Here is a 56,079-nt window from a genome sequence, read left to right as displayed (position 1 = left end):
CCGCAACCAGGCGGAGTTCGAGCGGCTCGCCGCGTACAACCGCGCGTTGCGCGAGGACTGCCGTCGGCACAGTGGCCCGGTCTTCGACCACGCCGACACCCTGAGCGTCGTCCGGGACATGGACGCGCTCCGCAGGGCGCTCGGCGAGAAGAAGATCAACTACTTCGGTCACTCCTACGGCACGCTGATCGGCCAGCAGTACGCCGAGGAGTACGGCGACCGCATCCGGACCATGGCCCTCACCGCCAACCTCGACCACAGCATCGGCGTCCGGGAGTTCCTCGTCTCCTCGGCGGCGACCGCGGAGGACTCGTTCCACCAGTTCGTGACGTGGTGCGACCGCACCGACTCCTGTGCTCTGCACGGCCGGGACGTCGCCGCCGTGTGGGACGGCCTGCTCGCCAGGGCGGACAGGGGGGAGATCCGCGATCCGGAGAGTACGGAGGAGGTCCTCACCGCGTACGACATCGCTCTGGCCGCCTTCAAGCGGCTCTACGGGCCGGACTGGAGCGAACTGGCCACGTATGTGGCGCGGCTCGACGCGCAGGAGCCGGGGCGGCAGGAACCGGGGCGGCAGGAAGCGAAGGAACCCCCGCAGGAGACCACCGCGGAACCGTTCCACGCGGTGTTCTGTCAGGACTGGCGCTTCCGTCCGAAGGACTACCGGGAGTACGCCCGTCTGACCGCGGCCGAACTGCGGGCCGCACCGCACATGCGCGGCTCACCCCGCGTACACACCGCGGTGGCCGGCTGCGTCGGCCTGCCGGACGAGGTGAACAACCCTCAGCACGCTCTGCGCATCACCGAGGCGCCCGGGATCCTCCTGCTGCACTCGATGCACGACCCGGCGAACCCCTTCTCCTGGGCGGCCGACGTGCACCGCCAGACCCGGCGGACGACCGTGCTGCTGCCGTACGAGGGCGCGGGGCACAGCGTCTACGGCCGCACCGACTGCACCCGCGACGCCGTGGACGACTACCTCACGGAGCTGGAGATACCGAGCCCTGGGAGCCGTTGCGCACCCGGGCCGCTCTCGTAACCTTCACACCGATGACGAGCGACCGCCCTCTCCGATCCGTCGACCTGGCCCGCCTGGCCGGACTCTCGACGCAGCAGATCCGCAACTACGAGGACGCCGGCGTCCTCCCCCCGGCCGCGCGCACCGCCTCCGGCTACCGCACCTTCGGGGACAGCCACCGCCGCGCCCTGCTGACGTTCCGGACGCTGCTGCGCGGCCACGGGCCGGTGACGGCGGCGCGGATCATGCGGACCGTCCATACCGGGGACGTGCCGGGCGCGCTCGCGCTCGTGGACGCGGCGCACGCCGCCCTGCACGAGGAGCGGGTCTCCCTGCGGGCGGCGAGCGAGGCGCTTCAGGCGCTGGCCGGGGAGCAGCCCGCGCCGCTGCCCCGCTCGGGCGGACTGCGCATCGGCGAGGTGGCCGCGCTGCTCGGCGTACGGACGTCCGCGCTCAGGGTGTGGGAGACGGCCGGGCTGCTCACGCCCGGGCGGGAGCGGGGTACGAGGTACCGCGTCTACGGCCCGGCCGACGTCCGTGACGCGCGCCTGATCCACACCCTGCGCCGCAGCCACTACCTCTTCGACCAGATCCGCCCCGTCCTGCGCGACCTGCGCCGCGAGGGCAGCAGCGAGGCCCTGCGGGCGGCGGTCACGGCACGCGGGGAGGCACTGACGGCCCGGACGAGGGCGATGCTCGAAGGATCAGGCCGGTTGTACGACTACCTGGACCACCTCGATGGCCTCAGCGCAGCCGGGACGACGACAGGATCGACAGCAGATGGGCCGGAACCATCACCCACGTGATCAAGGCCAGCGCGCCCAGCGCCCAGCGCGTCGGCTCGATCCCGCCGGTCACGGCGTCGGCGACGGCCGCGGCCAGCAGGACCAGCGAGGCCTCGATGCCGTTCGTCACGCGGTGGATCCTGAACGCGGCGGCGATCCGGCGCACGGTGGCCACGCCCTGCGAGCGCGGGCGCGTCGCCTCGTCGTCGGCGACGGTCAGTCCGCGCCGGGCGCGGGCCACGTCCACGAGGTCGGTCGAGGCCTTCAGCAGGACGACGCCGAGGGCGGTGGCGATCCCGACCGACAGCCACCCGCCGAACCCGGACCCGGCGGCCCGGTACCCGGCCCCCGCCAGCAGCGCCGCGTCGGCGAGGTAGGCGCCGAGCCGGTCGACGTAGATGCCGGTCGCGCTGTTCTGCCCCTTCCAGCGGGCGACCTCGCCGTCCACGCAGTCGAAGAGGAGGAACAGTTGCATCAGGACGACGGCGAGTACGGCGCCCGTGAGGCCCGGGATCATCAGCGCGGCCCCGGAGGCGACCCCGCACACCACCATCGTCCAGGTCAGCTGGTCGGGGGTGACCGGGGTGCGGACCAGCTGCCGGGTGAAGCGCAGCGAGATCCTCCGCATGTACAGCCGCCCCGCCCAGTGCTCGCCGTTGCGGCTCGCCAGCTTCGCCCGCGGCTGACAGACCTCCCGCAGCTCCTCCAGAACCGGAGCAGCACCCATGACCGTTCCTCCACAACCGGGGCCCGACTGCCGCACGCGCGGCGATGATCGGCCAGGCTACAGAGGGGTCGTGCGCGTTCCGCACGTTGCCCCGGTGTGCCGGTGGCCCCAGAGTGGGGTCATGGATCAGGCACAGGCACGCGCATGGCTGGCCACCGCCGTCGAGGAGGCCCGCGCGGGGCTCGTGGAGGGCGGTATCCCGATCGGCGCCGCGCTGTACGGCCCCGACGGCACCCTCCTCGGCCGCGGTCACAACCGCCGTGTCCAGGACGGCGACCCCTCCGTGCACGCGGAGACGGCGGCCTTCCGGGCGGCGGGACGGCAGCGGTCGTACCGGGGGACGACGATGGTGACGACTCTTTCACCGTGCTGGTACTGCTCCGGTCTGGTACGGCAGTTCGGTATCTCGCGTGTGGTGATCGGCGAGGCGGCCACCTTCCACGGCGGGCACGACTGGCTGGCGGAGCACGGCGTGGAGATCGTGCTGCTGGACGACCCGGAGTGCGTGGAGCTGATGCGCGCGTTCATCGAGAAGAACCCGGACCTGTGGAATGAGGACATCGGTGAGTGAGCCCCGTAGCCCCCGCATCCCGACCATCGACCTGCGCCCCTGGCTGTCCGGTGATCCGAAGGCGCGGCAACGGATCGCCCGTACCGTCGACCAGGCCCTCCAGAGCGCGGGGTTCCTGCTGGTCACCGGGCACGGGGTGGATCCGTCCCTGCGGTCCCGGGTCCGCGAGGCGGCCCGCCGCTTCTTCACGCTGCCCGTGCCGGTGAAGGAGGCGTACGAAGCGCGGGTCGGCGGGCGTGGCTGGTTGCGGTCCGGGGCGGAGGCCAACGGGTACGCGGAGGGCACCGAGACCCCGCCGGATCTGAAGGAGTCGCTGACCTTCGCGACGCACGAGCCGTTCGATGACCCGGAGACCGACGCGGAGTGGTACGCACCGAACGTGTGGCCCGCCGAGGTGCCGGAGCTGCGGCCCCTGTGCGAGGAGTACCTGGGGAAGATGGCCGAGCTGGAGAACCGGCTGCTGTGCCTGCTCGGTGAGGCTCTCGGGCTCGAACGGGACTTCTTCACGCGGCACATGGCGCATCCGACGTACGGCTTCAACATCAACTGGTACCCGGGGACCGAGGTCGTCGGGGAGCCGGAGCCGGGCCAGTTCCGGATCGGGCCGCACACCGATTTCGGGACCGTGACGATCCTCGACCGGCAGGCCGGCAAGGGCGGGTTGCAGGTCTACACGGACCCCGCGGACGGAGGTGCCGGCTGGGAGGACGCGCCCTACGATCCGGCGGCGTTCACCATCAACATCGGGGATCTGATGGCCCGTTGGACGGGTGACCGCTGGCGCTCCGGCCGCCACCGGGTGCTGCCGCCGCCGGCCGACGCGCCCGCCGAGGAGCTGATGTCCCTGGTGTACTTCGGGGAGTGCACCCCGGGGACGCTCGTGGAGTCGGTCCCGCCGCCGGTGGGGAGGGTGGCGTACGAGCCCGTCGACTCGCACGCCTATCTGCGCCAGAAGCTGGACTCGATCACCGTCGGCTGAGCTACCGCGGGCTGCGCCCCAGGTACTCGATCAGCCGCTCGAAGCGCTGCCGCCAGCGCGCCTGGGAGTCCCCCTCACCCCGGAACTCGTGGGTGAACCGCAGGATGCTGCCGTCCTCCCCGTCACGTTCCAGATGGAATCGGATGCGCCCGGCGCCCTCCACGCTGTACTCCGCGACCCGGTCCACGTCCCAGGCGGTGACCCGTCCGGCGCCGAGCCCGCGCAGGGCGACGACTCCGCCGAGCCGTGGCTGGAGCACATCGGCCTCGGTGAACCACTGCGCGAGCCCCTCGGCGGTGGCCAGCGCGGGCCAGACCTGCTCCATGGGCCGGGGAAGCCGCACCAGGAAGTGGAGGAGGTGCGTCCTCCCGTGGGTCTGGGTGCTGCCCTGTTCGACGGATCCGGTCATGACACCAGCGTGCCCCCGGCGGCTGGGCGGCGCACGCGATCACGTTCCGCTTCCGTACGGTTACCACGAAGGCCGGTTCCCGTGACTCAGGTCACAGGGAACCGGCCTTCACCGTAGGGCGGTCAGACTCCGGCGTACGAGTGCTTGCCGGAGACGAAGATGTTCACGCCGTAGTAGTTGAACAGCCAGCAGCCGAAGGCGATCAGGGCGAGGTAGGCGGCCTTGCGGCCCTTCCAGCCGGCGGTGGCGCGGGCGTGGAGGTAGCCGGCGTAGGCGACCCAGGTGATGAAGGACCAGGTCTCCTTGGGGTCCCAGCCCCAGTAGCGGCCCCAGGCGTCGCCCGCCCAGATCGCGCCCGCGATGATCGTGAACGTCCACAGCGGGAAGACGGCGGCGTTGACGCGGTAGGCGAACTTGTCGAGGGAGGCGGAGGAGGGCAGCCGGTCCAGGACGGAGTTCGCGAAGCGGCCGGGGGTGCCGCCGGTGGCGAGCTTGTTCTCGTAGTTGTCCTTGAAGAGGTACATGATCGTGGCGACCGCGCCGACGTAGAAGACCGCGCCGCAGAAGATCGCCGTGGAGACGTGGATGTACAGCCAGTACGAGTGGAGGGCGGGGACCAGCTGGTCGCTGGCGGTGTACAGGACGGTGACGGCGAGACCGAGGTCGAGCAGGACCGTGGTGATCAGGGGCAGGCCGAGCCAGCGGACGTTCTTCTTCAGGGCGAGGAGGGCGAGGTACACGCCCACGGCGACCGTGGAGAAGGTGATGTTGAACTCGTACATGTTGCCCCACGGCGCCCGCTCCACGGAGGCCGCGCGGGCGACGACGCCGCCCAGCTCGACGAGGAAGGCGAGCACGGTGAGGGAGATGGCGATACGCCCGTAGAGGTCGCCCTGCTCGTCCCCGCCGTGCGCCCCGGGGCCGTCGGGTACGTCCCGCTGACCGGCCGCGGAGCGCACGACGACCTTCGGCCGCTCCAGTACGGCGGTGCCGCCGGCCTTGTTCACGGCGACGGCGGGCGCGTCCGCCTTCTTGGCCTCGGTGAGCGCGGCGGCGGTGCGGCCGACCTTGCTGCGGCTGCCGAAGAGCCATTCGGCGATGTAGGCGAAGAAGGCCAGGGTGTAGACGGCCATCGCGGAGTAGATCAGCGTGTTGCTGATGTTCGCGAGGTGTTCGTTGGTGGCGGCGGCCAGGTCGGTGGCGGCGGCGAGAGTCACTTCTTCTCAGCCCCTTCGGCAGGTACGACGTGGGGGTCGGCGGAATGTGAGGGGTCTGCGGGGTCGGCGGCGGTGTCGGGCGCACCCGGCGCCTGTTCGTACAGGACCCCGGCGAGGTCGCCGAGTTCCTCGGGTACCTTGGCGGACTCGCTGCGGCCGAGGCCGGCCATCTCGACGACGGTGACTCCGTCGGCGCCCTTCACCGCGCGCACCCACACGCGGCGGCGCTGGATGAACAGGGAGGCGGCGAGGCCGAAGATGGCGGTGAGGGCACCGGCGAGGGCCCATCCGCCGCCGGGCTCCTGGACGACCTGGAAGTTCGCCCACTCCTTGGTGCCGTCGTAGGTGACCGAGCCGGCGCCGTTGGGGAGCTTCATGGTCTCGCCGGGCCTCAGGTTCGCCCTCAGCTGGGCGCCCTTGGAGTCCTTGAAGCCCTTCATGTGCCGCTTGTCGAGCTGGTACACGCTCTGCGGGATGCCGGAGTTCACGCCGAGGTCGCCGTGGTACGGCGTCAGGTTCAGCACCGGGTTCAGCAGCGCCGGGAACTGCGAGGCGACCTCGTTGCCCTTGACGTACGTCGGCAGCAGGAAGGTCTGGATGCCCAGCTGTTCACTGACGCCCTTGGCGTTCTTGTAGCCGTCGAAGACCTTGACCACGCCGGTGGAGGTGACGTTGGAGTCGAGCGGCAGCATCGGTGCGGCGTCGCGGTACACGACGTTGCCCTTGCCGTCGCGGACGGTGACCATGGGGGCGTAGCCGTGGGCGGTGAGGTAGACCTTCGCGTCGCCGATCTCCAGCGGGTGGTTGACCTTGACGAGGGTCTTCCTGTCCTTGCCGTAGGCGCCCTCGCTGTAGGTGACGGAGGCCTGGTAGAGGCGCGGGGTGCCCTTGTTCGGGCCGGAGGTCTCGTAGGTGCCGGTGAACTTGTTCAGGGTGAAGCTGAACGGCACCAGGTCGTCGGCGTGGAAGAGGTTGCCGGATTTGAAGTCGTCGTACTGGCTGAGGGTGTTGGAGAAGCCGTCGCCCTCGACGACCAGCTTGTTGCCCTCGGACTTGAACAGCTGGCCCCAGGCGAAGGCGACCAGCATCACGATCAGCGCGATGTGGAAGGCGAGGTTGCCGACCTCGCGCAGATAGCCCTTCTCGGCGGCGACCGCGTCACCGGAGAGGTGGGCGCGGAAGCGGCGCTTCTTCAGGAGGGCGAGGGCTGCCTCGTGGACCTGCTCCGGCTCGGCCCCGGTGCGCCAGGTGGTGTACGCGGGCAGCCGGGTCAGCCGCTTGGGGGCGCGCGGCGGGCGGCTGCGCAGCTGGCCCACGAACTGCCAGGTGCGGGGCACGATGCAGCCGATGAGGGAGACGAACAGCAGGATGTAGATCGCGGAGAACCACACCGAGCTGTAGACGTGGAAGAGGCCGAGCTTGTCGTAGATCGGCGCGAGGGTGGGGTGGCTCTTCTCGAAGTCGGCGACCTTCGTGGCGTCGACGCCGGTCTGCGGGATCAGCGAGCCGGGGATCGCGCCGAGGGCCAGCAGCAGCAGGAGCAGCAGGGCGACCCGCATGGAGGTCAGCTGCCGCCAGAACCAGCGGGCCCAGCCGATCACGCCCAGGGAGGGCAGGTTGGGCGCTTCCTCCGCGGGGGCGGTGGACAGCTGGGAGCCGGCCGCGCCGATGTCCTGGTCGTCCGGGGCGGCGTCCGGGCTCGCGCCGGTCGTAGTGGTCTTGCTCATGGATCAGATCCCCACAGTGAAGCCGGTGGACCAGGACTGCACGTCCTGCACGAGGCTGTCCCAGACGCCGGTGAGCAGCAGCAGACCGGTCACGATCATCATCGTGCCGCCGATCCGCATGACCCAGACATAGTGGCGCTTGACCCAGCCGAAGGCGCCGAGCGCCTTGCGGAAGGCGACCGCGGCGAGCACGAAGGGCACGCCGAGGCCGAGGCAGTAGGCGACGGTCAGTATGGCACCGCGGCCCGCGCTCGCCTCGTTGTAGGAGAGGGCGATCACGGAGGTCAGGGTCGGGCCGATGCAGGGCGTCCAGCCGATGCCGAACAGCGCGCCGAGGAAGGGCGCGCCGATCAGTCCGGTCACGGGCCGCTTGTGGAAGCGGAACTCCCGCTGGCTCATCCAGGGCATCAGGCCCATGAAGAAGACACCCATGGCGATCATGAGGACGCCCAGCACCTTGGACAGGACGTCCTTGTGCTGTTGCAGGTTGTCGCCGGCGTAGCCGAACAGGGCACCGCCGGAGACGAACACGGCGGTGAAGCCGAGTACGAAGAGGGAGGCGCCCGCGACCATCCGTCCGCGCCGGGCCTCGGCCAGGTCGGTGCCGGTGACGCCGGTCACGTACGACAGATAGCCCGGGACGAGCGGCAGGACGCACGGGGAGAAGAAGGAGACGAGGCCACCGAGCAGCGCGATGGGCAGGGCGACCAGCAGGGCGCCGTTCATGACCGTCTGGTTGGGGTCGGTGGCCGCGGCGAGCGTGGTGACTGCGCTCACGTCACTTCTCCGCGAGGACCGGGGTGATCATCGAGCGCAGCTTGTCCTCGCTGAGCGCGGCCAGCGAGCGGGCGGCGATCTTGCCGTCCCGGTCGAGGACGAGGGTGGAGGGGATCGCCTGCGGGTTCAGCGTGCCCTTCTTGAAGCGGAGCATCAGCTTGCCGGTCGGGTCGTACAGGCTGGGGTAGGTGACGCCCTGCTGCTTCTCGAAGGCGAGGGCGTTGTTCACGCTGGTGTCGCGGGTGTTGATGCCGACGAACTGCACGCCCTTGCCCTTGAGGTCCTGGTAGACCTTCTCGAAGTTGGGCGCCTCGGCGCGGCACGGGGCGCACCAGGAGCCCCATACGTTCAGGACGACGACCTTGCCCTTGTAGGAGGCGACGTCGAGCTGCTTGCCGGCGATGGTCTTGCCGGACAGGTCGGGGGCCTCGGCCCGCTCCCCCTTCTTCACGGTCGCGATGCCGTCCTGGCCCATGATGAAGTTGGTGTCCCCGCCCCCGCCGGAGGTACCGCCCGAACCGCACGCGGACAGGGTCAGCGCGGCGGCCGCGGCACCCGCGGTGAGCAGGGCGGCGCGGCGTGAGCGGGTCCTTGTGGTCGAGCGCTGGGGGGCGCGGCTGGCGGCACTCATGTGAAAAGTTTCGCATGCCCGTTCCGGGGATCTTGCCCGCCCCCCTCCCGGGCGGAAACCCGCATTTCAGGCGGCCCGCCCGGAGGATTTCCCGGCGTCCTTGAGGAACTTCCTCCAGCCGCCGGCGGGCCGCTGCCCGACGTCAAGGGTCCGGAGCCCGGCCAGCACCTCGGGGCGCTGCACGTCCAGCCAGTCGACGAACTGGCGGAAGGAGACGAGCCGTACGTCCGCGCCCTTGTCCCGTTCGCGGGCGATGTGCTTGACGGCCTCCTCGACGGCGTCCATGTAGATGCCGCCGTTCCACTGCTCGAAGTGGTTGCCGATGAAGAGAGGTGCCCGGTTTGTCTCGTATGCCCGCTTGAAGCCGGATATATAAGCCTGGGCGGACTGCTCCCGCCAGCCCGGGTAGTTGTAGGCGGGCGCCTTGGTCGAGTTGACCGACTGGTTGGCGAGCATGTTGTAGTCCATCGAGAGCACTTCGAACGAACGTCCGGGGAAAGGTATCTGCTGCAACGGCAGATCCCAGATCCCCAGCCGCTTCTGCGGCCAGACCTGCCGGCCACCCGGCGAGGAGGCGTCGTAGCGCCAGCCGAGGTCGCGGGCGGTGGGCAGCAGGTTGTCCTGGCCGAGCAGACAGGGCGTGCGGCCGCCGACGAGTTCCTTGTCGTAGTCGAACGGCAGCGACGGCAGATCGGTCCACCCGGTGTTGGTCCGCCACTCCTTCACGAAGGACTTCGCCTGCTCGATCTCGCTGCGCCACTGCTTCGGCGTCCAGTGGGCGACCGAGCCGTAGCCGTCGCCGCAGAAGTGGCCGTTGAAGTGCGTGCCGATCTCGTGCCCCTCCAGCCAGGCGCGGCGGACGCCCGCGAGCGTCGCCTTGACGTGGTCGTCGGTGAGGTAGCCGATGTCGGAGGCGCCGCGCGGGTTGTTCGGCGGGTCGTAGAGACGCTTCTTCGACTCGGGCAGCAGGTACAGCCCCGAGAGGAAGAAGGTCATGTGCGCCTTGTGCTCCTTGGCGAGGTCGAGGAAACGCGGGAAGAGGCCGTTGCCGACCTCCCCCGCCCCGTCCCAGGAGAAGACGACGAACTGCGGCGGCTCCTGCCCGGGCTCCAGCGGTACGGGCTCGGCCGGCTGGTGGGGCTGCTTGCCGGTGAAGGAGGTGGAGCCGTCACCGAGGGGGCGGGCGGCGGGCTTCGTCCCGCCGTTCGGCCGGTGGTCGTTGCCGGAACCGCCGGAGCGGCTGGAACCGTCCGACGACTGCAAGGAGTCACAGCCGGCAAGTCCGACGGCGGCCGCGCCGGCCACGCCGAGCCCGAGCATTCCCCTGCGGGAGAGAGTGCGCATCGCATCCCCGTTCGTCACGTCCTCTGGTGGTCACCCAGTCAGAGGGCGTGACGAACGGGGAGGTTCACCGCAATCGCACACATTTCGCAATGAATGTCACGAAAACGTCTTGACGGCGGGCGGTTCAGGCGCCCTCGGCGAGTCAGGCGCCCTCAACAGATCAGGCGCCGAAGGCCTTGCCCTTCCCCTTCACCGGCTTGGCGCCCGCGAGAAGGTGCGCGGGGACCAGGTCACGGGCCGGTTCGGTGTAGCCGACGGACACGATCCGGTCGCCCTGGAAGGTGAAGGTCGTCAGGGACGCGAGCGTGCACTGCCGCTTGCGCGGGTCGTGCCACAGCCGCCGCCGCTCGACGTAGGACCGCACGATCCAGATCGGCAGCTGATGGCTGACCAGCACCGCCTCGTGACCCCGCGCCCGGTCCTTGGCCGTGTGCAGCGCGCCCATCATGCGGACGACCTGGTCGATGTACGGCTCGCCCCACGACGGCCGGAGCGGATTGAACAGGTGCTTCCAGTTGCCGGGCTTGCGCAGCGCGCCGTCGCCGACGCCGAAGGTCTTGCCCTGGAAGACGTTGTCGGCCTCGATGAGCCGCTCGTCGGTGCCGAGGTCCAGGCCGTGCGCCTTGGCGATCGGCGTCGCGGTCTCCTGTGCCCGCTCCAGCGGGGAGGAGGCGACATACGTGATGTCGCGCGGGGCGAGGTGCTCGGCGACCCGGTCGGCCATGCGCCGGCCCAGCTCGGACAGGTGGTAGCCGGGCAGACGGCCGTACAGGATCCCGTCCGGGTTGGCGACCTCGCCGTGCCGCATCAGGTGGACGACGGTGATGTCGCCCTTGTTCCGCTCGCTCACGCCGTCGCCTCCGCCGCCGCGCGGGCCGCCGCCGGAAGGGCGTCGGCGATCCGCTGGATGGCCTGCTCGTCGTGTGTGGTGGACACGAACCAGGACTCGAAGGACGAGGGCGGCAGGTAGACGCCGTTCGCCAGCATCGCGTGGAAGAAGGCGGTGAAGCGGAAGGACTCCTGCGCCTTGGCGTCCTCGTAATTGCGGACCGGCCGGTCCGTGAAGAAGACGGAGAACATGTTGGAGGCCGTCTGGAGCGTGTGGGCGACGCCCTCCTTGGTGAGGGCCTCGGAGACCAGGGCCTGGATCCGGGCGGAGGCCGCGTTGACCTTGTCGTAGGCGGCGTCGTCGAGGAGACGCAGCTGGGCGAGCCCGGCGGCGGTGGCGACGGGGTTACCGGAGAGGGTGCCGGCCTGGTAGACGGGCCCGGCGGGGGCGAGGTGCGCCATGACGTCCGCACGCCCGCCGAAGGCCGCGGCCGGGAACCCGCCGCCCATGACCTTGCCGAAGGTCATGAGGTCGGGCCGGACGCCGTCGACGCCGTACCAGCCGGAGCGGCTGGTACGGAAGCCGGTCATGACCTCGTCGGAGATGTACAGCGCGCCGTTCGCGGCGCAGGCGTCCTTGAGCCCCTGGTTGAAGCCGGGCAGCGGCGGCACCACACCCATGTTGCCGGGCGAGGCCTCGGTGATCACGCAGGCGATCTCGCCGGGGTGGGCGGCGAAGGCGGCGTGCACGGCGTCGAGGTCGTTGTACGGCAGGACGATGGTGTCGCCGGCCTGGGCGCCGGTGACGCCGGGGGTGTCGGGGAGGGCGAAGGTCGCGACCCCGGACCCGGCGGCGGCGAGGAGCGAGTCGACGTGACCGTGGTAACACCCGGCGAACTTGATCACCTTGGTCCGCCGGGTGAACCCGCGGGCGAGCCGGATCGCCGACATGGTGGCCTCGGTGCCGCTGGACACGAGCCGCACCTGCTCCAGCGGCTCGACCCGGGCGACCATCTCCTCCGCGAGCGCGACCTCGCCCTCACCGGGTGTACCGAAGGACGTACCGCGCGCGACGGCCTCCTGCACGGCGGCGATCACCTCGGGGTGCCCGTGCCCGAGGATCATGGGCCCCCAGGAGCACACCAGGTCCACGTACTCCCGTCCGTCGGCGTCGGTCAGGTACGGTCCGGTGCCGGACACCATGAACCGGGGCGTACCGCCCACGGCACGGAACGCCCGCACCGGGGAGTTCACGCCACCGGGCGTGACGGCCGCCGCACGGTCGAAAAGAGCCTGCGAGACGGGCGCTTCGTACTGATAGGGCAGTTCGCTCATGACCAGCGACTTCTCCGACTTCTGGGACTTCTCGGAATCCTCGGACTCCGGCTGCCAGTGACGTGTTCAGGGTAGGCCAGGGGTGGTGGGTGGGTGGGGGTGGTGGTCGGGGGCGGTGGCCGGGGGCGGTGGCCGGGAGGCCCCGTACCTCCGTTGCTGACCCGACGCACAGTTTCCGCTCCCGGCGATCACGGCGTCCGGCCGGTGTCGATCTGCGAAACTGGGGGCTGCTACACAGCTCAAACGGCCCGTGGCGTGCCAGGGGCCCGTTCAGGGACTGCGAAGATCCTGCGGACAGAAGTTTCGACGCACGTTTCGGCGCGCGGCCGTGGGGGAGGTCACTGACACGATGATCGGGTTGCGCGGCGGGGGCCACGCGTCCTAGAAAAGCAGTCGGGTGGAGATATGCATCGCGGTGGCGGACTGGGCGAGGGGACTGATGACCTGGGTCCTCGACGTGCCCGGCGGGGAAGGCACCGGCGCGACGCGGAGGAAACGACCGAAGCACGTCAGCCACACGGTGTACCGAGTGAGTCCGAGCGGCTCGACCGACGGGTCGACCGGCTCAGGGCGGGGAGCAGGAATGGTGGTCGGGTGGGGGTGACGTACAAGTACTTCGGCGCGCCGGACGGCGCGACCGCGGCCCGAGTCCCGATCTCGATGCGGCCCGAGGAACTCGGCGGCGACGAACTCGGTATGAACGGCATGTTCACCAAGATCAAGCCGGAGACGATGGCGGCCATGGTACTGACCGGCATCGAGGGCGTGCCCCTGCACAAGGTGCCGCCCCTGGAACTGGTCGTCCTGCACCCCGACTACGCCGTGGTCAAGCTCCCGATGACCGTCGTCGACCCCCTGCGCGGCATCGGCGAGGAGGCGGTCGGCGCGGCGGCCTTCATCTGGTCGACGGTGCCGGACCGGGGCGGGCCGCGCGATGCGTTCAACGTGTACCAGTTGCTCCACGAGTGGCAGGACTTCTCGCATCGGCTGCATGAGGCGGGGCATCAGCCGTATTGCCTGGTGTGGCCCTGAGCCGGGGTTTCTTGGGGATTGGGCGGGGTCTTCGGGCCTCGCCCTTTTTGGTGCCGGAGGGGGGCCGTCAGGCGGCCAGGGCACATTGAGGGCACATGGATGCTCTTCCCCGCGTGCAGGAGCACGGAGGCGTAGGCGTGCCGGAGGGCGTGCATCCCCTCCTCCCGGGCCGCCTGGAGGTACCTCGCGCCGCGCTCGCGGGAGGGATCACGCCGGCGGCAGCCAGAGCGCGCTTCCAGTCCCCCATGTTGAAGACGCTGCGGTTGCAGGCCCGCCCCTTCTCGTCGACGAAGAGGAGACGGAAGGTCTTCGGCTCGCCGTCCGGCTTGGCCCAGGGCAGGGTGACTTCGACCGGCGGGAACTCCTTCATGTGGGCCTTGATGGCCGCGGCAAGCTGGGCCGGTAGAGGCACGGACCGGATCTTGTTCCCTTGGGCACGGCGAAGACGGGCTTCGTGCCGACGAGCCGCACTTGGCGGTTGACGTGGATCCAGCCGCCCTTGAAGTCGATGTCCTCGACGGCGAAGCCGAAGACCTCGCCCTGGCGCAGGCCGCAGCCGAAGGCGAGCTTGTCTCCGGCCTGGAAGCGCTTGGGCAGGCCAGCGAGGACTGCCCGGACGCGCTCCAGCGGCCAAGGGATGATCTTCTTCTTGGTCGCGGTCGGCAGCTTGACCGACTTCGCCTTGCAGGGGTTCTTCGGCAGGAGCCCATCCTCCACGGCCGCGCCGAGGATGCTGGAGAGGATGTCGAAGATGCCCTCGATCGTCGACACCTCCAGGCGGGCGTCCTGGAGCGTGCGGATCCAGCCTTGGATGACCGAGGGCTGGTTGAGGGAACGCAGCTCGCGTCGCCCGAGGTGCTCGACGATGTGGTTGCGGACTGTCGCCTCGTAACGGAGGGCTGTCGTCGGACCGACGGAGTTCGCGTCCAACCACTTCTGCGCGTAAACGCCGAGCGTCTGCTTCGTCTCGGCTGGTACGACGTAGGAGCCGCGCCGGATCTCGACGTCGACCTCAGCGGCCCGGTTGTCCGCCTCGGCCTTGGTATCGAAGTTCTCCTTGCGCTGGCGGCCGTCCAGATCGCGGTAGCGGACCTGCCAACGCTTGCCGAGACCGTGATCGGCGGTGGGGACCATCTGGCGCGTACGGCTCTTGTGCTCACCGCACTCGGCCTCGGTGGACTTGGGGTGGGACTTGTGCCAGCGGTCGTACACGTCAGCCAAGAAGGACCCCCTGAATGCGCTCCCAGGTCTGGATTGGGGAGGTCTCCAGAGGCAGCAGGGCTGCAGGCGACACGCCGAGGGCGGCAGCGATCGCGATGAGGTCGTCGACGTCGCAGCGGCGGTGGGCACGCTCGGTGCAGCTGAGGGCGGTGTTGGACATCGGGCGTCCCAGCGTGGTGCATCGAACAGCCAGCTGATGCTGGGTCAGGCCACGCGCGAGGCGTATTCGCTCTATGGCGCGGGCGGCGTGGAGGCCGGCGGGGCCAATTTCGACAGGTCGGGTAGCCATGACAGTTAGCTGTAACTTACAGCCAGCCTTTATGGCAAGAGTTGGTTCTTAAACTCTACAGAACTCGTTGCGGGCACCGGATGGACGACGTGGCGTTTATCTCGTCTATTTGCACCACACAAACGCCCTTTTACAGAGGGGGCCGTGCTAGCCTGCCTTCGCGCGGACGTTTTGGGCGATTTGTAGCAGTGACTGGCGATATGGTTTTGCCGTCTGCACTCCACCTACGCAGCCGTGCAGATACGCGCCGACCTGCGGCTACGGATGCCACCGCCTTCGACAGAGCCCCTCCGCGGCTGGATAGCGAGTGGTAGCCGCCAACTTTTTGGCCAGCGGCCGATTCGCCTCTACGGTTATTCCCCCTTCGCCGCACCGAGGGAATTAGTGGAGAGTTTTAGAACCAACGCTGGACTTCTCCGCTAGCGGTGTGGCTGTGTTGTCCAGGCACGCTGTCCAAGACCGAAAAGGAGACCTGTGCCGAATACCTCTCCCCGCAGTGCCAACGCCCCGTCGTCCGCCGACACCGCCCGGCGCGGCCCGCTGGCCACCCCGGTCGAAGTCGCCGCCTATCTCGGGGTGCCGGTGAAGACCCTCTACCAGTGGAAGTACCGGGGCATCGGCCCCAACGTGCACAAGGTCGGCCGCCACCTGCGCTACCGCTGGACCGAGGTGGACGCCTGGGTGAACGCCCAGTCCGCGTACGACCTGACGGCCTGAAGCCGCCCCGCCAGGAGAGCGCAACGGCTCTCGGCGAGCCATCGCCGAGAGCCGCAGAGTCCCTGCCGCCATCGCCCTTGAACGATCGAATCGGTGGGCCGGACCCTGCCCGTCCGGCCCACCCGGAAGGAACGCCTATGGACGAAACTACGTCTCCCGCCTGCTCCGCCGCATCCTCGATACCCACCTGGCCGCCCGTCGCCGTCCCCGGCCAGGACCCCGCCTTGGGTGCCTCCCCCGCCGAGGACGACGAGCCCCCGCAGGTCGGCGAGGGCGCACAGTTGCTGGACGAGCTACGGCAAGCGATCGCGCGGTACGTGATCCTGCCCAGCAGCGACGCGCTGACCGCCGTCACGCTGTGGGTGGCGGCCACGCACATCCAGCCTGCGCTGCAGCACGCGCCTCGTCTGGCAGTGGTCGGGCCGGCGAAGCGGTGCGGCAAGTCCCGCCTGCTGGATGTGATCACGGAGACGGTGCGCGAGCCGCTGATCACGGTCAACACCAGTCCGGCGGTCGTCTTCCGCGCCATCGGTGACGACCCGCCCACCCTGCTGGTGGACGAGGCCGACACCATCTTCGGCAGCATCAAGGCCGCCGAGAAGAACGAGGAGCTGCGCGGCCTGCTCAACGCCGGCCACCAGCGCAACCGGCCCGCCCTGCGCATCTCGGGGCCCGAGCACAAGCCGCAGGCGTTCCCCACCTTCGCCATGGCCGCTCTCGCCGGCATCGGGGACCTACCAGACACGGTCATGGACCGGGCCGTGGTGATCCGCATGCAGCGGCGCAAGCCAGGTGAGCGAGTGGAGCAGTTCCGCTCCCGCCGCGACATCCCCGCCCTGCACGCCCTGCGTGACCGGCTGACCGCCTGGTTGCGCCCGCTGATGGACACCGCAGCCGACCTGGTGCCGCCCATGCCGGTACAGGACCGGGCGGCGGACACCTGGGAGCCGCTGGTGGTCGTCGCCGAACTGGCGGGCGGCACCTGGCCGGAGAGAGCACGGGCAGCGTGTGCGGCGATGTGCGCGGCCGAGGTTGGCCAGGACGAGGAGTCCAACGTCAAGACGCGCCTGCTGAAGGACATCCGCCGCGTCTTCACGTGCTATGGCGATCCCGACACCGTGCGTACGCGGGACCTGCTGGAGGAACTGCTCAAGGACCAGGAGGCTCCATGGGCGGAGTACCGCAACACCGGTCTGACCCCACGCTACCTGGGGATCCTGCTGAAGGACTTCGGTATCCAGGCGGCCGTCCTCCGCTTCGAGGGCGGACGGCAGGCCCGGGGATTCACGCGCACGCAGTTCACCGACGCCTGGGCCCGCTACTGCCCCGAGGAGCAGCCACCCGACGGCAGCGGTGAGACCACGCGTCACGGGTCGGCCGTACACCCGTAAACACCCGTCGCACACGTCGCACCGCAGGTCATCCCCGTGACGGGTCCGGCAACTGTGACGGGTCCTCCCGTATCACGCCAGGCTCCCGTACCTGCCCTGACCAGGCATGCGACGGGTGCGACGAGTCCGCCGCCCTTCCCACTGGCAACCCCGCACCGTGCCTAGGCACCCGTCTCCCCCTGGAGTACCGCGCTTGCCCTCACGCACCGCCCAAGCCCCCGTGCCGCCAGTGACCGTAGCGATCCGCCTCGGGGTTGCCCTGGTCGGCACGATCGGCTTCGCCCTCTCCTACGACGCCCTGCGGCAGATGGCCGTCGCCATCCACATCCGCAGAGTCCTCACCTACGCCTTCCCCCTCGTGATCGACGGGTTCATCGCCATCGGCGTCGCCGCCCTGCTCATCCTCCGTACCGCGCCCTGGCGTTCTCGCCTGTACGTCTGGGCACTGGTCGGCCTCGCCACCGTCACCAGCATCTGGGCGAACGCTCTGCACGCCGTCCGCCTCAACCAGCAGGCACACACCGCCGGGCTCCATCTGGACGATGTGACCGTCGGCGCCCTGTCCGCGATAGCTCCGCTCGCCCTGGCCGGCGCGGTCCACCTCGACCTCGTCATCCGCCGCCACCCCACGAGTCTGCGCCAAGAGGCCGCCGCCGCACCGGGCCACAACACCTCTGGCCACAGCCACAACGGCACGCACAGCGCCATGCGGCCTGCCCGTTCGCAAGAAGATGACTTCCTGCCGAAGGAGGCACAGAGCTCGCCCGACGTGGCCGAGCGCCCAGACGTGGCGGAGGCAGCCGCCAACGTGCCGCAGGCAGCGAAGCCGCTCTCCAAAGACGAGGGCCACGAACGGGATGTCACCTTCGACGAACTCCTCGCCATCGCCCGCACCGCACCGCTGGGACGCGGGGACCGTGCCTCACGCCGCAACATCGAGGCGGCCATCCGAGCCGCTGAGTACCGCATCGGCAAGGACCGTCTCACCCAGCTCAAGGACCGAGTACAGGCCGAACTCGACCGGGCTGCCCGCCAGCGGCAGGTCGAGCCCGACACGGCCCCCGTCGGCGCGCGCTGAGGGCCGCCGCCCTACCCCGATCGCCCCACTCCGCTCGTTCCCGCACAGTCCGGAGCGGGGACGAGCGGCCCACTAGGCGACACGGCCTCGCCCCCCAACACCGCACGGAGAACCCCTCAATGCACGACCAGCACCCCGAACTCGCCACCGACCGGACGCAGATGATGACCATCGCCACCAGCGCAGCAAGGTATGGCGTTGGACCGTCCAAGGGCCGGTCCAACGCGGGCACCTCCGCCCCGGGGGTGGCGGAGGACCTCGGGCACCAGGGGGTGCCCGAGGAGGTAACGCCCGGCGACGCAGCCGAACAGTCGCCCGCCGCCCCCGCCGACGAAGTCACCCTGCGTCGCATCGCTCGCCGCCGTACCCGCGAGAGCGTCCAGCGCAAGCAACGTGTCGATGTCCGCTACAGCAGCGATGAGAAGGCCCGGATCCTTACCCGTGCCCGCAAGATGGGCATCGCCGGCGCCCACCTCGTCGGCGCCGTGATCATGGCCTACCTCGACGGTGATCTCGCCGTGGGCCTGGCCGGGCAGCGCACCCAGCTCGATGACTGCCTCGACAAGCTCGACGCCCTACGGGCCGAAGTCGCGCGCATCGGCAACAACGTCAACCAGATCGCGCGCCGCCTCAACGCCGGAGGCGATCCACACCCTGTGGACGCCACCGTCCTCGCCCAGACCGAACGCACCCTGGTCGCCGTCCGCGCCGCCATCAGCGACATCGCGCAGACCATGAACCACGCCGTCTCCGTGAAGGCGGCCTGGTGATCGCCAAGATCGGCAGCGGCAAGAGCACCGCCGGCCTGATCCGGTATCTGTTCGACACGAAGAAGGCCAAGGACCACACCGACCCGCACCTGGTCGCCTCCTGGGACGGCTTCGCTCCCGATCCCGGCCGCGCCGACGGCTTCGACGCCACAAAGAAGCGGCTCGTGGCCGACCTCGACCTGCGGGTTAAGCAAGCCCGCCGACTGGGCCGGGCGCCCGAGCGGCACGTGTGGCACTGCTCCGTACGTGCCGCCCCCGGCGACCGGCACCTCACCGACGCCGAATGGGCCGACATCGCGCGCCGCGTTGTGGCGGCCACCGGCATCGCACCCGAAGGCGATCCGGACGGGTGCCGGTGGGTCGCCGTCCGCCACGCCGACGACCACATCCACATCGCCGCCACCAAGGTCCGTGGCGACCTGCGCACCGCCCGCCACTGGAACGACTACCTGACCGCCGACAAGGAACTCGCCGCCATCGAGAAGGAATACGGCCTCAAGCAGGTCGTGCGCGGCGACCGCACCGCCGCCAAGCGCCCCACCCGCGCCGAGACGGAGAAGGCCCGCCGCGTCGGCAAGACCCAGACCTCCCGCGAACGCCTGCGCACCACCGTCCGCCAGCTAGTGTCCATCGCCACCAGCCCGGAGGAGTTCCTCCTTCTGCTCGACGGCGTCGAGGGCGTCCTTGTGGACGTGCAGCACTTTCCCTCCGGTGACGTGCGCGGGTACAAGGTCGCCGTGGAGGGCGATACCAACGCCACTGGTGAACCCGTCTGGTTCTCCGGCGCCAAACTCGCCCCCGACCTGTCCTACCCCAAGATCCGCGAACGCCTCACTGCCATCGACGTCGCGCCCGTCACCGAGCCGGGCTGCCGACGCAAGCCCAACCCCTGGCACCAGGCCACCGCCGCAGCCGAACGCATCCCCCACCACCTCGACCACGGCTACGACGCAACCGCCCAGGCCCACATCGCGGCCCTCGGCGAAGCCATCGACATCCTCCCGCTGCTCGCCCCCAGCCACCTGCGGCCACAACTGCAGCAGGCCGCCACCGCGTTCGAACGCGCCACCCGCTCCCGCATCCGCGCCCAGCAGGACCAGGCACGCGCTCTCCGGGGCGCTGTCCGCGCCCTGCGCACCACGCCAGTCACCGGCGACGGCTCCGGCCTGGCGATGTTCCTCGACATCGCCGTCCTCGTCGTCATCGCCACAGCCCGCTGGCACCAGGTCCGCCAGCACGACCAGCAGGTCGCCGCCGCGCACCAAGCCCTGGTCCACCTGCATGCCGCCTACCGACAGGCTGCTGCCGAGCCGCTGGCCGCTCTGGCTCAGCGCCAACCACCGGCCCGCACCATCGAACGGCACGCCCAGCGCGTCCTCGTGATGCTGCCCCATCACGCCCAGCAGACCCTCGATGACCCCGCCTGGCCTGCACTGGCCGCCGCCCTAACCGAAGCCGAGACCGCCGGCCACGACCCTGACCAGCTCCTCCAGCACGCCGCCCGCCAGCGCACCCTGGACGACGCCCGCTCCACCGCCAGCACCCTCACCTGGCGCATCCAACGCCTCGCCGCCCGACAGGCCCCCAGCGCCCGAGCACGAACCGCGCAAGCCGACACGTATGTGACACCACGACCGGCACAGCCTGGCCAGACGCCGCCGAGCCCGTCACAGCCTGGGCCTGCGGCCCCCGCGCGACACCGGTAATTCCGGCACTGGCGGCCTCGCGCCCGCGAGGCCGCCAGTGGGTGGAAAGACACCTCTCTCTCGTCCGCTTCCAGCTTTCGAGTGACGGAGGGCGTCACCGCGCCGTGCTGACCAGAGGCTCCAGCAACTCCAGCGCTTCGTCCCAGCGGAAGCGTTCCGTCGCGCCGCCAGCCCTCGGCCGGTGCGGTTCGCATGAGCCGATCAGAACACCCATGCCCCGCAGCCGGTCCAAGCTCTGCTGGTAGGCGGGATGGGCGGCCTGGGCGGAGTTCAGGTAAGGCAGCACCACAGTCGGGATGTCCATGCCGTACGCCTCACACAGGATGCCCAGGGCGAGGGTGTCGGAGATCCCGGCGGCCCACTTGTTGATCGTGTTGAAGGTGGCGGGAGCCACGGCGATCGCGTCCGCCGGGGGCAGGGGGCGCGGGTCTCCCGGTGAACGCCAGGCGGAACGGATGGGGTAGCCGGTCTGTGCCTCGATCGCCTTGGTGTCGATGAAGCCGAGTCCCTGCGGTGTGGCGATGACGCCGACGTCCCAGTTGGCCTCCTGGGCGGCGGTGATGAGCTTGCCGACATCTCGGGCAACGCCCGCAGCGCACACGACGACGTACAGGAAGGGCTTCTTGTCCGAGGCGGTCGGTTCGGTCACGCGGGGACTCCCAGTTGGCGGCTGAAGTGGTGCAGTTCCGGCAGGGTACGTCGGCGGTCGCGGGCGGCCATATCGGCGACCAAGTGGCGGACATCGGGGCGGCGGATGTCCTGGGCGGCACAGGTCTCGGCGATGCGCAGGGCCTGGTAGCCGTCGGCGAGGCGGCCCTGCTGGCTGTAGGCGCGGGCCGCCTCGACCCATAGTGCGGCGCGGCGCTCGGGGACCGGGATGTGCCGACGCATGAGGGGCCGGGCCGCCTGAAGGGCGAGGCCGGCGTCGCCGAAAGCCACCAGAGCGCTCAGCTCGTGCAGGGCGACATTGGTCGGGCTGAAGGTGGCCCAGGCGTCGGGCCGGTCGAGAGTGACGTAACGCGAGACTTCCTTCGCCTCACTGAGGAATTCCTTCGTGGCCGCGCGGTCACCGCGACTGCTGGCCGCGGTCACACCGCGCAGGAGCAGCAGTCCCACGGCGGCGAGGTACTTCGGTGAACGCCGGTCGTAGGAGCCGGTGAGCTGGTCCGCGGTGTGCCGGACCAGGTTGACGGCCTCTGTGGCGTGCTTCTCGCGGACCAGAACGTGGGCCTGGACACGGACACTGGAGGCGAGGACCACCGGATCCCCCGAGCGTTCGGCCTCGGCCATCGCCCGGCCGACGGCGAGCCATGCGTTGCCCTGGTCGTGCTGCTTGAGCAGGAGGCTCGTCGTCGTCTGGTACGCCGTGGCCAGGAGCCGGGACACCGTGTCCCTGTCCGTCGCATCACCGGCTGCCAGTCGCAGGTCGGCGATCAGGCTCGGGAGGGTGCGCTCCAACTCCGTGTAGTGGCAGGTGTGGAAAAGCCGTAATGCTGATCCGACGCGTTCGTACAGGATGGCCGTGTCCTGTGGGCCACCGGTACCCGCGGGGCCGGGACCGGGCAGGAGGGCCTGGACGAGGGCGGTGTGCGAGGCCGAAGAGCCGGCCGGGGCCGCGAGCGCTGCGATGCTCGCGGCGAGGAAGGTGCGGCGGTGCATGTCGTCAGCTTCTTGATCGGCGGCGGAGACGTCCTGAGATGGGGCGAGGCCCAACTTATGAGGCGGGATGTTCAGTTCCTGCGCGATGGCGCGTAGTACGCGGATGTCCTCCGTGCCGCGACCGTTCTCCAGACGGCTCACCTTGGACTGGTGATACCCGAGCGCTGCGGCCACGTCGTGCTGTGAACGCCGCTGTAACACCCGCGCCCGACGGATCCGTTCTCCGATCCGTCTCGCTTCCCCATGCGCGTCGGCCATCTGCCACGGCTCCTTCCGCCGTCGCTGATCCTGCCTGCTCAATCGAGCATAGATCAGCCGTAGTTGGCCGTGATGCAGCTCCTGCATAAGTCATGCAGCGCCCGCGTCAGGGGCTCCCCACTCACGGCGACGGACTGGTTGCTTGGTGTGGCCCCACCTACACCGGGAGGCCGCTCATGGAAGCGCACCAGCTCGCTCTCTCCCTACCCGCGACGCCCGCCGCAGCAAGCAAGGCCCGGCACCAGGCCGTGGACGCGATAGCTGGCTGGGACGCGGGACTGGGCACCGAGGTGGTGCACACGGCCGAACTGCTGATCAGCGAGCTCGTCACCAACGCGGTCCAGTACTCCGGTGCCGGATCCGTCTCACTCGTGGTCTGTCTCGACGAGGCCGTCCTGCGGATCGAGGTCTGCGACACGAGCCCGGTCCTGCCCCAGCCGGATCTGCCCGACGCGGACAGCGAGGGCGGCCGGGGCCTGTTCCTCGTCGCCGCTCTCGCCGACCGGTACCACGCCGAACCGACCGAGACCGGCAAGCGCTGTTGGGCCGAAATCGACCTGACCGGCAAACCCAGCCAGGAAGTCGCCTGTTTCCTGCCCCTCCAGAGGAGTTGATGATGACGACCACCCACGCCCCCGGCGTGGCCGCCGAGGTGATCGCCGTACGCCCCGGGCCGCCACTCGCTGGCACCGTGAGCGTCGACGGCTCCAAGAACGCCGCTCTGCCGCTCCTGGCCGCCACGGCTGCCCTCAGCCGCCCGGTTCGGCTGAGCAACGTTCCGGACAGCACGGACGTCCAGATCATGCTCACTCTGCTGCAACAGGCAGGGTGGCATGTCGCGCAGCCCGTAGGAGAACCGACCACGTATGTGATCCTGCCGACGGAGGCATCTCGGGGATTGCCCGATCTGGCGCAGGCAGCCCAGATCCGCGCCTCGTACTACCTCGTCCCCGCCCTGCTCGCGCGTTACGGCCAGGCGCGGCTGCCCTGGCCGGGCGGCTGCCGGATCGGTGCGCGCGGGATGGAGCTGCACTTCAAGGTGTACGAGGCGTTCGGCGACCGAAGCCGGCAGGAAAGCTCCGGGTACGGCATCGAAGCCCTCAGCTCTCACACGGGCACCGTCTCCATCGCACTGCCCTTCCGCTCTCGCGGTGCGACCGTGGCCGCGACACTGCGCGCTCTGGCAACCGGCCGGCCCTTACGGCTGGGCCAACCCAACCTCTCGCCCGAAGTCCTGAGCGTGCTCGACGCCCTGAGTTCGGTGGGCTGGGAGACACGCGCCAACGAGCATGTCCTCACTCTCTCGCCGCCCTCCTCGCCGCCGACTGCCCCCGCTGCCTGGACAGTGCCCGGAGACAAGATCGAGGCAGCCACGCTGGCCTGCGCGATCGCCGCGACGCGCGGTACTGCCCGTATCGACGGCGTTCAGGGCAAGGACGTAGGCCCGTTCGTGGCTGCCCTTCATCAACTCGGCATCCCCGCAGACCCAGCATCGGATGGCCTCACTGTCCGCGCCCAGGAGGCAGTCCCCACTGCTCGTCCCCTGCGGGCCATCGCCTCCCTGCGCCCGGCGGGCCTCGACGCCGACTTCGAACCACCGCTCATGGCACTCGCCCTCGGGCTGCCCGGCACTCATCTGTTCGCCGACGCCATCAATCCCGGCCGCCACGGCAACCTGCTGCCGCAACTGACCCGCCTGGGCGCCGAGATCGAGGAGATCTCCCCCACCGAATGCCGCCTGACCGGTCCCCAGCATCTGACGGGCGCGGGCGTCGAAGCCACCGACATCCGCACCGGGTCCGCCCTCACGGTGGCCGGCCTCACCGCCCGAGGCGTCACCACCATCGGCGGCCTCGACCAGCTGCGCCGCGGCCACGCCGACCTGTCCGGCAAGCTGCGCACCCTGGGCGCCTGGCCGAGATGCCCACCGACCCGGCGAGGAAGGGACCCCCGTGGCTCAGCCGACAACCGATGATCAGCCCGAAGGGCTCCGGCCCGCTCTGGAATCCATGACCCTGCTGGTCGCCGCCGTCATCATCCACGACGAGGCCAACAACCGCGTGGTCCTCCTCCAGCGCAGCAAGCAGGCCAAATTCGCCAAGGGCAAGTGGGACCTCCCGGTCGGCAAAAACGAGCCCGGCGAGCCGGTCACCGCGACGGCCGTCCGCGAGCTGTACGAGGAGACCGGTCTGACCGTCAAGCCGGAAGCGCTCAAGATCGCCCACGTCATCCACGGCGCCTGGGGCGTGGAAGCCCCCAACGGCTTCCTCACGGTCGTCTTCGTCGCCCACGAATGGTCCGGCGAGCCGGAGAACCGCGAACCGCGCAAGCACGCCCAAGTCCGCTGGGTCGACACCGGCGCCATCCCCAAGGAGTTCGTGGAGACCACCGCCAGCGCCCTTCATCGCTACCTGGCCGGCGAGCCTCAGGTGTCGCTGGACGGTTGGAACTGACTGAGCGCACCACTGGACATGACCCTGCATGAGGCGATCGATGGTCTCGGCGGCGCGGGGCCGTGACCGGTCCCCCGTACCGGTCACGACCCCGCTGGCGTGGAGATTGATCATGGTCCGATCAGCAGCAGCCGCCCGCAGTAGCAGGTTCCTCTGCCTCTGACGCTCCCGGGGTGGTGCAGCAGCTGCTGCCCTGCTGCTTGGTGAGGGTGTCGGCGTCGGCCTTGACGACGTACACCTCCCAGGGCTCCTGGCCAGGGCCGTGGACCCAGACCTTGTCCTGGAGGGCGTAACAGCAGGTGGTGTCAGCCTCCTCGGTGGTGGTCAGGCCCGCCTCGCTCAGGCGGGTAGTGGCGGCGTGAACGGACTCGGTCGATTCGACCTCGACGCCGAGGTGGTCCAGGCGGGTGGCCTCTTCCACGGTGCCTTCGATGAGGACGAGCTTGAGCGGGGGCTCGGTGATGGCGAAGTTGGCGTAGCCGTCGCGGAGTTTGGCGGGTTCGGTGCCGAACAGCTTGCTGTAGAAAGCGACGGAGGCGTCGAGGTCGGGGACGCGGAGGGCGAGCTGTACGCGGGACATGGCGTATCTCCTTGGATGGGTGAGGAGTTCAGCAGCCGCCAGAGGTGGCGGTCGGGGTGCCGACGCCGATCTGGAGGGTGGCCGGGGCGCCGCAGCAGCCACCGGCCTCGCCTCCCTGGGAGGCGGTGTCGGGGGCGTCGTAGAGGCCGGCACCGCCGCACACGCCGGTCTCCGGCAGGGTCAGCTCGACGCGCTCGGCGGCCTCGCGGTCGCCCGCGAGCGCGGCGGCGACGGAGCGGACCTGCTCGTAGCCGGTCAGCGCGAGGAACGTGGGCGCCCGGCCGTAGGACTTCATGCCGACGAGATAGACGTCCCGCTCGGGGTGGGCCAGCTCGTTCACGCCGTGCGGGTAGACCGTGCCGCAGGAGTGGACGTTCGGGTCGATCAGCGGGGCCAGCGCGACGGGGGCCTGGAGACGTTCGTCGAGGCCGAGGCGGACCTCGGAGAGGAAGGACAGGTCGGGGCGGAAGCCGGTCAGCACGATGACCTCGTCGACCGGGTCCAGGCGGCGGCCGTCCTCGGCGACCAGGACCAGCCGGTCACCGTCCCGTTCCACGGCCTGTGTACGGAAGCCGGTCACCGCGCTCGCGTGGCCGTCCTCGACGGCGGCCTTGGCGCGCAGCCCCAGGGCGCCCCGGGCGGGGAGCTGGTCGGCCTCGCCACCGCCGAAGGTGTTCGCACCGATGCCGCGCCGCAGGACCCATGCCGCGTGTGTGCCGGGCTCCTCCTTGGCGAGGTCGGCGAGGTAGGCCAGCGCGGTGAAGGCGGAGGCCCCGGAGCCGACGACCGCGGTGCGCTTGCCTGCGTACCGGGCGCGAATGGCCGGGTCCCGCAGGTCGGGGACGCGGTTGGAGATGCGGTCAGCCGCCGCCTTCTCGCCGAGGGCGGGGAGCCCGTCGGCGCCCATCGGACTGGGGATGGACCAGGTGCCTGAGGCGTCGATCACGGCGCGGGCGGCGATGCGCTCCTCGCGGCCGCCCACCAGCTCGATGTGCACGGTGAAAGGCTGCTCGTCGCGGTCGGCGTCGACGATGCGGTCGCGGCCGGCGCGCGCGACACCCGTCACGGTGGCGCCGTAGCGGATCTTGTCGCCGAGGACGTCGGCGAGCGGCTGCAGATACTGCTCGGCCCAGTCACCGCCGGTGGGGTACGTCGCGCCGTCCGGGCGGACCCAGATGGTGGGGGCGAGGAGCTTCTCGGCGGCCGGGTCGGTGACCTCGGCCCACGGGGAGAACAGCCGTACGTGCGCCCAGTCGCGCACGGCGGTGCCGGCGGAGGGGCCAGCCTCCAGGATCAGCGGTTCGAGGCCGCGCTCGACGAGGTGGGCGGCGGCAGCGAGGCCGACGGGGCCCGCGCCGATGACGACGACGGGCAGCTGGCCAGTGGCGGGCGCGTTCACGATTTCCCCTTTGCTTCGACATTTGCCGATGGCTTGCGCCGCCAGCATGGCAGCTGATTCGACAAGCGTCAACATAGACATTCATCGAAACTAGTCTGCTGCCCTCGCTCGCCGACTGAGACCCCTCGCCCGCCTGGTTCGACATGTGTCAACATAGATGCATGTCGAACACTAAGGTGCTGCCGTTGATCGAGCCCGCCTCCGACGCCGTGGCGCCGTGCTGCCCGCCGCTCACCGAGCGCCCTTTCACCGCGGACGAGGCCGAGACGGCCGCGCGGATGTTCAAGGCGCTGGGCGACCCGGTACGGCTGCGCCTCTTCTCGGCGGTGGCCTCGCACGAGGGCGGCGAGGCGTGCGTGTGCGACATCTCCGATGTGGGCGTCTCCCAGCCGACCGTCTCCCACCACCTGAAGAAGCTGAAGGAGGCCGGCCTGCTGACCTCGGAGCGGCGCGGTACCTGGGTGTACTACCGGGTGGAGCCCTCCGTGCTGGCCGCGATGGGCAAGCTGCTGACCATCGCGCCGGCAGCGGTCTGACCTCGCCCATCACCCCCCCCCCGGAGTACGCCACCGTGAGCAACCCGACCGGTGTGACCGTCGCGCCGATGGCCACCTCACATGCCGACGAGGTCCTGGCGATCTACCAGGCCGGAATCGACGAGGGCAACGCCACCTTCGAGACGGCCGTCCCGACGTGGCAAGCATTCGACGCTGCGAAGCTGCCCGGGCACCGCTTCGTCGCCCTGGACGAGCATGAGGTCGTGCTCGGCTGGGTGGCCGCCACAAAGGTCTCCGACCGCTGCGCCTACGCCGGTGTCGTCGAGCACTCCGTGTACGTCCACCCCGACGCCCGCGGCCGCGGAGTGGCTTCCACCTTGCTCAAGGCACTGATCGACTCCACCGAGGCGGCCGGGATCTGGACCATCCAGTCCGGCATCTTCCCGGAGAACACCGCCAGCATCGCCCTGCACCAACGGGCCGGCTTCCGCGTCATCGGCACCCGCGAGCGCATCGGGCGCCACCACGGCCGCTGGCGCGACGTGGTCCTGGTGGAGCGCCGTAGCGCGGTCATCGACTGACCAGTCCGCTTACGTGCCGGCCGCATCGGTGCGCTGCCGATTCCAGAGCGCCGAATATTGCTTCACCTCTTCCGGCGTGAGCTGGTTGTCTCCTTCTGTGCGCAGCAGGGTGGTGTCCCATGGGCGCGTTCCGTCAGTACGGAGAGTCAGCAGCACACCGAGCGTCGCCGTTTGATCCGCCAGGCCCGTCTGCTGGTGCAGCTCGTGATGGCGCAGCAGGACATATGACTGAAAGGCCGCCTGGATATCGGGGCCGAAGCGCGTCGCGCACCCGAAGATCATCTGTCGGGTGCCGGATGGATCGATGGAACGGCGCCAGCGCCACTTGCAGTGGCTGGGGGGAACCTGACGAACCTCGCGCAGCATGTCGAGCAGCAGCTGGCCCCACTCGGCGCGGGCGCCTACCGGCAGCTCGTCGACCTCGGAGAGCAGGAGCAAGCGGTTGGCTTCGCTCATGTGCTGGCCGAGCGGACTGATGGCGATGTCTTCAAGGATGAGGCGCATGACCCGGTGCGCGCGATCGGATCCCACCGGCGCCTGCGGAAGCAGCGGTACGGAGAAGTGGATCCCGCCGAGTTCGGCGACCTCAGGGCTTATCTCTCCGGGAGGCGCGTCGGCGTCCGCTGCAGCGAGGTCGTAGTAGCGCACGGGCTCGTCCCCGAGAGCCACCGAGTCCATGTTGGCCACGCGGAAGAGGTAGTTGACCACCGCGGTAGTCGAACGCAGCTGGTCGAACAGGAAGTCCCGGTCCCGCCGGGCCAGGGCTACGCAGGGCAGGCCGGGCAGCGCGCAGTCAACGACGGTGTCATCGGGTATGCGGTCGTGGTCGAGCACGACGACGCCGATCCACTGGTAGTCGTTGCCGTCGACGGTGAGAGTCTGGCCGCGTCCGTTCTCGAACTCAGCCGGGGCCGAACGCAGGCTGCGCACAGTCCCCTTCGCCTGGCGCGCAGCTTTGGCGCCCCTGTTCCGCAGCCAGTTCCGCTCACTGGCATCGTCCTTGTAGGCGCCCTCCCGGCTCTTGACCTGAACGACAACACCTCGGCTGCCGGTCAGAAGCATCCGGTCACCCAACTCCCGCTGCCCCGACGAGACACGCTTGATTGCGGAGTGGCAGACGAAGTCCGGGAGTCCCCACGTCGCCGCTGCTCGATGAGCCGCCATCTCCGCCCCGGTCCCCTGGTCGACACCTTCCGGGAGGGGAAGCGCAGCCGGCACGGTCCGCACGAACACACCTAGGGCCGTTTCCACCACGAGCGTCAGCTCAGGCAGGTCGTCGTTCCCGGCCGCAGCGGGTCTTGCTTGCTCCATCGCCCTATTAGACGCTCGGCCCAGGAGCGCACACAGCGAATTTCACCGACCGTGGCGACTTGGCACCTACCCGAGCGAGGCAGCGATTTCACGGGCGGTTTCCCGGGCCGACCGCCCGACCCCGATGAGCGTGGCCGAGGCCGGCCCGGTCCAGTCGCCGTAACCGAGCAGGTGCAGGCGCGGCTCGTCCACCACACGCGTACCGTCGACGGCGATGTGCCCGCGGCGGTCCCGCAGCCGGAGCGGTGCCAGGTGGGACAGCGCCGGTCGGAAGCCGGTGCACCAGATGATCGCGTCCGCCTCGGCGCGCGTGCCGTCGGCCCATTCGGCCCCAGTGGGAGTGAGCAGCGTGAACATCGGCGCCGCCCTGAGCAGGCCCCGGTCGCGGGCATCTCGGACCGGCGGTACGGCGACGACGTCCCCGAGCGAGGCGACGCCCCCCGTGTCCGTGCGCCCCTCGTCGAGGGCACGGCGGCGGGCGGTCGCGACGTCGAACAGAACGCGGCCGTCGACGTCGTCGGGCAGGAAACGGGGTGGGCGCTGCGTGACCCAGGTCAGCTCGGTGTTGTGGGCGAGGTCGGCGGCGATCTGGGCGCCGGAGTTGCCGCCGCCGACCACGATCACGCGGCGACCGGCGAAGTCCCGCGGGCTCTGGTAATCAACGGTGTGCAGCTGACGGCCACCGAAGTCTCCGCGGCCTGCAATCGCGGGCAGGAAGGGCCGCCACCAGGTGCCGGTGGCACTGATCACCGCTGCCGCCCGCCAGGTACCGGAGTCGGTCTCCACCCGCAGGAGTCGGCCGTCCCGGCGGATGCCGAGAACCCGTACGGGTCGCTCGACGGGCAACTCGTACCGCTTCTCATAGGCGGCGAGGTACTCCACAACGTGCTGCGCGTCGGGGTAGGTCGCGCCGGCCTGCGGTGGCATGAGGCGGCCGGGCAGGGAGGAGTACGCGGCCGGGGAGAACAGGCGAAGAGAGTCCCAGGTGTGCTGCCAGGCACCGCCCGGAGTGGTCTGGGCGTCGAGGATGACGAAGTCGACACCCAGCCGGCGCAGGTGGTAGCCGGCGGCAAGCCCGGACTGACCACCGCCGATCACCACGACCGGAGCGGCCGCGTCATTCGGCGGCTTCCCGCCCGGGCATGAAGACCAGCGCCACCAGCGCCAGTCCGACCACAGTTCCGGTGAGCTGCATGCCGATGAACCCCGCGACGGAAGCGGGCGCGATGCCGGCGAAGGTGTCGGTGAAGGCGCGGCCTATGGTCACCGCGGGGTTCGCGAAGGACGTGGACGAGGTGAACCAGTACGCCGCACCGATGTACGACGCCACCGCCACAGGCGCGAAGCGCAGGCGGTCGGTGCGGGCCAGGCCGAAGATCAGCAGGATCAGTCCGGTGGTCGCGACGACCTCGCCCAGCAGCAGATGGCCGGCCGATCGGTCGTGGGTGGACCACTTCACCAGCGGTTCGCCGAACATCGCGTCGGCCAGGACCGAGCCCGCGATCGCACCGGCGATCTGAGCGGGGACGTATACCGCCGCCTCGCGCAGCGTGACACCAGGGCCGCCGCGCCGGGCGGTCCACCACTCGGCCAGGGTGACGGCCGGGTTGAAGTGCGCACCGGAGACCGGACCGAGCAGGGTGATCAGGACGCCGAGCCCGAAGACGGTGGCCGTGGAGTTGGCCAGCAGCTGCAGCCCCACGTCCTTGGTCAGCTCCGTGGCCTGGATGCCGGAGCCGACCACGATCGCGACGAGCGCCGCCGTGCCGACCAGTTCGGCGGCGGCCTTGGCGAGCAGCGGAGGACGCCGGGGCGGAGTCGCGCCCGGAGCGGGCTGCGGCTCGGCAGCGGGGGCTATGGGGGACTCCCCTGTTCTGCCGTGCTGGGTGGCCTCGGTGGCGGTCAACAGGAACTCCTCGGTGCAGGTGGCTTTGGGGCGGGTCAGGGGCAGGACCGCTTCACGCTGTTCTCGGCGGTGGCACGCGCGGTCTCCGCGAGATCGGCGAACTGACCGGCAAGCGAGGCGATGACGTCGGGCTTGAGCCGGTAGTAGGTGAAGCGGCCGCACGGCTCCGTCTCCACGACCCCCGCCTCGCGCAGCACCTTCAGATGGTTGGAGAGGTTGGTCTGCTTGGCCCCCGTCTCCTCGATCAGGTGCGCCGTGCAGAGCGTCTCCTTGGCGAGCAGGGTGACGATCTGGAGGCGGAGCGGGTCCGCGAGAACCCGCAACAGATCAGTGTCGACTGACGTCAGCATGGACTGATACTTTCACATCATTCCTGGCTGATACCAGCCTGGGCTGATCCACCGACGAAGGAAGAACCGATGCCCTCCAGCCCGCTCGCCTCCGTGCTGTTCGTCTGCATCCACAACGCCGGGCGTTCGCAGATGGCCGCCGGCTTCCTCTCCCACCTCGCGGGCGACCGGATCGAGGCCCGCTCCGCCGGCTCCGTTCCCGCAGACCAGGTCAACCCGGCCGCCGTCGAAGCGATGAGGGAGGTCGGCATCGACATCGCCGACCAGCAGCCCAAGCTCCTCACGACCGAGGCCGTCCAGGCGTCCGACTACGTCATCACCATGGGCTGCGGCGACGCCTGCCCGATCTTCCCCGGCAAGAAGTACCTCGACTGGACCCTGGAAGACCCCGCCGGCAAGGGCGTCGAGGCCGTCCGCCCGATCCGCGACGAGATCAAGAAGCGGATCGATGCACTGATCTCCGAGATCGACGCCCAGCAGGAGGCGTGACATCCGCGACGGGCAGCGGCGCCGCCGATGTGATCGGCTCCGGATAGGCCACCGCCGTCGAGAATCTCCTACCACCCGGCGGGTGCACCCCCTTCACAGAACGCACGTTCGACGTGAAGGATGGGCGTGATCGCGTGCCAGTTCGGTACGTCGCTCGTTAGGCAGCGCAGTCGAAGCGCAGAGTGGGCAAGCGCTGGTTCGCCCTTGCCCTACTGCTACGGGAGGGGACCCATGGGCGATCGCAGCACCATCGAGTGGACTGAGGCGACCTGGAATCCCACCACTGGCTGCGATCGCATCTCCCCCGGGTGCGACAACTGCTATGCCCTGACGTTATCCAGACGCCTCAAGGCGATGGGGGTGGCCAAGTATCAAGCAGACGGTGACCCCAGGACCTCCGGTCCCGGCTTCGGCCTCGCCCTGCATTCGGACACGCTGGCCATCCCACGCCAGTGGAAGACCCCCCGCATGGTTTTCGTCAACTCAATGAGCGACCTGTTCCACGCCAAGGTGCCCTTGGACTTCGTACAACAGGTCTTCCAGGTAATCGCCGACACGCCACAGCACACCTATCAACTCCTGACGAAGAGGGCCCGCAGACTCCGGCGACTGGCAGGCCAACTCGACTGGCCTCCCAACCTCTGGATGGGCGTCTCCGTCGAGGACGCGGATCACCTGGATCGCATTGACGATCTGCGTCAGGTGCCAGCCGCCGTGCGGTTCTTGTCCTGTGAACCACTGCTCGGTCCTCTGACAGGTCTGCGTCTGGACGGCATCGGCTGGGTGATCGCAGGTGGAGAGTCCGGCCCCCAGCACCGCCCCGTGCAAGAGGAATGGCTGGTCGAGATCCGCGATGCCTGCAACGAAGCCGACGTGCCGTTCTTCTTCAAGCAGTGGGGCGGCCGCACACCGAAGTCCGGAGGCCGTGAGCTCGCCGGCATCACGTGGGACCAGATGCCGTCCCGGCTGCACGTGGCAGCAGCGCAGTAACGGCCAATCTTCAACAGGCGCCGTACGCGCTCTGGTGGCATATGGCAACGGTGTGTGACCCTCTCCCTAGCAGGGCCGTATCGGAGTAGGGGGGAGCGGTCATGGCCGTACCGAAGGATGCCGTGTGGGAGCGCGATCCGCACACGGCCGCCAAACACGACTTACTCAAGCAGTACTTGGAAGCGTGGGCGCCGATTCTGCTGTCGCGGAACGATGTGATCACATACGCGGAAGGGTTCGCAGGGGCCGGCGTCTACAAGCAGGGCGAGCCCGGATCTCCCGTCGTCGCCTACGAGGTCTTCGCCCGCGCTCTGCACCGTTCCCCGAAGCGCATGTGGCTGGTCCTCATGGAAGAGGATCCCCGACGGGTAGAAGAATTGCAGCGTCAGATGGCCCTCGCTCAGTCGAGATACGAGGAAGACATCACTGCACGTCTGTCGATCGACATCGAGCAGGGAGACTTCCACCCGGCCCTTCTGAGGAAACTGCAGCGCACCGGCAGGCTGGGCAAGCCCCTCTTCGTCCTCCTGGACAGCTTCGGCGGGCCCGACATCCCGTACTCGCTCCTGCATGACCTCGGCCGCCACCGAAGCACTGAAGTCATGGTCACCTTCGAACCTGCCTTCCTCACCCGGTTCGCCGAGAGACACGACGGCCACCGGCAACTCGGCGACGAAGCCTTCGGCAGCCAGGAGTGGCAAGACGTATTCCGGCAGCCGTCCTCGCACAAGTTCACCTTCCTGCGCGAGCAATACCGAGCCACGTTACGCCGGGCCGGTTTCACGCACACGCTGTACTTCGAGATGGTCGACGAGGGCGGCAGGAAGCTGTACCTGATCTTCGGCACCCAGCACGAGCGAGGACTGGAGAAGATGAAGGACGCTATGTGGAAGGTGGACCCTTCCTACGGCGTCCGCTACCGCGACCCCAGGGACACCGAACAGCAGATGCTGGATCTCGTATTCGAACCGGATACGGCTCCGCTACGACGGATCCTGCATGACTTCATATCCGAAGCGCCCAAGGGGCGAACTGTCCCGGAACTCCAGCGCTACACGCTCTTGGAGACCGTCTACCGGCCCGCCCAAGTGATCACGGCCGTCCGACAGCTGCGTGAGTCGGGCGCCGTGACGACAGAACCGCGCGCCATCAACACCAAGACCCGAGTAAGCGCGGCTGCAACGAGTCCCTCTGCCGGTCCCTCAGCCGAGCAGGGTGCCCTCTGGTGAAAGGCCACCAGGGCACATCCAGGGCACATGAGCCCGGGAAACGGTGTTGACCTGTGAGAACTACGGAGAGGAGTTACCCCAGGTCAGCACCATTTTCCGTGCGAACCCCCAGGTCAGCGACCCGCCGCTCCCAATCGCTCCACGAGTGGCAGGACTTCTCGCATCGGCTGCATGAGGCGGCGCATCAGCCGTATTGCCTGGTGTGGCCCTGAGCCGGGGTTTCTTGGGGATTGGGCGGGGCTTTCGGGCTCCGCCCTCGTCATGTGCCGGGAGGGGCCGTCAGGCGGCCAGGGCACATTGGTTTTGCCGGGGGCACTGATGCGCCCTGGGCTTCTCGTGCCGGCTCCTCCGTGCAGGCGTCATCGATCGCCGTGCGGGTCCGCGTCTCGCTGGACGGCAGCAGGTGCGTGTACGTCCGCAGGGTGACCTCCCAGGCGGGCAGTCAGGCATGCCTTGGCCGCGGGCCACTCGTCGGCGAGGAGCGAGAAGTACACCGTGTCCCGCCAGGTGCCGTCCGGGCGTCGGCGGTGACGGCGGAGTACGCCTTCTCGGCGCGCCCCGATACGTGCGATCGCCGCCTGTGAGCGGCGATTGAGGTGATCGGTCTTCAACTGCACGCGGCCCATGCCCAGATCTTCGAAGGCATGGGTGAGCAGGAGCAGCTTCGACTCGGTGTTGACTGCGGTGCGCCAGTACGCGCGCCCGTACCACGTCCAGCCGATCTCCAACCATTCGTCGGCCACGTTGATGTCCATGTACGTGGTCCAGCCGATGGCTTGGCCGGTGGCACGGTGGATGACCGCAAAGGGAACGTATACGCCCTGCTCGGCGGCCTTGAGCAGCGTGGCGAGCTTGGCGCCCAATTCCGCCTGCGTCTGTGGCGCCGGCCCGCCCTGCCACCGCCACACCTCCTCGTCACCGCCTCCCGCCTCGAAGAGATCACCGAGATGCTTCACGGCGAGTGGCTCCAGGCGTACTTGGCGACCGGTGAGCGTGATGGGCAGTGGAGTCCGAGCAGGCATGGACGGAAGGTATCGGGGTGTCGCCCTAGGAACAACTCGATTCTGCCCTAGTGCAATTGCGCCACACCGGGGCGCGCAGCAGACTTCCGATCACCCGGTGGACCACTTGAGGTAGGCGGCGGTCTCGTGGAACCCCGGACCACGATAGAAGTCGGCCGCCCTGCGGGTGGGTGCCCTGCCTGCTGCGGCAGCGTCGATGATCCGAGGGAACGTGACGTCGTCGAAGACCTCGCGGTCGGGACGGTAGCTGGTCACGAATCCGCTCAGCAGACGGTAGATGTCATCGACGTCCGAGGGCGCGGCGTCGCGAATGTCACGCCGGCCCTTCCGTCGGCACAGCGGCGATCGGCGCCGTGGTTGCTGCCGGAACGGCGGCCAGGAGCTCCGCCGCCTCGATCTCCATGCTGCTGCCGGGCCGACTGCTTCCGCAGTGCACACGTCCCTGGCGTTCCTCTCGCTGCTGCCCGACAGCGCCGAGCAGCACGCCGTGCTGCGCCGCCGCCTGGACTTCCTGGAGGCTCCCGCCAGCTTCTTCTACGACGGTGACACGCCGCTGCGCGCCGAGCAGGTCGCCGACCCCTACCGGCGCGGCATGCTGCTCACCGCCCGCGCCACCAGCCGCGCCGAACGCGCCTGGCTCCACGAGGTCCTGGACGGCGACGGCGGCCGAGCAGCGGACGAACAGCCCCACCCGCAGACCCACACCCGTGATCGGAAGGACTGAACATGCTCGCGTCATGGTACGACCAGCAGGGCCCGGCCGCCGAAGTGCTCCAGGTCGGTGAGCTGCCCGACCCCACTCCCGGCCCCGGTGAGGTCCGTGTCCGCGTCACCGTCTCCGGCGCCAACCCCGGCGACACCAAGAAGCGTCGCGGCTGGACCGGCTCGGCCATGCCCTATCCGCGGGTGATCCCGCACAGCGACGCCGCCGGCATCATCGACGCCGTCGGCCACGGCGTCGACGCGCGCCGCGTGGGGACGCGCGTGTGGGTGTACGGCGCCCAGTCCTACCGCCCCTTCGGCACCGCCGCCCAGTACACCGTCGTGCCCGGCGACCTCGCCGTCCCGCTGCCCGACCATCTGTCCGACGATCTCGGCGCGAGCATGGGCATACCCGGCATCACCGCGCACCGCACCGTCTTCGCCGACGGCCCCGTCGACGGCAAACTGGTGCTGGTCAACGGCGTCCTCGGCGGGGTCGGCTCACTGGCCGCCCAGCTCGCCCGCTGGGGCGGGGCCACGGTCATCGGCACCGTCCGACGCGGCACCGAACTGGAAAGGATCGATCCCGAGGTCGTCTCCCACGCCGTCGCCCTCGACTCAGGCGACCCCGCCGCCGCGATCCGCGCCCACGCACCCGGCGGCGTGGACCGGATCATCGAGGTCGCCCTGTCCGACAACGCCGACCTGGACGACGCCGTCGCCGCGAACGGCGCCGTCATCGCCGCCTACGCCACCCGCGACGACCGCACCGAGATCCCGTTCTGGACCCTGCTGTTCGACAACGTCACCCTGCGCCTGCTCGCCAGCGACGACTTCCCCGCCGAGGCCAGGCGCCAGGCCGCCCGCGACCTCACCGCCGCGGCCGCCGTCGGCGCCCTCACCGTCGATGTCGGCGACCGCTTCCCGCTCGCCGACATCGCCAAGGCCCACGACCACATCGACGCCGGCGGTCGCGGCCGTGTACTGATCGACATCCCCCGGTGAAGAAGCTCCGACGTGACCTCCTCATCTCGCCGCAGTCGAGCGTGAGGGCGGTGCGGGCGAGGGGGGGAAGCCTCCGCCGCCGGTTCCGGAATCTGCGGGTCGGGCGCGGTGCGGGGGCCTGGCAGCATGGCCGCTGCGGCGGCGAGATCAAGGTGGGAGTTCGTGTCCAGCTCGAACCGGCCGAAAGGGTTTCAGGGTCCAGAACAGCGGAGACAGGGCCCGCCGGTCGGCATCGGTGAGCCGCTTCTGTCACTTCTCACCCAACTCGACCGCCAGCCACTCGGCGAGCTGGGCCTGGTCCTCCTCGGTGCACTCACGGAAGCCGAACGCGCCCGGATCTCCATCCGGTGCCGCTTGATCGCCCGCCCGCCCAGTCGTATGCGGCCCACTGTTCCACGGGCACGACCGTCGTGCTGGTCCACGGGGCGATGCACACCCTGTGGGTCCCGCCCGCCGCATCGCCTCCCGCTGCCGTGCAAGTGCCCGGCAGCGACTCCGACGGCGCCGGAGCCGACTGATCGGGGCGTCAGCCGCCTCCACGAGGTGCTTGCCGGTGCCGGCATGGGAGACCGTCACACCGAACGCCGCGGTGCTCGGTGAGCCGTACTCCCCCCAGGTGGCCACGGCCGACTCGACCCCGTCCCAAAGGCGGCGCGGGCCGCCCTGACGGACCTGCCAGCCGTCGTCCATGGGAGCGAGGACTGCGAAGTGGGTGGCGGCTGCCGGACGTTCCGCGTGCGCCGACCGCGCCCGGCTGGTTCCTGGACGGCGAGTTCGCCCTCGACCTCCACGACCCGTTCCTCGGCGGACACGGCCGCTGGACGGCAAGGCCGCCCGCGTCCCGACGGACCGGAAGCCCGGTACGTGCCCCCGCGCAAAGGGACCCCCGGCTACGGGCCCTGGGCCCGTTCGGCCGTGGTGCCGGCAGCGGGCGTCGGGCGTACCGCCCGACAGGACGGCCGGGGTGTGGTGTCCTGTCGGGCCGATGCGTGTCTGCTGGGATCACTTCTTCACGTACAGCACCTGGTGGAGGAGTGGGAGGTCCGCGCCTCCGCGGTATTCCTCATGGCACAGGTAGGCGGTCCAGCGCCCCTCCGTGATGCCCTTCTTGCCCTGGGCCTCGCAGTACGCCTTCGAGTCCGGGGTGGCCAGCCAGGCGGCCTCGTAGACGTATCCCTGCGGCGGGGCCCATCCTGCCGGAAGCTGCTGGGCGGGTCCGCAGTCGGCGAAGGGGACAGCGCTGCCGCGGCAGATCTTGGCGAGAGGGGCGCCGGCGTATTCCTTGTACACCGGCACCGATCCGGAACCGCAGTTCGTCGCCAGCTTGGTGAGGGGCCCGGGGAAAGTGCCGATCATCGGCTGGATCACGAGCGAGTAGCACTCCGCACCGGTGTTCCGAAGCTCTCCGTTTAACGCGCTTTTCCCCTCAACAGAACTGATAACGCCAGAAGCGCTTGCGGTTCCGTGCGTAACAGACCAGTCGGCCGCTGCTTTCTCGACGCCTCGGTTGCCGTCCGAGGCCGTGTCAGCTGCCGTCGCCGTGGCTGAGACGGAGACGGTGAGCAGGGCGCTGACGGTAGCGGCCGCGACCGTCCATCCACGCATGCGCATCAGAGCAGTTCCTCCTCGGTTTCCGCTGTGGCCACGGCCCGCTGCGCCACGGCTCTCGCGAGGAGCCGCGGTCACTCAGCGTGACCGTTGACCATGGTCGGGTAAACGCTACAAGCGTTCGACAGACGGTCAACGCGTTTATGGAGCGACACCGAGGGATCCAGCCAAGTCGGCGTCGGGCGCCTCGGGCGGTGCGTCGAGGTGGTCCCCCGCCGGGTGGGTCAGCCCTTGACCGCCGAACTGGCAACCCCCTGCACGAACCACCGCTGGAAGAACGCGAACACGACCAGTACCGGCAGGACCAGAAGGACGCCGAAGGCGAGGACCTGGCCCCAGTCCACGGGCTGCTGGCCCTGGAAGACGCTCATCTGCAGGGGCAGGGGGCGGACGGCGGGGTCGGAGACCATCAGGACCGGCCAGAGGAAGGAGCCCCACTGGGTGAGGAAGGTGAGGATCGCGACCGAGGCGAACACCGGCTTCGACATCGGGACGATGATCGCGAAGAAGGTGCGCCAGGGGCCGGCGCCGTCGAGTCGGGCGGCTTCCTCGATGCTCGGCGGGATCGCGCGGAAGAACGTGGCGAACTGGTAGATGGAGAAGGCGTTGGCGATGAAGGGGACGGCCTGGATGTAGATGGTGTTGCGCTGGTCGTTGAGCATGTAGAAGAGCGGGACCGCGACCGCTTCGAACGGGACCAGCATCAGCAGCAGGACGAGCGTGAACACGGCGCCCTGGCCTCGCCAGCGCAGTCGGGACAGGCCGTAGGCGGCCATGGAGTTGACGATCAGTCCGCCGAGGACCACGACGGCGGACAGGAGCACCGAGATGCCCATGAAGCGCCAGAAGTAGCCGGTGGCGTCGGAGTCGAAGTTGTCCAGGACGGCTGTGTAGTTGTCCAGGGACAGGTGGGTGGGGAGGAAGCCGGTCAGGCCGTTCAGGACCTCGTCGGACGGCTTGAAGCTGCCGAGGATCAGATAGAGCACCGGCAGGACGAAGATGAACGCCAGGACGCTCAGAACGGCGTAGTCGAGGAAGCGGCGCAGGGGTGTGCGGGTCATGGTCAGTCCTCGTTGCCGGGGCGGACGGCGCGGCGCTGGATGAGGGTCAGGACGACGACGATCAGGAAGAAGACGACGGTGATCGCGGAGGCCTGGCCGATGTTGTTCTGGTCGAAGGCCGTGGTGACGGCCTGGTACATCACGGTGCGGGTGGCGTCCTCGTCGAGTCCGCCGCCCTTGACGAGGACGTAGACCTGGTCGAAGACGCGGAAGGACAGCACCGAGGTGAGCAGGGCGACGAAGACGAGGGTGCCGCGGATGCCGGGCAGGGTGACGTGGCGGAACTGCTGCCAGCGGGAGGCCCGGTCGAGTTGGGCGGCCTCGTAGAGCTCACCCGGGATCTGCTGGAGGCCGGCGAGCAGGATGACCATCTGGAAGCCGACGCCCTGCCAGATGGACAGCACGATGATCGAGGCCATGGCGGTGAGCCCGTCACCGAGCCAGTCGAACGCGCCCCAGTTGCCGAAACTCACCGCGTGCAGCGCGGAGTTGAGCAGTCCGTCGCCGCTGCGGGCGAGGATGAGCCGCCAGATGACGGCGACCAGGGCCATGGGGAAGACGACGGGCAGGAAGAACAGGGACCGGAACAGGCCGATGGCCTTCAGCTTGCGGTTGAGGAGGATCGCCAGCGCCAGGGCCAGGCCGGTCTGCAGGGGTACGACGGCCACGGCGAAGGTCAGGTTGTTCAGCAGGGCCCTGAGGAACGGGCCGGACATGTCGGGGTCGGTGAACAGGCGCCGGTACTGCTCCACTCCGAAGAAGGTGGGTGCCAGGGGGGAGCCGAGGCGCACGTTGTAGAAGGAGAGCACGACGGCGTAGACGAACGGGATGCCGACGAAGGCGATCAGGCCCCCGAGGGCGGGCGCGGACATGAGCAGTCCGTGCACCCAGTCGCGGTTCCTGCGGGGCGGCCCCGCGGACCTGGCGCGTGTCCTGCGTGCGGGTGGGCCCTCGCTCTGGTGGCGGCCGGAGGGCGCGGCGGCCGCGGGTTCCACGGTTGTCACGAGAAGTCCTGTTCCCGGCGGGGCGGACGGCCTTGTGTCCAAGGTGTCCGCCCCGGCCGCTCTGTCCTGCGGGATTACTGGATCTTGTAGCCGGCGTTGTCGGAGAAGTCCTGGTCGATGGCGCGGGCGGCCTTCTCCAGGGCGCTCTTCGGGTCGGCGCCGCCGTACACCGAGTTGAGTGCCTCGCTGAACTTGGCGGTGACCGTGGGGTATCCGGCGCTGACCGGGCGGGTCACGGCGACACAGGACTTGGTGATGTCGCTGTCGCCGCAGGGCTTCGCGAGCTGGTCGGCGTAGAGCTGGAGCGGGCCGCCCTGCTTGTACAGCTCACTCTTGGCGAGCACGGACTTGGTGGCGGGCGGGGCGCCGTTGGCCGTCGTCATCGCGGCGACGTTGGTGTCGTTCAGGAGGGTGTCGAGGAACGCGCCGGCGGCCTTGGCGTTCTTGGTGTTGGCGCCGATGCCCCAGGCCCAGGAGCCCTGGCCGGTCTTGGGGCCGTTGCCGAAGTCGGGCAGCGGCAGCACGACGAGGTCGTCGCCGAGGGCCTTGCCGTAGGCGGGGTACATCCAGTGGCCGACCCAGCTGAGGCCGACGCGGCCCTTGGCGAAGGCGTTCTGGTCGGTGTTGGGGTCGGTGTACTTCTTCCAGGACTGGAAGGTCTTCAGTGCCGACACCACGGCGGGGGTATCGAGGGCGCCGTCCGCCTTGCCGTCCTTCAGCAGGGAGCCGCCGGCCGACCAGACGATGGGCGCGAAGCCGTAGGTGCCCCACTCGTTGGCGTAGCCGGTGCCCTCCTGCAGGTCCAGGCTCTTGCCGTCGGAGTCCTTCGCGGCCAGCTTCTTCACGGCGTCGGTGAACTCGGCGGCGGTCCAGGCGTCGGACAGGCCCTTGGGGTACTTCACCCCGGCGGCGTCCAGCAGCTTCTTGTTGCCGTAGACGCCGAGCCCCGAGTCGTACATGCCCAGGCCGTAGTGCTTGCCGTTGACCTCGCCCTGGGCCTTGATGGCGTCGGTGGCGTTCGCCATGGTCTTGCCGGAGACGTAGGCGTCGAGCGGGGCGAGCTTCTTGTTGTAGACGAAGTTCGCCATGGTCGGGCCGTCGAACTCCATCACGTCCGGCAGCTTGGAGGCGTCGGTCGTGGTGATGGTCTTGGTGTAGTCGGTGTCGGGGATCAGCGTCAGCTTGACCTTGATCTTGTCCTGCGAGGAGTTGAAGGACTTCACCGCGTTCTGCAGGGCGGTGGCCTCGCTGGCCTGGCCCTGGTGGGCCCAGACGGTGATGGTGCCCTTGCCGCTGCCGGCTTCGGCGGAGGTGTCGGTGGTGCCGCCTCCGCCGCAGGCGGCCAGCGCTGTCAGGGGGAGGGCGAGGGCCAGGGCCGTACGGGCCGTCCGGCGGGCTCTTCCGTTGCCGACGCTCATGGTGGGTGCCTCCGGTGTGTGGTGCGGGTGAGGGTGGGTGGTGCGGAGTTGCGTTGGGGGAAGCAGGTGCGTTGGGGCGATTCGGGGTTGCCACCGGGCGTACGGCGACGGCGGCCGAGGCGGCGTCATGTGGGCTGCCCCTGCGGCAGTGCGGTCTCGGCGCTCGGTTCCTTGATCACGAGGGGCAGCAGCTCCCAGGCGTCGACGGTGTAGCGCAGGTGGGTGTCCGGCGCGGTGTGGGCCTGCAGTCGCCACGGGCCGTCGCCCGTCGGGTAGAAGCGCAGGGTGAGTACCTGGCCGGTGGAGGTCAGGAAGACTTCGGCGATGGAGTGGTCGACGACCAGGCGCAGGTCGACCGGCTGATCCGCGGGGCAGGGCATCCGGTAGGAGCCGCCGCGGGCGCGGTCGTCCAGGCTGGCGTGGTCGCGGTCGACGACCAGTTCGCCCGTGGCGGCGTCGAGGCGGATGTCGAGGTACTCGGATCCGTCCGGGCTGGTCAGCAGCCGCAGGCCGGCCGGACCGGTCGTCTCCAGACGGGCCGTCAGGTCGAAGGCGCGGCCCACGCCGCCGAGGTCCACCGGCTCCGGGCCCTGGGTGACGCCCTCGGCCTGCACGGCGTACTCGCCGCGCAGGGCCAGTAGTTCGGCCGCGGGCCGCTGCCGCAGCGTGCCGTCACCGCCGACCGAGATCTCGCGGGGCAGGGTCAGCACGCCGGCCCAGCCGTCCGAGACCGACCACGCTTCCTCGCGGGCTTCCCCGGACCAGCCCCACAGCAGCCACCGGTCGGCCGGTGCGCGCAGCAGCGCGGGTGCGTAGCAGTCCGGTCCGTGGTCCACGAGGGCGGGCGGGCCGGCCTCGAAGACGTCGCCGTGTTCCTCGCCGACCAGGGCCGTGACGCAGCGTGGGCCGTCGTGGTCGTTCCAGGCGCTGAAGATGAGGGCACCGGGCCGTCCGGACCGCGCCGGAAGGTACTGGGGGCACTCCCAGCCTTCACCGGTGTGCAGGCCGGTGTCCCCGACCGGCTCCTGCTCGCGGGCGTCGAAGAGGCCCAGGTAGGTCCAGGTGTCCAGGTCGGGCGACTCGTACAGCAGGGCCGCGCCGCGGCCGTCCGCGAGAGCGGCGCCGACCAGCATCCGCCAGCGGTCGCCGTCCCGCCAGACGTACGGGTCGCGGTACATGGTGCAGCCTTCGGGCCATGCGGGGACGACCAGTTCTCCCCGCGGGCTGAAGGTCCGGCCGCTGTCGCGGGACGTGGCGCTGGTGACCGGCTGGTGCTGAGGTGAGCGGTCCCAGCGGTTCGCGGAGTAGAAGGCGACCAGCCGGTCGCCGTCGGACACGGCGTTGCCGGAGAAGCAGCCGTCGGCGTCCTCGCCGCCCGGGGCCGGGGACAGCGCGATCGGCAGCGCCTCCCAGCTCAGCAGGTCGGGGCTGCGGAAGTGGCCCCAGTGCATGTTCGCGTGGGTCGCACCGTACGGGTTGTACTGGTAGCAGACGTGGTAGTGGCCGTCATGGAAGACCAGCCCGTTGGGGTCGTTGATCCAGTTCCGGGGCGGGCGCAGATGCGCGACGGGCCGGTACGGATCGCAGGGCGCGGTGGACACACACGTGCCTTTCGATGGTGCAGGGAGCATGCGGGGAGGGGACGGTCACCGGACGAGGCCGGGCCCGGTCCCCGCGCAGGACTCGGTGAAGGCGGCTTCCACCAGCACTCGTCGCACGCCGCCGTGGCACGGCGACGGGGCGCGTCCGGCGCGAGGCCGGTGGCGCGGTGCGGGAAAGCCTTGCTGAAGCGCCGACGCCGGGCCGGGCGTCGGGTCGGGTCGGCGGGAGGGGCGCGGCTCAGGACTGGGGCGGCATCGCGCGATCCGTCCCGTCCATGCCCACCGGTTCGGCGGAGGCGGCGTCGGGGATCAGCGCGCTTCGGCGCCTCGACGGCTCATGGAGAATCCCAGGGGACATGTGTGTACCCTCACTGTGTTCCAACGTACTGGCAGGACTGACGGCCGGTTGCGACGGTCGCCTGTCGTGGTGCGCATGCTTCGCCGCCCCGGGGTCAGAGTCGGGGCGGCGAAGCGACCGATGCCCGCGCCACCAGCGGGCAAGGCAGCAATTCCGGTGTGCCCGGGCCCGGTGGCCGGCCCGGCGTCTTGGTGAGTGCGAGCAACTGGGCCACGGCCCGTGCCCCCATCTCGTAGTGCGGGAGCTGAACCGTGCTCAGCTGGGGATGAACGGCCTCGCAGACCAGCTCCTGGTTGTCGAACCCGATGACCGACAGGTCGCCGGGGATGGAGAGCCCCAACTCGGCGGCAGCCCGGTAAGCACCGGCGGCCATCCGGTCGTTGAAGCAGAACAACGCCGTGGGGCGCTGCTGCGCCGTCAGCAGACGCCGGGCGGCACGGTAGCCCGTGGTCACATCACCGCCGACCGTGTTGAAGGGCACGGCCGTCTCGGCGGCGACCAGCGACGGGTCGTAGGGGACGCCGACCTCGGCCAGCGCCTTGCGGTAGCCCTCCAAGCGGCCCTGCCGGGCGGGCAGGTCGACGGTCTGCACGGTCACGCCGATCCTGCGGTGCCCGTGGTCGGTCAGCTCGCGCACCGCCGTGTAACCGCCCTGGACCTCGTCGGGCACCACGAAGGGGACGGCGGGGTCGTCGGAGCGCGCGTCCAGCAGCACGGTGGGTGTCGAGCGCAGGCTGTCCGGCAGGTCCACGACGCGGTGGTACATCGCCGCGTACAGCACGCCGTCCACCTGCCGCTGGAGCAGCATCTCGATGCTCGTGCGCTCCAGTTCGGCGTCGCCGCTGGTGTTGACCAGCAGCAGCACCAGGCCCTCGGCCGCGGCGGCCTCCTGGGCGCCCAGGATCATCCGGCCCGCGTGCGGGGTGGTGGCGATCTCGTCGCTGACGAAGCCGATGGTCTGCGAGCGCTGGGTCCTCAGCCCCCGTGCGAGTCCGTTGGGCGCGTACCCGAGTTCCTGGGCGGCCTGCCAGACGCGCTTGCGGGTCTCCTGGCTGATCCGCTTGCCCTCGACCCGGTTGAGGACGTGCGACACCGTCGCGGTGGAGACACCCGCCGCGGCAGCCACGTCCTTGATCCCGATCCGGCGCGCCATTCCCCCGCCCAAAGTAGTGGATTTCGGGTTGGCTAATCGTTTAGCCAACCGCGTGCCCATGAGCGTGCCCATGACCAGAGCGTCTGTCAATGGCCTGTTACCAACTCTTGCCCGCTGTGTGTCCTGCGGGACGGGGAGCCGTCCCCGTGACCGAGCGATCCGCCAAGGCGTCACCGTCCGGTGACGGCCGTCAGTCACCACCGTCCCGGCGCTCCCGCTCCTCCGGCGGGCCGGGCGGCGGCGCGGTCGTCGATCGGGGGATCAGGGTCGTGGGCAGGACGATGTGCCGCTCGCGGTCCCCCGCGGACGCGTCGCCGTCGCCGTCGTCGATGAGTCGCAGGGCCAGCTCGCCGGCCACCCGCCCCATGTCCGTCGGCGACTGGGCCACCGTGGACAGGTCGAACCACTCGGCCAGTTGCTGGTCGTCGAAGCCGAGGACCGACATCCGCTGCGGGACCTCGATCCGGGTGGCGCGCAGGGCCGAGATGACGGCGGCGGCCAGCTCGTCCTGCTCGGCGAAGACGGCGGTGGGCGGTTCGCGGAGGCCGAGCAGTTTCCCGACCGCCTCCAGAGTGGTCCGCCTGTCCTGGGGCCGGGCGGCGACCACCAGGTCGTCGTCCAGGGGGACGCCCGCCTCGGTGAGCGCCTCGCGGTAGCCGGTCAGCCGTTCGTGGGAGCTGAAGGTGAAGCCGCTGGCGCCGACCGTCGCCACGAAGGCGATACGGCGGTGGCCGAGGTTGAGCAGGTGCCGGGTGGCCGTGCGGGCGCCGGCGACGTCGTCGACGTATACGCTCGGGCGGCCCTCGACGTGCTGGCTGACGTAGATGACCGGCATCCCCAGGTCGTCCAGGTGGGCGCTCTCCTCGTCGGTGAGGTCGAAGGAGAACACGAGCAGCGCGTCGGCGTTCCGCCGGGCGGGGAGGTGCTCGAAGAACGCGGCGCGCTCGGCCATGTCGGGGATCACATAGACCGCCAGCTGCATGTCGGCCGCGCGCAGCAGCAGGGCCAGGCTGGACAGGGCCGAGCCCATGAACCACGAGTTGAGCGTGGGGACGAGCACCGCCACCACGCCGGTCCTGCCGGTGACCAGGCTCGCCGCCTGCCGTGAGACCCGGAACTTCAGCTCGCGCGCGGCCTGTTCGACGCGGGCGCGGACGTCCGGTGAGACGGTCGGCAGGCCGCGCAGGGTGCGCGAGACGGTGGACGGGGAGACCCCGGCCCGTTCGGCGACGTCGGCCATCGTGGGGTGCCGCTGAGCTGGAGGCATGAGCGGACGCTAACACGGCCAGGGTCCGCCGGGCGGCTCGCTGGGACAGCGCTGTCATGGCGTTTTTGCCGGGTACGTAGGGCCCATTACCCGGAATTTGCGGACCGTTTCCCCCTGATTGCACGCCTGCCGTGCAAACGTTGTCCCACTGGGGTCGAAGCCGCCACCAAGAGGTCGGCCATCGAGGCTTCGACCTGCGCCTTTCTTCACCGTGCCCCGTGACAGCACAGTCTCGCCGCACACCGCCACCCTCATCGAGGAGAGAGACCGTGAAGAACACCAGGACCACCAGAGCCCTTCAGGGTGCGGCCACGCTCGCCGCCGCCGGGCTGCTCCTCACCGCCTGCGGCTCGTCCGGCGGCAGTGCCTCCACCGGGCAGGCCCAGGGCACCTCCTTCACCGGCCGTGGGCCCATCACGTACGTGGCGGGCAAGGACACCACCGGCACCGTCCAGACGATCATCAACCGGTGGAACAAGCTGCACCCGAAGGAGAAGGTCACCTTCATCCAGCTGCCGACGGACGCCGACTCGCAGCGGCAGCAGATGATCCAGAACGCGGAGACGAAGTCCGACGCCTACACGGTGCTCGCCACGGATGTCGTGTGGACGTCGGAGTTCGCCGCCCACCAGTGGATCGAGCCGCTGCCCGCGAGCCGGTTCCCGTTGCAGAAGATGCTGAAGCCGGTGGTGGAGACGGGGAAGTACCGCGGCAAGCTGTATGCCGTACCGGCCAGTTCGAACGGCGGGATGCTGTTCTACCGCAGCGACCTGCTGAAGAAGGCCGGCATCACCGGGCCCCCGGCCACCTGGGCCGAGATGACGGCCGACTGCGCCAAGGTGCGGAAGCTGCCCGAGGCCAAGGGCATGTCCTGCTACGCCGGGCAGTTCCAGAAGTACGAGGGCCTGACGGTGAACTTCTCGGAGGCCGTGAACTCCGCGGGCGGTCAGGTCACCGACGCGAACGGCAAGCCCGACGTCGACACCCCGCAGGCCAGGAAGGGCCTGGACTTCCTCGTCAACTCCTTCAAGGACGGGACGATCCCCAAGGAGGCCATCACCTACCAGGAGGAGGACGGCCGTCAGGCCTTCCAGTCCGGGAAGCTGATCTTCCTGAACAACTGGCCGTACGTGTACTCCCTGGCGCAGAAGAGCAAGATCGCGGGGAAGTTCGCGGTCGCGCCGCTGCCCGGCCTGAACGGGCCCGGCACCTCCAGCCTGGGCGGCTCGAACCTGGCCCTGTCGTCCTTCGCCAAGAACAAGGCCACCGCCCTGGACTTCATGGAGTTCTTCAGCAGCGAGGAAAGTGCCAGGTACTTCCTCAAGAACGCCTCGCTCGCCCCGCCGTACGCCGACCTGTACGACAACGCGACGCTGGACAAGCAGTATCCGTACCTGCCCGTCCTCAAGCAGTCCATCACGCGTGCCGTGCCGCGCCCCCGGGTCGTGCAGTACGGGGATGTCACATCGGCGGTCCAGCAGGAGGCGTACGCCGCCCTGACCGGCAAGAAGAGCAGCGCGCAGGCGCTGAAGGACCTCCAGGCCGAGCTGCGGAAGCTGACGGCGCAGTGAGGACCCGTAAGGCAACGGGCGCGGGGCGGACGGCGGCACTGCTGGTCTCCCCGACGCTGCTGGTGCTGACGATCGTCGTGATCTATCCGACGCTCATGGCGCTGAACGAGTCGCTGTACGGGCCGAAGGGGCTGGACCCGAAGACCGGTTTCATCAGCAGCACCGAGCCGTTCGTGGGACTGCGGAACTACACCGGCATCCTCACGCAGGCCGGGGACCGGTTCTGGAACGCCTTCTGGAACACGACGTTCTTCACCGTCGTCACGGTGTCGCTGGAGACGGTGATCGGTGTGGCCATGGCGCTGATCATGCACAGGGCGTTCCGGGGCCGGGCGGTGGTGCGGGCGAGCATCCTGGTGCCCTGGGCGATTCCCACGGCCATCTCCGGCCTGCTGTGGAAGTGGATCTTCAACGCGGACGGGATCGCCAACGTCCTCCTCGGACACCAGGTGCTGTGGACCGCCGACGGCTTCCCGGCCAAGCTCGCGGTCGTCATCGCCGACGTGTGGAAGACCGCACCCTTCATCGGGCTGCTGGTCCTGGCCGGGCTGCAGGTGATCCCGAAGGAGGTCTACGAGGCGGCCCGCATCGACGGCGCCGGCGCCCTGGCCCGGTTCCGGCACATCACCCTGCCGCTGGTGAAGCCGGCACTGCTGGTGGCGGTGCTGTTCCGGTGCCTGGACGCGCTCAGGATGTTCGACCTGCCGTACATCCTGATCGGCGCGCAGAAGGGCTCGGTGGAGACCCTGTCGATGCTCGCGCAGAACGAGGCCTCCAACGTCCGCTTCGGACCGGCCGCCGCCTACGCGGTGATCCTCTTCCTCTACGTCTTCCTCATCGCGCTCGCCTTCGTGCGGCTGCTGGGCGCCGATCTCATCGGCGACGGCGGCGCCAAGGGCCGGCGGGAGGCGCGGAGCAGGCAGCGCAAGCCCGCTGCGGCGCCGCGCCGTGCGGAGGTGATGGCATGACCGTCACGGCCCGTCTGCGCGGGTGGCTGCCGTATACGGGGGTCGCCCTCGTGGTGGCGTACTGCCTGGCCCCGTTCTACTGGATGCTGGTCTCCAGCCTGCGGCGCAGCACCGACATCTTCAGCACCTCGCTGCTTCCCGCTCCGCTGTCCTTCGAGAACTACCGGGCCGTGTTCAGCCCGGCGCAGGGGTTCACAAGAGCGCTGCTCAACAGCCTGATCGTCGCCGGCGTCACCACCGCGCTGTCGCTGCTGCTGGCCACCTTCACCGCGTACGCGACGGCCCGGCTGGAGTTCCGGTTCAAGCGGCTGATCCTGACGCTGATCATCGCCACCTCGATGTTCCCGGTGGTGTCGATCGTGGTTCCGCTGCTGAAGCTGTTCACGGACATCGGCTGGATCAACACCTACCAGGCGATGATCGTGCCGAGCATGTCGTTCACGCTGCCGCTGGCGGTGTGGAACCTGACCACGTTCTTCCGGCAGCTGCCGGACGAGCTGGAGCACGCCGCCATGGTCGACGGCTGCACCCGCGGCCAGGCGTTCCGCCGGATCATCGTCCCGCTCGCCGCACCGGGCCTCTTCACCACCGCGATCATCACCTTCATCGCCGCCTGGAACGAGTTCCTGATCGCCCTGTCGATGACCAACAAGCCCGGCATGCAGACGGCGACGGTCGCCATCTCGAAGTTCTCCGGCGCGACGACGTACCAGACCCCGTTCGGCAGCCAGATGGCGGCGGGCGTCATCGTCACCATCCCGCTGGTCGTCATGGTGCTGCTCTTCCAGCGCCGTATCGTCGCCGGGCTCACCGCCGGCGCGGCGAAGTAGACATCCGTCCAGGGCCTGCACGGCCCCTCACGAGGAGTGACACAGCAGCATGTCCGGTACCGCCCCGTGGTGGCGCAGCGCCGTCATCTACCAGGTCTACATCCGCAGTTTCGCCGACGGGAACGGTGACGGCGTCGGCGACATCGCCGGCCTGCGGTCCCGTCTGCCGTACCTCGAGTCGCTGGGCGTCGACGCCATATGGATCAACCCGTGGTACAGGTCGCCGATGGCGGACCACGGTTACGACGTGGCCGACTACCGCGACATCGACCCGCTGTTCGGCACGCTGGCCGAGGCCGAGCAGCTCATCGAGGAGGCGCACCGGCACGGCATCCGGGTCATCCCCGACATCGTGCCCAACCACACCTCCGACCAGCACGCCTGGTTCCGGGCGGCGCTGGCGGCCGGGCCGGGCAGCCCGGAGCGGGAACGGTACGTCTTCCGCCCCGGCCGTGGCCCGGACGGTGCCGAGCCGCCCAACGACTGGGTCTCCTGCTTCGGCGGTCCGGCCTGGACGCGGCTGCCGGACGGCGAGTGGTACCTGCATCTGTTCGCCCCGCAGCAGCCCGACCTCAACTGGGAACACCCCGAGGTGCGGGCGGAGTTCGAGTCGATCCTGCGGTTCTGGTTCGGCCGGGGCGTGGACGGGTTCCGGATCGATGTCGCGCACGGGCTCGTCAAGGACCCGGAGCTGCCCGACCTGCCGCCGCGCGACGAGCCGGCGGGGGTGCTGGGGCCGAACGCCCGCCGGGACGAGGCGGACGTACGGGTCCGGCAGCACGTCGACCACCCGCACTGGGACCGCGACGAGGTGCACGACGTCTACCGTGCGTGGCGCAAGGTGGCCGACGAGTTCCCCGGCGACCGGTCGTTCGTCGCCGAGGCCTGGGCGGACACGCCCGAGCGGCTCGCCGCCTACGTCCGCCGGGACGGGCTGCACACCGCGTTCAACTTCGACTTCCTGATGGCGAGCTGGAACGCGAAGGATCTGCGCGCGGTCATCGACGACTCGCTGGCGATGCTCGGCGCGGTGGGCGCACCGGCCACCTGGGTGCTGTCCAACCACGACGTGATGCGCCACCCGAGCCGCTACGGCCGCGGGACCGTCCGGCGCTGGGTCGCGAACGAGCCGTACCGGCCCGAAGGACCACTGGACCTGGAGCTCGGCAGGCGCCGTGCCCGCGCCGCCGCGCTGCTGATGCTCGCCCTGCCCGGCGGCGCCTACATCTACCAGGGCGAGGAGCTCGGCCTGCCCGAGGTCGAGGACCTTCCCGAGTCCGTCCTCCAGGACCCGATGTGGGAGCGGTCCGGGCACACCGACCGCGGGCGCGACGGCTGCCGGGTGCCCATCCCCTGGTCCGGGCGGACGGCCCCGTACGGCTTCAGCCCTCAGGGCGCCTCGGCCGCGCCCTGGCTGCCGCAGCCGGCGGACTGGGGCGACCTCAGTGTGGCGGCGCAGACCGGTGACGCGACGTCGATGCTGGAGCTGTACCGCGGCGCCCTGCGGCTGCGCCGCGCGCACCCCGCGCTCGGTGACGGCCATCTGACCTGGCTGGACGCCCCGGCCGGGGTCCTCGCCTTCAGCCGCGACCCGGGCTTCGTGTGCGCGGTCAACCTCTCGACCGAGCCGTACCGGCTGCCCGCGCACACCGAGGTGCTGCTGGCGAGCGGGCCCGTCGAGGGCGGGGTGCTGGCCGCGGACCAGGCGGTGTGGCTGGCCCGGTAGTCACTGGCCCGGTGGGCGCTGCTCCGGTGGGCACTGCTCCGGTGGTCACTGGCCCGTGGTCAATCGGCCCTGTGGTCAGGAGAGCCGGAACGGTGCCGGCAGACGCTTCCGGGCGGGCGCCGGCTGCCATCGGACGGCCCCCGTGTCCTCGCGTACGACGCGGCCGAAGGCCTGGTCCCCGAAGTGGAAGGCGAAGGCGTGGGTGCGGGGCATGAGCAGCCGGTTCAGGAGTGTCCTGCGGGCCCGCAGCACCGCGTCGACGTCCACGTCGGGCCCGGAGGGCCACTCGGGGCGGGTCAGCTGGGCGGGAGTGTGGAACGCGTCGCCGAAGACCAGGATCCGTCGTCCCCCGGAGGCCGAGATCACGTACGTGGTGTGCCCGGGGCTGTGTCCTGGGGTGACCAGCGCGGTGACGCCGGGCCACACCTCCGCGCCGTCGTCGAACCTACGCAGCACCCGGGACATCGGCACCATGAACCCGTCCCAGGACGGGGCGCCGACCTCGACCTCGCGCCGCCAGAAGGGTTCCCATTCGGCGCCGGCCACGAGGTAGCGGGCCCGCGGGAACGCCTTGCGCGGTTCCCGGTCGCCGGCCACGAAGCCGAGGCCGGTGTGGTCGGTGTGCAGGTGGGTGAAGGCCACGGTGTCGATGGACTCCGGGGGCACCCGGAGCTCGCGGAGGGTGCGCAGCAGCGCGCCCGCGCGGGAGACGCCGAGGGCCGCGGGCAGGGCGTTGCCGCCGAGACCGGCGTCGATCAGCAGCCGCCGCCCGCCCCGCTCGACGAGGAGGCCGCCCGCCGAGGCGGCGACCCGGCCGGAGCGGGTCAGCGCCTCGGGGTGCTGACGCCAGTAGGCGGCGGGGACGGCGGGGAGGAAGCCCTCGGGGTCCAGCTCCATCGCCCCGTCGACGATGTACGTGAGCCGGGTGTCCCCGAGGGTGAGGGTGCGGACGGCCGACTGGTCGTTCAGCGCGCCGATCCGGGTGGGGGCGCGGTGGCCGGTGTCGGCGTACGCGCTGCCCTGGGTGACGGCGAACGCGGTGGTGGCGGCCGCGGTGCGCAGTACGGCGCGGCGAGGGACGTCACGGTGGTGCGGGGTGTCTGTCATGAGCCTTCCTGCTCGGCTGTTCAGGGCGCCAGCAGCGCGGCGGGGTTGAGGGAGGTGACGGCACGGACCTGGCCTGGCGTCAGTTCCGCCTCCTTGAACCAGCGTTCGCTGAGCGCCAGCCACCCGGTCGGGTCCGGCTGGTCCGGCTGGCCGAGGTCGGAGCTGAACACCACCCGTGGGTGGGCGCGCACCACCTCTCCCAGGTGCTGGGCGTCGCGGTGCCCCAACAGCAGCGTCAGGGCGGTCAGTTCGACGTACAGGCCCGGCAGGTCCGTGAGCCGGGCGAGGCAGGCGGGCGTGAGACCGGACATCGGGTGCGTGGCGTGCGTCAGCAGCAGCCGCGGCAGGTCCAGGCGGGCCGCCTCGTCGATCACCCGCAGGGTCGCCTCGCGGTCGCAGTGCCCCGTCGCCAGGACGACCGGCAGGTCGCGCACCGCCCTGAGCACCTCGCGCACGGGGCGCCTGAGCCGTCCGCTGTCGTCCAGGACCCGGTTGCCGCGCCACCGGTCGGTGTCCAGCAGGGGGTGGAAGGGCTCCCGGCGCAGTCTGGAGCGGTGGGCGGGGCCGACGAGGGTGGGGAGGTGGACGACCAGCCGGGCGGGGCTGTCCGGGCCGTGCGCGCACACGGCCTGTTCCACGACCCGGGGGTGCACTCCCCCGGCGAGCTCGTTGAGGACGACGGTGCCGGAGACGGGCAGGCCCTCCTGGCGGGCCTCCCACGCGCTCGCCGCCGTGGACCCCAGGTGGCTCTTGATCACCACCCAGCCGTCGATCCCGGCGTAGGCCCGGCCGGCGCCGCCGGTGGTGAGGCGGCGCCGGTACAGGTCGGGTCCCGCGTGGTAGTGGACGTCCACCACGCGCCTCGCGAGCTCAGGCATCGGTGGTCTGCCGCGCCGGGCCCTCCCACGGCCTGGCGTAGCCGAACCTGCGGCGGGACTCGTCCAGGCGCAGTCCGGTGCCCACCGCCTCGGCGATCGCCGTCTCGGTCCGCTCCACCCGCTCCGCCCGGTCGGCGACCTCGGCGGCGTGTGCCGCGGGGACGACGAGGACGCCGTTGTCGTCGGCGACGACGACATCGCCGGGGCGTACGGTCACGTCGCCGACGGTGACCTCCTGCCCGGTCGCCGCCAGTTCCACCCGGTTCTTGCCGCTGACCATCGTGGCGCCGGTGCTGAACAGCGGGTATCCGGCGGCCCGGATCTCGGCGATGTCACGGGCCGACCCGTGCACCGCGGTGCCGCGCACTCCCCGGTTCTGGGCCACGGAGGTCAGCAGCGAGCCCCAGTTGGTGCAGGTGGTGCTGCCGGCGTTGTCGACGACCACGAACGAGCCCGCGGGTACGTCGTCCAGGTAGTTCGCCGCGTTGCGGAACCCCTCACCGGAGCCGTCCACCGGCCGGTAGGTGACGGTGTACGCCAGACCCGCCGTACGGGCCCCGGGCACCCGGGCGCTCAGGCCCGCGAGCACGCCGCCGATCCCCAGGCTGTCCAGGGCGTCCGAGACGGACGCGGTGTCCAGCCGGGCCAGCCGGTCCACCACGTCCTCGGGGACGACGGGAGCCGGGGCGGCCTCGCCCTTGCCGCCGGCCGTCAGTTCGCCGGCCACGGCCCGCGCCACCTGCCGGGTGCCGGCGGTGCCGCCCAGGTCGTACGTGACGGTCGTACGGGCGCGGGCGACGGTGCGTACGGCGCCGCGCAGTTCCTCCCCCGGGACGGCGAGGCCGAGGTGGTCGAGCATCTGGGCGACGGTGAGGAGCATCGCCATCGGGTTGGCCTTGTCCTGGCCCACCATGCCGGGCGCGCTGCCGTGCACCGGCTCGAAGTAGCTGCCGTGGTCGCCGATGTTGCCGCTCGGGGCGAGGCCGAGTCCGCCCATGACGCCGGCGCCGAGGTCGGAGAGGATGTCGCCGAACATGTTCTCGGCGACCAGGACGCCGAACCGTTCGGGCCTGCGGACCATCCACAGGGCGACGGCGTCCACGTTGAGGATCTCGGTCTCGATGTCCGGGTGGTCCTGGGCGATCAGTTCCAGGCGCTCGCGCAGGAGGTTGCCGCTGTTGCGCAGGACCATCGGCTTGTCCACGACCGTCAGGCGGCGCTTGCCGTGGGCCTCGGCGTAGGCGAAGCCGAAGCGGAGCAGACGGTCGATGCCGAAGCGGGTCTGCAGGCGCAGGGTCAGGCTGGTGTCCTGCGGGCCGGAGGCCGCCGCGTTCGGGTGGTGGCGCACCGCGTTCCAGAGCGGCTCGTCGAGGCCGTGGACGTCGATGCCGGCGTACAGGCCTTCGGTGTTCTCCCGGATGACGGTGAAGTCGAACCGTCCGCCGTCCAGGTCGGTGACGGGCCGGATGTTGGCGTACAGGCCGAGGCGCTGGCGGAGCTGGACGACCGGCGAGACGTAATGCAACCCGGTGCCGCGCAGGGACGGGGCGAGTTCGGCCTCCGTCTCGCGCAGCGGCTTGCTGGTGATGGCGCCGAGGAGGCAGGTGTCGGTGTCCTCCAGGAGCTTCCAGGTGCGCTGCGGCACCGGGTCGCCTTCCTGGCGCCAGCACTCCCAGCCGATGTCCCCGAACCGGAAGTCCAGGGGCAGGCCGAGTTTCTCGACGGTGTCGAGCGCGGCGGAGACGACCTCCGGGCCGATGCCGTCGCCCGGGAGGACGGCGACGCTCTTCGTCGGGTTCGGCTTCATGTCAGTCCCTTCTCCCGCAGGAAGGTCTCGATCAGTACGGACACTTCCGCGGGCTGTTCGGTGTGGGGGCGCATGCCGGCCTCGGGGACGACGTGCACCCGGTGGTGCGGCGCGGCGGCCGTATGGCGCCGGGTGACGAGCTGCGAACGCCCACCGACGATGTGCAGCAGCGGCCCGGGGTGGGCCTCGACGCCCGCGGAGACATCGACGCCACACAGCAACCGCAGCCCTCCGGCGAGCCTTTGGGCGGCCGTCCTGTGGGGTACGGGCGGGCCGCCGGCGGCGCAGGACGCGGGGTCGGCGCCTCCAGCGCCGGGTCGCGTCAGGCCATGGGCGGCAGGTGCCGAACCGCCGCTTCCCCAAGGGCCGGCGCCGGTGCCCGACAAGCCATCGGCAGCAGGTGCCGGCCTGTCTTGGGTGAAGGGCACGTCCGCAGAGCCTCCGGACAGACCCTCGCCGCCTCCGGCGAGGCAACCGCAGACACCTGCCGACCCGTCGGCACTCCCGGCGAGGCAACCGCAGACACCCAGCGGGCCGTCGGCGCTCCCCGCCATACCGTCGACGACTCCCGCCAGACCATCGCGGGCACCCACAGGGCCCGCTCCGACCCCCGCGGGCCCGTCACCGGCCCCGGCGAGGCGGCCGGAGACACCTGCCGACCCGTCGGCACTCCCGGCGAGGCAACCGCAGACACCCAGCGGGCCGTCGGCGCTCCCCGCCATACCGTCGACGACTCCCG

General features: G+C 70.2%; 54 protein-coding genes and 4 pseudogenes (1 of these 58 only partly in view). 26 read left to right on the top strand and 32 right to left on the bottom strand.

Annotated elements, in window-relative coordinates; genetic code table 11:
* Together NW895_RS00595 and NW895_RS00590 are read left to right on the top strand one after the other, a co-directional pair.
* A protein-coding gene (locus NW895_RS00595) for an alpha/beta fold hydrolase (protein WP_289932982.1) crosses the window boundary here: on the top strand, positions 1-1,039 show its 3' portion. The gene continues 233 nt to the left of window position 1, outside the view; 1,039 of the gene's 1,272 nt are visible here — the last part of the coding sequence; the start codon falls outside the window, past its left edge; its stop codon occupies positions 1,037-1,039.
* Positions 1,040-1,050: 11 nt separating this feature from the next.
* Positions 1,051-1,824, top strand: a complete 774-nt coding sequence (locus NW895_RS00590; RefSeq protein WP_289932981.1) for a MerR family transcriptional regulator — start codon at positions 1,051-1,053, stop codon at positions 1,822-1,824.
* Here NW895_RS00590 and NW895_RS00585 read toward each other — a convergent pair.
* Positions 1,763-2,530, bottom strand: coding sequence for a CDP-alcohol phosphatidyltransferase family protein (locus tag NW895_RS00585; RefSeq protein ID WP_289932980.1), 768 nt, complete (start codon positions 2,528-2,530; stop codon positions 1,763-1,765). The two genes, NW895_RS00590 and NW895_RS00585, sit on opposite strands and share 62 nt — an antisense overlap.
* Positions 2,531-2,651: 121 nt before the next feature.
* On the opposite strand from NW895_RS00585, the gene NW895_RS00580 reads away from it, so the two are divergent.
* Both NW895_RS00580 and NW895_RS00575 read left to right on the top strand, forming a co-directional pair.
* A complete protein-coding gene (locus NW895_RS00580; protein ID WP_289932978.1) occupies positions 2,652-3,101 on the top strand; it encodes a nucleoside deaminase in 450 nt (149 codons plus the stop codon).
* Positions 3,094-4,080 (top strand): 2-oxoglutarate and iron-dependent oxygenase domain-containing protein, encoded by a 987-nt coding sequence (locus NW895_RS00575; protein WP_289932976.1) that lies wholly within the window; start codon positions 3,094-3,096, stop codon positions 4,078-4,080. Before NW895_RS00580 ends, NW895_RS00575 begins: the two co-directional genes overlap by 8 nt.
* A gap of 1 nt (position 4,081) precedes the next feature.
* On the opposite strand, the gene NW895_RS00570 is transcribed toward NW895_RS00575, so the two are convergent.
* From NW895_RS00570 to hemL, 8 genes are all read right to left on the bottom strand, one after another.
* Positions 4,082-4,489, bottom strand: coding sequence for an SRPBCC domain-containing protein (locus tag NW895_RS00570; protein WP_289932975.1), 408 nt, complete (start codon positions 4,487-4,489; stop codon positions 4,082-4,084).
* A gap of 122 nt (positions 4,490-4,611) precedes the next feature.
* Positions 4,612-5,706 (bottom strand): c-type cytochrome biogenesis protein CcsB, encoded by a 1,095-nt coding sequence (gene ccsB / locus NW895_RS00565; RefSeq protein WP_289932973.1) that lies wholly within the window; start codon positions 5,704-5,706, stop codon positions 4,612-4,614.
* Complete coding sequence (locus tag NW895_RS00560; RefSeq protein WP_289932972.1) at positions 5,703-7,433, bottom strand: cytochrome c biogenesis protein ResB; 1,731 nt, start codon at positions 7,431-7,433, stop codon at positions 5,703-5,705. The genes ccsB and NW895_RS00560 overlap by 4 nt, the downstream gene beginning before the upstream one ends.
* 3 nt (positions 7,434-7,436) lie before the next feature.
* A complete protein-coding gene (locus tag NW895_RS00555; RefSeq protein ID WP_289932970.1) occupies positions 7,437-8,210 on the bottom strand; it encodes a cytochrome c biogenesis protein CcdA in 774 nt (257 codons plus the stop codon).
* Position 8,211: 1 nt separating this feature from the next.
* Positions 8,212-8,841, bottom strand: coding sequence for a TlpA disulfide reductase family protein (locus NW895_RS00550; RefSeq protein WP_289932968.1), 630 nt, complete (start codon positions 8,839-8,841; stop codon positions 8,212-8,214).
* Positions 8,842-8,907: 66 nt separating this feature from the next.
* Complete coding sequence (locus NW895_RS00545) at positions 8,908-10,185, bottom strand: hypothetical protein (RefSeq protein WP_289932967.1); 1,278 nt, start codon at positions 10,183-10,185, stop codon at positions 8,908-8,910.
* Positions 10,186-10,345: 160 nt separating this feature from the next.
* Positions 10,346-10,993, bottom strand: coding sequence for a histidine phosphatase family protein (locus NW895_RS00540; protein WP_289933899.1), 648 nt, complete (start codon positions 10,991-10,993; stop codon positions 10,346-10,348).
* Positions 10,994-11,031: 38 nt separating this feature from the next.
* The gene (hemL, locus tag NW895_RS00535; RefSeq protein WP_289932965.1) at positions 11,032-12,348 is read right to left on the bottom strand and encodes a glutamate-1-semialdehyde 2,1-aminomutase; all 1,317 of its coding nucleotides are present in this window, start codon (positions 12,346-12,348) and stop codon (positions 11,032-11,034) included.
* 405 nt (positions 12,349-12,753) lie between these two features.
* Between hemL and NW895_RS00530 the strand changes: the two genes are divergently transcribed.
* Positions 12,754-13,380 carry a hypothetical protein gene (locus tag NW895_RS00530; protein ID WP_289932963.1) on the top strand — a complete coding sequence of 209 codons (627 nt, stop codon included), beginning with the start codon at positions 12,754-12,756 and terminating at the stop codon, positions 13,378-13,380.
* 98 nt (positions 13,381-13,478) lie between these two features.
* Here the strand turns inward: NW895_RS00530 and NW895_RS00525 are convergent.
* Both NW895_RS00525 and NW895_RS00520 read right to left on the bottom strand, forming a co-directional pair.
* Positions 13,479-14,592: pseudogene (locus NW895_RS00525) on the bottom strand (tyrosine-type recombinase/integrase); the annotation flags it as partial.
* A gap of 1 nt (position 14,593) precedes the next feature.
* Positions 14,594-14,890, bottom strand: coding sequence for a helix-turn-helix transcriptional regulator (locus NW895_RS00520; protein ID WP_289932962.1), 297 nt, complete (start codon positions 14,888-14,890; stop codon positions 14,594-14,596).
* A 474-nt stretch (positions 14,891-15,364) separates the two neighbouring features.
* On the opposite strand from NW895_RS00520, the gene NW895_RS00515 reads away from it, so the two are divergent.
* The 5 genes from NW895_RS00515 to NW895_RS00495 all read left to right on the top strand — a co-directional run bounded on the left by NW895_RS00515 (position 15,365) and on the right by NW895_RS00495 (position 20,552).
* A complete protein-coding gene (locus NW895_RS00515; protein WP_187279294.1) occupies positions 15,365-15,607 on the top strand; it encodes a helix-turn-helix domain-containing protein in 243 nt (80 codons plus the stop codon).
* A gap of 137 nt (positions 15,608-15,744) precedes the next feature.
* Positions 15,745-16,998: a DUF3631 domain-containing protein gene (locus NW895_RS00510; RefSeq protein ID WP_289932960.1), complete on the top strand. Its 1,254-nt coding sequence runs from the start codon at positions 15,745-15,747 to the stop codon at positions 16,996-16,998.
* Between the two features lie 220 nt (positions 16,999-17,218).
* Complete coding sequence (locus NW895_RS00505; RefSeq protein ID WP_289933898.1) at positions 17,219-18,076, top strand: DUF2637 domain-containing protein; 858 nt, start codon at positions 17,219-17,221, stop codon at positions 18,074-18,076.
* A gap of 119 nt (positions 18,077-18,195) precedes the next feature.
* A complete protein-coding gene (locus tag NW895_RS00500; RefSeq protein ID WP_289932959.1) occupies positions 18,196-18,846 on the top strand; it encodes a MobC family plasmid mobilization relaxosome protein in 651 nt (216 codons plus the stop codon).
* A complete protein-coding gene (locus NW895_RS00495; protein WP_289932958.1) occupies positions 18,843-20,552 on the top strand; it encodes a relaxase/mobilization nuclease domain-containing protein in 1,710 nt (569 codons plus the stop codon). The genes NW895_RS00500 and NW895_RS00495 overlap by 4 nt, the downstream gene beginning before the upstream one ends.
* Positions 20,553-20,646: 94 nt before the next feature.
* On the opposite strand, the gene NW895_RS00490 is transcribed toward NW895_RS00495, so the two are convergent.
* Together NW895_RS00490 and NW895_RS00485 are read right to left on the bottom strand one after the other, a co-directional pair.
* Complete coding sequence (locus NW895_RS00490; RefSeq protein ID WP_289932957.1) at positions 20,647-21,201, bottom strand: flavoprotein; 555 nt, start codon at positions 21,199-21,201, stop codon at positions 20,647-20,649.
* Positions 21,198-22,469, bottom strand: coding sequence for a helix-turn-helix transcriptional regulator (locus NW895_RS00485; RefSeq protein WP_289932956.1), 1,272 nt, complete (start codon positions 22,467-22,469; stop codon positions 21,198-21,200). Before NW895_RS00485 ends, NW895_RS00490 begins: the two co-directional genes overlap by 4 nt.
* A gap of 176 nt (positions 22,470-22,645) precedes the next feature.
* Between NW895_RS00485 and NW895_RS00480 the strand changes: the two genes are divergently transcribed.
* From NW895_RS00480 to NW895_RS00470, 3 genes are read left to right on the top strand one after another with little or no spacing between them, the layout of a single operon-like run.
* Complete coding sequence (locus NW895_RS00480; RefSeq protein WP_289932954.1) at positions 22,646-23,083, top strand: ATP-binding protein; 438 nt, start codon at positions 22,646-22,648, stop codon at positions 23,081-23,083.
* A 2-nt stretch (positions 23,084-23,085) separates the two neighbouring features.
* Positions 23,086-24,444: a UDP-N-acetylglucosamine 1-carboxyvinyltransferase gene (locus tag NW895_RS00475; protein WP_289932953.1), complete on the top strand. Its 1,359-nt coding sequence runs from the start codon at positions 23,086-23,088 to the stop codon at positions 24,442-24,444.
* On the top strand, positions 24,422-24,922 hold the full coding sequence (locus tag NW895_RS00470) for an NUDIX domain-containing protein (RefSeq protein ID WP_289932952.1): 501 nt from the start codon (positions 24,422-24,424) through the stop codon (positions 24,920-24,922). The genes NW895_RS00475 and NW895_RS00470 overlap by 23 nt, the downstream gene beginning before the upstream one ends.
* Positions 24,923-25,043: 121 nt before the next feature.
* On the opposite strand, the gene NW895_RS00465 is transcribed toward NW895_RS00470, so the two are convergent.
* On the bottom strand, positions 25,044-25,502 hold the full coding sequence (locus NW895_RS00465) for an ArsI/CadI family heavy metal resistance metalloenzyme (RefSeq protein ID WP_289932950.1): 459 nt from the start codon (positions 25,500-25,502) through the stop codon (positions 25,044-25,046).
* Positions 25,503-25,530: 28 nt separating this feature from the next.
* Complete coding sequence (locus NW895_RS00460) at positions 25,531-26,901, bottom strand: FAD-dependent oxidoreductase (RefSeq protein ID WP_289932949.1); 1,371 nt, start codon at positions 26,899-26,901, stop codon at positions 25,531-25,533.
* 161 nt (positions 26,902-27,062) lie between these two features.
* On the opposite strand from NW895_RS00460, the gene NW895_RS00455 reads away from it, so the two are divergent.
* Positions 27,063-27,437: a metalloregulator ArsR/SmtB family transcription factor gene (locus tag NW895_RS00455; RefSeq protein ID WP_103780375.1), complete on the top strand. Its 375-nt coding sequence runs from the start codon at positions 27,063-27,065 to the stop codon at positions 27,435-27,437.
* A 68-nt stretch (positions 27,438-27,505) separates the two neighbouring features.
* Complete coding sequence (locus NW895_RS00450) at positions 27,506-27,979, top strand: GNAT family N-acetyltransferase (RefSeq protein ID WP_289933897.1); 474 nt, start codon at positions 27,506-27,508, stop codon at positions 27,977-27,979.
* 9 nt (positions 27,980-27,988) lie between these two features.
* Here the strand turns inward: NW895_RS00450 and NW895_RS00445 are convergent, their stop codons facing one another.
* The 4 genes from NW895_RS00445 to NW895_RS00430 form a co-directional block, all read right to left on the bottom strand.
* Positions 27,989-29,290 carry a hypothetical protein gene (locus NW895_RS00445; protein ID WP_289932948.1) on the bottom strand — a complete coding sequence of 434 codons (1,302 nt, stop codon included), beginning with the start codon at positions 29,288-29,290 and terminating at the stop codon, positions 27,989-27,991.
* A 66-nt stretch (positions 29,291-29,356) separates the two neighbouring features.
* Positions 29,357-30,391, bottom strand: a complete 1,035-nt coding sequence (locus NW895_RS00440; RefSeq protein ID WP_289932947.1) for an ArsO family NAD(P)H-dependent flavin-containing monooxygenase — start codon at positions 30,389-30,391, stop codon at positions 29,357-29,359.
* A gap of 16 nt (positions 30,392-30,407) precedes the next feature.
* Entirely contained in the window at positions 30,408-31,148 is a 741-nt protein-coding gene (locus NW895_RS00435; protein WP_289933896.1) for an aquaporin, read from the bottom strand.
* An 83-nt stretch (positions 31,149-31,231) separates the two neighbouring features.
* On the bottom strand, positions 31,232-31,546 hold the full coding sequence (locus NW895_RS00430) for a metalloregulator ArsR/SmtB family transcription factor (protein WP_289932946.1): 315 nt from the start codon (positions 31,544-31,546) through the stop codon (positions 31,232-31,234).
* 69 nt (positions 31,547-31,615) lie between these two features.
* Here NW895_RS00430 and NW895_RS00425 point away from each other — a divergent pair, with 69 nt between their 5' ends.
* From NW895_RS00425 to NW895_RS00415, 3 genes are all read left to right on the top strand, one after another.
* A complete protein-coding gene (locus tag NW895_RS00425; RefSeq protein ID WP_289932945.1) occupies positions 31,616-32,035 on the top strand; it encodes an arsenate reductase ArsC in 420 nt (139 codons plus the stop codon).
* 231 nt (positions 32,036-32,266) lie between these two features.
* Positions 32,267-33,025, top strand: coding sequence for a phage Gp37/Gp68 family protein (locus NW895_RS00420; RefSeq protein WP_289932944.1), 759 nt, complete (start codon positions 32,267-32,269; stop codon positions 33,023-33,025).
* A gap of 101 nt (positions 33,026-33,126) precedes the next feature.
* Positions 33,127-34,254 carry a three-Cys-motif partner protein TcmP gene (locus NW895_RS00415; RefSeq protein WP_289932943.1) on the top strand — a complete coding sequence of 376 codons (1,128 nt, stop codon included), beginning with the start codon at positions 33,127-33,129 and terminating at the stop codon, positions 34,252-34,254.
* A 359-nt stretch (positions 34,255-34,613) separates the two neighbouring features.
* Here NW895_RS00415 and NW895_RS00410 read toward each other — a convergent pair whose 3' ends face one another.
* Positions 34,614-35,276, bottom strand: coding sequence for a GNAT family protein (locus NW895_RS00410; RefSeq protein WP_289932942.1), 663 nt, complete (start codon positions 35,274-35,276; stop codon positions 34,614-34,616).
* A 90-nt stretch (positions 35,277-35,366) separates the two neighbouring features.
* Entirely contained in the window at positions 35,367-35,531 is a 165-nt protein-coding gene (locus tag NW895_RS00405; protein WP_289932941.1) for a hypothetical protein, read from the bottom strand.
* Positions 35,532-35,712: 181 nt separating this feature from the next.
* Between NW895_RS00405 and NW895_RS00400 the strand changes: the two are divergent.
* The 3 genes and pseudogenes from NW895_RS00400 to NW895_RS00390 all read left to right on the top strand — a co-directional run.
* Positions 35,713-36,000, top strand: a pseudogene (locus NW895_RS00400) (PadR family transcriptional regulator); the annotation flags it as partial.
* Between the two features lie 2 nt (positions 36,001-36,002).
* Positions 36,003-36,983 (top strand): NADPH:quinone reductase, encoded by a 981-nt coding sequence (locus NW895_RS00395; RefSeq protein ID WP_289932940.1) that lies wholly within the window; start codon positions 36,003-36,005, stop codon positions 36,981-36,983.
* Between the two features lie 716 nt (positions 36,984-37,699).
* Positions 37,700-37,842 (top strand): annotated as a pseudogene (locus NW895_RS00390) (GNAT family N-acetyltransferase); the annotation flags it as partial.
* Positions 37,843-37,985: 143 nt separating this feature from the next.
* Here the strand turns inward: NW895_RS00390 and NW895_RS00385 are convergent.
* The 7 genes from NW895_RS00385 to NW895_RS00355 all read right to left on the bottom strand — a co-directional run bounded on the left by NW895_RS00385 (position 37,986) and on the right by NW895_RS00355 (position 46,453).
* Positions 37,986-38,339 (bottom strand): hypothetical protein, encoded by a 354-nt coding sequence (locus tag NW895_RS00385; protein WP_289932939.1) that lies wholly within the window; start codon positions 38,337-38,339, stop codon positions 37,986-37,988.
* Positions 38,340-38,815: 476 nt separating this feature from the next.
* Positions 38,816-39,652, bottom strand: a complete 837-nt coding sequence (locus tag NW895_RS00380) for a carbohydrate ABC transporter permease (protein WP_289932938.1) — start codon at positions 39,650-39,652, stop codon at positions 38,816-38,818.
* Positions 39,653-39,654: 2 nt separating this feature from the next.
* Positions 39,655-40,656 carry a sugar ABC transporter permease gene (locus tag NW895_RS00375; RefSeq protein WP_289932937.1) on the bottom strand — a complete coding sequence of 334 codons (1,002 nt, stop codon included), beginning with the start codon at positions 40,654-40,656 and terminating at the stop codon, positions 39,655-39,657.
* Positions 40,657-40,730: 74 nt separating this feature from the next.
* On the bottom strand, positions 40,731-42,074 hold the full coding sequence (locus NW895_RS00370; RefSeq protein ID WP_289932936.1) for a sugar ABC transporter substrate-binding protein: 1,344 nt from the start codon (positions 42,072-42,074) through the stop codon (positions 40,731-40,733).
* Between the two features lie 125 nt (positions 42,075-42,199).
* Positions 42,200-43,675, bottom strand: a complete 1,476-nt coding sequence (locus tag NW895_RS00365; protein ID WP_289932934.1) for a glycoside hydrolase family 32 protein — start codon at positions 43,673-43,675, stop codon at positions 42,200-42,202.
* Positions 43,676-44,127: 452 nt separating this feature from the next.
* A complete protein-coding gene (locus NW895_RS00360; RefSeq protein WP_289932933.1) occupies positions 44,128-45,186 on the bottom strand; it encodes a LacI family DNA-binding transcriptional regulator in 1,059 nt (352 codons plus the stop codon).
* A gap of 190 nt (positions 45,187-45,376) precedes the next feature.
* Positions 45,377-46,453, bottom strand: a complete 1,077-nt coding sequence (locus NW895_RS00355; protein WP_354670055.1) for a LacI family DNA-binding transcriptional regulator — start codon at positions 46,451-46,453, stop codon at positions 45,377-45,379.
* 269 nt (positions 46,454-46,722) lie between these two features.
* Here NW895_RS00355 and NW895_RS00350 point away from each other — a divergent pair, with 269 nt between their 5' ends.
* Genes NW895_RS00350 through NW895_RS00335 form a run of 4 tightly spaced genes read left to right on the top strand, consistent with a single transcriptional unit; the run spans position 46,723 to position 51,548 of the window.
* Positions 46,723-48,024, top strand: a complete 1,302-nt coding sequence (locus NW895_RS00350; protein ID WP_289932932.1) for an ABC transporter substrate-binding protein — start codon at positions 46,723-46,725, stop codon at positions 48,022-48,024.
* Positions 48,021-48,992: a sugar ABC transporter permease gene (locus tag NW895_RS00345; protein WP_289932931.1), complete on the top strand. Its 972-nt coding sequence runs from the start codon at positions 48,021-48,023 to the stop codon at positions 48,990-48,992. Before NW895_RS00350 ends, NW895_RS00345 begins: the two co-directional genes overlap by 4 nt.
* Positions 48,989-49,822 (top strand): carbohydrate ABC transporter permease, encoded by an 834-nt coding sequence (locus tag NW895_RS00340; RefSeq protein ID WP_289932929.1) that lies wholly within the window; start codon positions 48,989-48,991, stop codon positions 49,820-49,822. The genes NW895_RS00345 and NW895_RS00340 overlap by 4 nt, the downstream gene beginning before the upstream one ends.
* 49 nt (positions 49,823-49,871) lie before the next feature.
* The gene (locus NW895_RS00335) at positions 49,872-51,548 is read left to right on the top strand and encodes a glycoside hydrolase family 13 protein (RefSeq protein ID WP_289932928.1); all 1,677 of its coding nucleotides are present in this window, start codon (positions 49,872-49,874) and stop codon (positions 51,546-51,548) included.
* A 75-nt stretch (positions 51,549-51,623) separates the two neighbouring features.
* Here NW895_RS00335 and NW895_RS00330 read toward each other — a convergent pair whose 3' ends face one another.
* Genes NW895_RS00330 through NW895_RS00315 form a run of 4 tightly spaced genes read right to left on the bottom strand, consistent with a single transcriptional unit; the run spans position 51,624 to position 55,561 of the window.
* Positions 51,624-52,655 (bottom strand): MBL fold metallo-hydrolase, encoded by a 1,032-nt coding sequence (locus NW895_RS00330; RefSeq protein ID WP_289932927.1) that lies wholly within the window; start codon positions 52,653-52,655, stop codon positions 51,624-51,626.
* A 20-nt stretch (positions 52,656-52,675) separates the two neighbouring features.
* On the bottom strand, positions 52,676-53,533 hold the full coding sequence (locus tag NW895_RS00325) for a DUF6282 family protein (RefSeq protein ID WP_289932926.1): 858 nt from the start codon (positions 53,531-53,533) through the stop codon (positions 52,676-52,678).
* Positions 53,526-55,340: an isocitrate/isopropylmalate family dehydrogenase gene (locus NW895_RS00320; RefSeq protein WP_289932925.1), complete on the bottom strand. Its 1,815-nt coding sequence runs from the start codon at positions 55,338-55,340 to the stop codon at positions 53,526-53,528. Before NW895_RS00320 ends, NW895_RS00325 begins: the two co-directional genes overlap by 8 nt.
* Positions 55,337-55,561 (bottom strand): hypothetical protein, encoded by a 225-nt coding sequence (locus tag NW895_RS00315; RefSeq protein WP_289932924.1) that lies wholly within the window; start codon positions 55,559-55,561, stop codon positions 55,337-55,339. The genes NW895_RS00320 and NW895_RS00315 overlap by 4 nt, the downstream gene beginning before the upstream one ends.
* 192 nt (positions 55,562-55,753) lie before the next feature.
* Between NW895_RS00315 and NW895_RS00310 the strand changes: the two are divergent.
* A pseudogene (locus NW895_RS00310) lies at positions 55,754-56,079 on the top strand (hypothetical protein); the annotation flags it as partial.

It is taken from the genome of Streptomyces sp. S.PNR 29, assembly GCF_030386795.1.
In the GTDB taxonomy this organism is placed as follows: domain Bacteria; phylum Actinomycetota; class Actinomycetes; order Streptomycetales; family Streptomycetaceae; genus Streptomyces.
This window is presented reverse-complemented; position numbering and strand designations above follow the sequence as displayed.

Bases quoted from the DNA above. Each gene is read 5' to 3' on its own strand.
- NW895_RS00590 (WP_289932981.1), top strand. From the start codon at position 1,051: ATGACGAGCGACCGCCCTCTCCGATCCGTCGACCTGGCCCGCCTGGCC.
- NW895_RS00585 (WP_289932980.1), bottom strand. From the start codon at position 2,530: ATGGGTGCTGCTCCGGTTCTGGAGGAGCTGCGGGAGGTCTGTCAGCCG.
- NW895_RS00580 (WP_289932978.1), top strand. From the start codon at position 2,652: ATGGATCAGGCACAGGCACGCGCATGGCTGGCCACCGCCGTCGAGGAG.
- NW895_RS00570 (WP_289932975.1), bottom strand. From the start codon at position 4,489: ATGACCGGATCCGTCGAACAGGGCAGCACCCAGACCCACGGGAGGACG.
- NW895_RS00560 (WP_289932972.1), bottom strand. From the start codon at position 7,433: ATGAGCAAGACCACTACGACCGGCGCGAGCCCGGACGCCGCCCCGGAC.
- NW895_RS00550 (WP_289932968.1), bottom strand. From the start codon at position 8,841: ATGAGTGCCGCCAGCCGCGCCCCCCAGCGCTCGACCACAAGGACCCGC.
- NW895_RS00545 (WP_289932967.1), bottom strand. From the start codon at position 10,185: ATGCGCACTCTCTCCCGCAGGGGAATGCTCGGGCTCGGCGTGGCCGGC.
- NW895_RS00540 (WP_289933899.1), bottom strand. From the start codon at position 10,993: ATGCGGCACGGCGAGGTCGCCAACCCGGACGGGATCCTGTACGGCCGT.
- hemL (WP_289932965.1), bottom strand. From the start codon at position 12,348: ATGAGCGAACTGCCCTATCAGTACGAAGCGCCCGTCTCGCAGGCTCTT.
- NW895_RS00530 (WP_289932963.1), top strand. From the start codon at position 12,754: ATGCATCGCGGTGGCGGACTGGGCGAGGGGACTGATGACCTGGGTCCT.
- NW895_RS00520 (WP_289932962.1), bottom strand. From the start codon at position 14,890: ATGGCTACCCGACCTGTCGAAATTGGCCCCGCCGGCCTCCACGCCGCC.
- NW895_RS00510 (WP_289932960.1), top strand. From the start codon at position 15,745: ATGGACGAAACTACGTCTCCCGCCTGCTCCGCCGCATCCTCGATACCC.
- NW895_RS00500 (WP_289932959.1), top strand. From the start codon at position 18,196: ATGCACGACCAGCACCCCGAACTCGCCACCGACCGGACGCAGATGATG.
- NW895_RS00485 (WP_289932956.1), bottom strand. From the start codon at position 22,469: ATGGCCGACGCGCATGGGGAAGCGAGACGGATCGGAGAACGGATCCGT.
- NW895_RS00480 (WP_289932954.1), top strand. From the start codon at position 22,646: ATGGAAGCGCACCAGCTCGCTCTCTCCCTACCCGCGACGCCCGCCGCA.
- NW895_RS00475 (WP_289932953.1), top strand. From the start codon at position 23,086: ATGACGACCACCCACGCCCCCGGCGTGGCCGCCGAGGTGATCGCCGTA.
- NW895_RS00465 (WP_289932950.1), bottom strand. From the start codon at position 25,502: ATGTCCCGCGTACAGCTCGCCCTCCGCGTCCCCGACCTCGACGCCTCC.
- NW895_RS00455 (WP_103780375.1), top strand. From the start codon at position 27,063: ATGTCGAACACTAAGGTGCTGCCGTTGATCGAGCCCGCCTCCGACGCC.
- NW895_RS00450 (WP_289933897.1), top strand. From the start codon at position 27,506: ATGGCCACCTCACATGCCGACGAGGTCCTGGCGATCTACCAGGCCGGA.
- NW895_RS00445 (WP_289932948.1), bottom strand. From the start codon at position 29,290: ATGGAGCAAGCAAGACCCGCTGCGGCCGGGAACGACGACCTGCCTGAG.
- NW895_RS00430 (WP_289932946.1), bottom strand. From the start codon at position 31,546: ATGCTGACGTCAGTCGACACTGATCTGTTGCGGGTTCTCGCGGACCCG.
- NW895_RS00425 (WP_289932945.1), top strand. From the start codon at position 31,616: ATGCCCTCCAGCCCGCTCGCCTCCGTGCTGTTCGTCTGCATCCACAAC.
- NW895_RS00420 (WP_289932944.1), top strand. From the start codon at position 32,267: ATGGGCGATCGCAGCACCATCGAGTGGACTGAGGCGACCTGGAATCCC.
- NW895_RS00415 (WP_289932943.1), top strand. From the start codon at position 33,127: ATGGCCGTACCGAAGGATGCCGTGTGGGAGCGCGATCCGCACACGGCC.
- NW895_RS00410 (WP_289932942.1), bottom strand. From the start codon at position 35,276: ATGCCTGCTCGGACTCCACTGCCCATCACGCTCACCGGTCGCCAAGTA.
- NW895_RS00395 (WP_289932940.1), top strand. From the start codon at position 36,003: ATGCTCGCGTCATGGTACGACCAGCAGGGCCCGGCCGCCGAAGTGCTC.
- NW895_RS00385 (WP_289932939.1), bottom strand. From the start codon at position 38,339: ATGATCGGCACTTTCCCCGGGCCCCTCACCAAGCTGGCGACGAACTGC.
- NW895_RS00380 (WP_289932938.1), bottom strand. From the start codon at position 39,652: ATGACCCGCACACCCCTGCGCCGCTTCCTCGACTACGCCGTTCTGAGC.
- NW895_RS00370 (WP_289932936.1), bottom strand. From the start codon at position 42,074: ATGAGCGTCGGCAACGGAAGAGCCCGCCGGACGGCCCGTACGGCCCTG.
- NW895_RS00360 (WP_289932933.1), bottom strand. From the start codon at position 45,186: ATGGCGCGCCGGATCGGGATCAAGGACGTGGCTGCCGCGGCGGGTGTC.
- NW895_RS00355 (WP_354670055.1), bottom strand. From the start codon at position 46,453: ATGCCTCCAGCTCAGCGGCACCCCACGATGGCCGACGTCGCCGAACGG.
- NW895_RS00340 (WP_289932929.1), top strand. From the start codon at position 48,989: ATGACCGTCACGGCCCGTCTGCGCGGGTGGCTGCCGTATACGGGGGTC.
- NW895_RS00335 (WP_289932928.1), top strand. From the start codon at position 49,872: ATGTCCGGTACCGCCCCGTGGTGGCGCAGCGCCGTCATCTACCAGGTC.
- NW895_RS00330 (WP_289932927.1), bottom strand. From the start codon at position 52,655: ATGACAGACACCCCGCACCACCGTGACGTCCCTCGCCGCGCCGTACTG.
- NW895_RS00325 (WP_289932926.1), bottom strand. From the start codon at position 53,533: ATGCCTGAGCTCGCGAGGCGCGTGGTGGACGTCCACTACCACGCGGGA.
- NW895_RS00320 (WP_289932925.1), bottom strand. From the start codon at position 55,340: ATGAAGCCGAACCCGACGAAGAGCGTCGCCGTCCTCCCGGGCGACGGC.